The organism is Prauserella rugosa, from assembly GCF_000719975.1.
Taxonomy (GTDB): Bacteria; Actinomycetota; Actinomycetes; order Mycobacteriales; family Pseudonocardiaceae; genus Prauserella; species Prauserella rugosa.
This window is the reverse complement of sequence record NZ_JOIJ01000019.1, coordinates 1-57,671: the sequence shown is the minus strand read 5'-3', so window position 1 is coordinate 57,671 and position 57,671 is coordinate 1. Positions and strand designations below refer to the sequence as shown.

At 71.4% G+C, this 57,671-nt stretch carries 48 protein-coding genes (1 of these 48 running past the window's edge); 33 read left to right on the top strand and 15 right to left on the bottom strand.

Annotated features, from left to right (window positions below):
* A protein-coding gene (gene glpD / locus IF64_RS0121100; protein ID WP_030533891.1) for a glycerol-3-phosphate dehydrogenase crosses the window boundary here: on the top strand, positions 1-1,424 show its 3' portion. 322 nt of this gene lie to the left of the window's left edge; the window shows 1,424 of its 1,746 coding nt (coding positions 323-1,746); the start codon falls outside the window, past its left edge; its stop codon occupies positions 1,422-1,424.
* A gap of 146 nt (positions 1,425-1,570) precedes the next feature.
* Complete coding sequence (locus IF64_RS0121095) at positions 1,571-2,170, top strand: GNAT family N-acetyltransferase (protein ID WP_030533890.1); 600 nt, start codon at positions 1,571-1,573, stop codon at positions 2,168-2,170.
* Positions 2,171-2,208: 38 nt separating this feature from the next.
* Here the strand turns inward: IF64_RS0121095 and IF64_RS0121090 are convergent, their stop codons facing one another.
* From IF64_RS0121090 to IF64_RS0121080, 3 genes are all read right to left on the bottom strand, one after another.
* Positions 2,209-2,628: a DUF1707 SHOCT-like domain-containing protein gene (locus tag IF64_RS0121090; protein ID WP_030533889.1), complete on the bottom strand. Its 420-nt coding sequence runs from the start codon at positions 2,626-2,628 to the stop codon at positions 2,209-2,211.
* Between the two features lie 181 nt (positions 2,629-2,809).
* Positions 2,810-4,609, bottom strand: coding sequence for an acetyl/propionyl/methylcrotonyl-CoA carboxylase subunit alpha (locus tag IF64_RS0121085; protein WP_145600609.1), 1,800 nt, complete (start codon positions 4,607-4,609; stop codon positions 2,810-2,812).
* A gap of 91 nt (positions 4,610-4,700) precedes the next feature.
* Positions 4,701-4,979, bottom strand: coding sequence for an SAV_915 family protein (locus IF64_RS0121080; protein WP_030533887.1), 279 nt, complete (start codon positions 4,977-4,979; stop codon positions 4,701-4,703).
* A gap of 107 nt (positions 4,980-5,086) precedes the next feature.
* Here IF64_RS0121080 and IF64_RS0121075 point away from each other — a divergent pair, with 107 nt between their 5' ends.
* The 12 genes from IF64_RS0121075 (at position 5,087) to IF64_RS0121020 (ending at position 26,829) form a co-directional block, all read left to right on the top strand.
* A complete protein-coding gene (locus tag IF64_RS0121075; RefSeq protein WP_246134837.1) occupies positions 5,087-5,797 on the top strand; it encodes a hypothetical protein in 711 nt (236 codons plus the stop codon).
* Between the two features lie 216 nt (positions 5,798-6,013).
* Complete coding sequence (locus IF64_RS0121070) at positions 6,014-7,228, top strand: isochorismate synthase (RefSeq protein ID WP_030533885.1); 1,215 nt, start codon at positions 6,014-6,016, stop codon at positions 7,226-7,228.
* Positions 7,225-8,871: a (2,3-dihydroxybenzoyl)adenylate synthase gene (locus IF64_RS0121065; RefSeq protein ID WP_030533884.1), complete on the top strand. Its 1,647-nt coding sequence runs from the start codon at positions 7,225-7,227 to the stop codon at positions 8,869-8,871. Before IF64_RS0121070 ends, IF64_RS0121065 begins: the two co-directional genes overlap by 4 nt.
* Positions 8,871-9,542 carry an isochorismatase family protein gene (locus IF64_RS0121060; RefSeq protein WP_030533883.1) on the top strand — a complete coding sequence of 224 codons (672 nt, stop codon included), beginning with the start codon at positions 8,871-8,873 and terminating at the stop codon, positions 9,540-9,542. The genes IF64_RS0121065 and IF64_RS0121060 overlap by 1 nt, the downstream gene beginning before the upstream one ends.
* Before the next feature lie 54 nt (positions 9,543-9,596).
* The gene (locus IF64_RS27745) at positions 9,597-9,848 is read left to right on the top strand and encodes a phosphopantetheine-binding protein (protein ID WP_030533882.1); all 252 of its coding nucleotides are present in this window, start codon (positions 9,597-9,599) and stop codon (positions 9,846-9,848) included.
* A 112-nt stretch (positions 9,849-9,960) separates the two neighbouring features.
* Positions 9,961-10,875, top strand: a complete 915-nt coding sequence (locus IF64_RS0121050; protein WP_030533881.1) for a siderophore-interacting protein — start codon at positions 9,961-9,963, stop codon at positions 10,873-10,875.
* Between the two features lie 84 nt (positions 10,876-10,959).
* The gene (locus IF64_RS0121045) at positions 10,960-11,961 is read left to right on the top strand and encodes an ABC transporter substrate-binding protein (RefSeq protein ID WP_030533880.1); all 1,002 of its coding nucleotides are present in this window, start codon (positions 10,960-10,962) and stop codon (positions 11,959-11,961) included.
* Positions 11,962-12,070: 109 nt separating this feature from the next.
* Positions 12,071-13,009, top strand: coding sequence for a FecCD family ABC transporter permease (locus IF64_RS0121040; RefSeq protein WP_030533879.1), 939 nt, complete (start codon positions 12,071-12,073; stop codon positions 13,007-13,009).
* Positions 13,006-14,049, top strand: coding sequence for a FecCD family ABC transporter permease (locus tag IF64_RS0121035; RefSeq protein WP_084705999.1), 1,044 nt, complete (start codon positions 13,006-13,008; stop codon positions 14,047-14,049). The genes IF64_RS0121040 and IF64_RS0121035 overlap by 4 nt, the downstream gene beginning before the upstream one ends.
* Complete coding sequence (locus tag IF64_RS0121030) at positions 14,046-14,819, top strand: ABC transporter ATP-binding protein (RefSeq protein ID WP_030533877.1); 774 nt, start codon at positions 14,046-14,048, stop codon at positions 14,817-14,819. Before IF64_RS0121035 ends, IF64_RS0121030 begins: the two co-directional genes overlap by 4 nt.
* A gap of 71 nt (positions 14,820-14,890) precedes the next feature.
* Positions 14,891-25,417 (top strand): non-ribosomal peptide synthetase, encoded by a 10,527-nt coding sequence (locus tag IF64_RS0121025; RefSeq protein WP_084705998.1) that lies wholly within the window; start codon positions 14,891-14,893, stop codon positions 25,415-25,417.
* A 62-nt stretch (positions 25,418-25,479) separates the two neighbouring features.
* Positions 25,480-26,829 (top strand): DHA2 family efflux MFS transporter permease subunit, encoded by a 1,350-nt coding sequence (locus tag IF64_RS0121020; RefSeq protein ID WP_051758046.1) that lies wholly within the window; start codon positions 25,480-25,482, stop codon positions 26,827-26,829.
* A gap of 125 nt (positions 26,830-26,954) precedes the next feature.
* Here IF64_RS0121020 and IF64_RS0121015 read toward each other — a convergent pair whose 3' ends face one another.
* The 5 genes from IF64_RS0121015 to IF64_RS0120995 all read right to left on the bottom strand — a co-directional run bounded on the left by IF64_RS0121015 (position 26,955) and on the right by IF64_RS0120995 (position 30,313).
* The gene (locus IF64_RS0121015; protein ID WP_030533874.1) at positions 26,955-27,725 is read right to left on the bottom strand and encodes a 2,3-dihydro-2,3-dihydroxybenzoate dehydrogenase; all 771 of its coding nucleotides are present in this window, start codon (positions 27,723-27,725) and stop codon (positions 26,955-26,957) included.
* Between the two features lie 196 nt (positions 27,726-27,921).
* Positions 27,922-28,158 carry a hypothetical protein gene (locus IF64_RS0121010; protein ID WP_030533873.1) on the bottom strand — a complete coding sequence of 79 codons (237 nt, stop codon included), beginning with the start codon at positions 28,156-28,158 and terminating at the stop codon, positions 27,922-27,924.
* A gap of 312 nt (positions 28,159-28,470) precedes the next feature.
* Complete coding sequence (locus IF64_RS0121005; RefSeq protein WP_030533872.1) at positions 28,471-29,115, bottom strand: Maf family protein; 645 nt, start codon at positions 29,113-29,115, stop codon at positions 28,471-28,473.
* Between the two features lie 33 nt (positions 29,116-29,148).
* A complete protein-coding gene (locus IF64_RS0121000) occupies positions 29,149-29,523 on the bottom strand; it encodes an SDR family NAD(P)-dependent oxidoreductase (protein WP_211252627.1) in 375 nt (124 codons plus the stop codon).
* 94 nt (positions 29,524-29,617) lie between these two features.
* Entirely contained in the window at positions 29,618-30,313 is a 696-nt protein-coding gene (locus tag IF64_RS0120995; protein WP_048807495.1) for a GntR family transcriptional regulator, read from the bottom strand.
* 126 nt (positions 30,314-30,439) lie between these two features.
* Between IF64_RS0120995 and IF64_RS0120990 the strand changes: the two genes are divergently transcribed.
* Complete coding sequence (locus IF64_RS0120990) at positions 30,440-31,777, top strand: MFS transporter (RefSeq protein WP_246134838.1); 1,338 nt, start codon at positions 30,440-30,442, stop codon at positions 31,775-31,777.
* Positions 31,778-31,893: 116 nt separating this feature from the next.
* Here IF64_RS0120990 and IF64_RS0120985 read toward each other — a convergent pair whose 3' ends face one another.
* From IF64_RS0120985 to IF64_RS0120975, 3 genes are read right to left on the bottom strand one after another with little or no spacing between them, the layout of a single operon-like run.
* A complete protein-coding gene (locus IF64_RS0120985) occupies positions 31,894-32,142 on the bottom strand; it encodes an acyl-CoA carboxylase subunit epsilon (protein ID WP_030533868.1) in 249 nt (82 codons plus the stop codon).
* Positions 32,139-33,788, bottom strand: coding sequence for an acyl-CoA carboxylase subunit beta (locus IF64_RS0120980; protein WP_030533867.1), 1,650 nt, complete (start codon positions 33,786-33,788; stop codon positions 32,139-32,141). Before IF64_RS0120980 ends, IF64_RS0120985 begins: the two co-directional genes overlap by 4 nt.
* Before the next feature lie 15 nt (positions 33,789-33,803).
* The gene (locus IF64_RS0120975) at positions 33,804-34,694 is read right to left on the bottom strand and encodes a helix-turn-helix transcriptional regulator (protein ID WP_051758042.1); all 891 of its coding nucleotides are present in this window, start codon (positions 34,692-34,694) and stop codon (positions 33,804-33,806) included.
* Between the two features lie 100 nt (positions 34,695-34,794).
* Here IF64_RS0120975 and IF64_RS0120970 point away from each other — a divergent pair, with 100 nt between their 5' ends.
* The 8 genes from IF64_RS0120970 to IF64_RS0120930 all read left to right on the top strand — a co-directional run bounded on the left by IF64_RS0120970 (position 34,795) and on the right by IF64_RS0120930 (position 42,050).
* Positions 34,795-35,562: an SDR family oxidoreductase gene (locus IF64_RS0120970; protein ID WP_030533865.1), complete on the top strand. Its 768-nt coding sequence runs from the start codon at positions 34,795-34,797 to the stop codon at positions 35,560-35,562.
* A gap of 215 nt (positions 35,563-35,777) precedes the next feature.
* Positions 35,778-36,599 carry a biotin--[acetyl-CoA-carboxylase] ligase gene (locus tag IF64_RS0120965; RefSeq protein ID WP_030533864.1) on the top strand — a complete coding sequence of 274 codons (822 nt, stop codon included), beginning with the start codon at positions 35,778-35,780 and terminating at the stop codon, positions 36,597-36,599.
* A gap of 72 nt (positions 36,600-36,671) precedes the next feature.
* Positions 36,672-37,274 (top strand): PH domain-containing protein, encoded by a 603-nt coding sequence (locus IF64_RS0120960; RefSeq protein ID WP_048807492.1) that lies wholly within the window; start codon positions 36,672-36,674, stop codon positions 37,272-37,274.
* A gap of 1 nt (position 37,275) precedes the next feature.
* Entirely contained in the window at positions 37,276-38,220 is a 945-nt protein-coding gene (locus IF64_RS0120955) for a hydroxymethylglutaryl-CoA lyase (RefSeq protein WP_030533862.1), read from the top strand.
* A gap of 112 nt (positions 38,221-38,332) precedes the next feature.
* Complete coding sequence (locus IF64_RS0120950; RefSeq protein WP_030533861.1) at positions 38,333-38,794, top strand: YbaB/EbfC family nucleoid-associated protein; 462 nt, start codon at positions 38,333-38,335, stop codon at positions 38,792-38,794.
* Positions 38,776-39,111, top strand: coding sequence for a hypothetical protein (locus IF64_RS0120945; RefSeq protein WP_051758041.1), 336 nt, complete (start codon positions 38,776-38,778; stop codon positions 39,109-39,111). The genes IF64_RS0120950 and IF64_RS0120945 overlap by 19 nt, the downstream gene beginning before the upstream one ends.
* 9 nt (positions 39,112-39,120) lie before the next feature.
* Complete coding sequence (locus tag IF64_RS28080) at positions 39,121-41,781, top strand: glycohydrolase toxin TNT-related protein (RefSeq protein WP_051758040.1); 2,661 nt, start codon at positions 39,121-39,123, stop codon at positions 41,779-41,781.
* Positions 41,778-42,050 carry a hypothetical protein gene (locus IF64_RS0120930; protein WP_030533859.1) on the top strand — a complete coding sequence of 91 codons (273 nt, stop codon included), beginning with the start codon at positions 41,778-41,780 and terminating at the stop codon, positions 42,048-42,050. Before IF64_RS28080 ends, IF64_RS0120930 begins: the two co-directional genes overlap by 4 nt.
* Positions 42,051-42,088: 38 nt before the next feature.
* On the opposite strand, the gene hisN is transcribed toward IF64_RS0120930, so the two are convergent.
* Entirely contained in the window at positions 42,089-42,880 is a 792-nt protein-coding gene (gene hisN / locus IF64_RS0120925; protein WP_030533858.1) for a histidinol-phosphatase, read from the bottom strand.
* A gap of 42 nt (positions 42,881-42,922) precedes the next feature.
* Between hisN and IF64_RS0120920 the strand changes: the two genes are divergently transcribed.
* Both IF64_RS0120920 and IF64_RS0120915 read left to right on the top strand, forming a co-directional pair.
* On the top strand, positions 42,923-43,612 hold the full coding sequence (locus IF64_RS0120920; protein ID WP_030533857.1) for a response regulator transcription factor: 690 nt from the start codon (positions 42,923-42,925) through the stop codon (positions 43,610-43,612).
* A 12-nt stretch (positions 43,613-43,624) separates the two neighbouring features.
* A complete protein-coding gene (locus IF64_RS0120915) occupies positions 43,625-44,908 on the top strand; it encodes an ATP-binding protein (RefSeq protein WP_030533856.1) in 1,284 nt (427 codons plus the stop codon).
* A gap of 66 nt (positions 44,909-44,974) precedes the next feature.
* Here the strand turns inward: IF64_RS0120915 and IF64_RS0120910 are convergent, their stop codons facing one another.
* Entirely contained in the window at positions 44,975-45,493 is a 519-nt protein-coding gene (locus tag IF64_RS0120910) for a GtrA family protein (RefSeq protein WP_030533855.1), read from the bottom strand.
* A 71-nt stretch (positions 45,494-45,564) separates the two neighbouring features.
* Positions 45,565-47,916: a sigma-70 family RNA polymerase sigma factor gene (locus IF64_RS0120905; protein WP_084705996.1), complete on the bottom strand. Its 2,352-nt coding sequence runs from the start codon at positions 47,914-47,916 to the stop codon at positions 45,565-45,567.
* A 193-nt stretch (positions 47,917-48,109) separates the two neighbouring features.
* Here IF64_RS0120905 and IF64_RS0120900 point away from each other — a divergent pair, with 193 nt between their 5' ends.
* From IF64_RS0120900 to purE, 4 genes are all read left to right on the top strand, one after another.
* The gene (locus tag IF64_RS0120900; RefSeq protein WP_246134839.1) at positions 48,110-49,054 is read left to right on the top strand and encodes a nucleotidyl cyclase domain-containing protein; all 945 of its coding nucleotides are present in this window, start codon (positions 48,110-48,112) and stop codon (positions 49,052-49,054) included.
* A gap of 59 nt (positions 49,055-49,113) precedes the next feature.
* Positions 49,114-50,511 carry a glycosyltransferase 87 family protein gene (locus IF64_RS0120895; protein WP_425468464.1) on the top strand — a complete coding sequence of 466 codons (1,398 nt, stop codon included), beginning with the start codon at positions 49,114-49,116 and terminating at the stop codon, positions 50,509-50,511.
* Positions 50,512-50,830: 319 nt separating this feature from the next.
* On the top strand, positions 50,831-52,018 hold the full coding sequence (locus IF64_RS0120885; RefSeq protein ID WP_030533851.1) for a 5-(carboxyamino)imidazole ribonucleotide synthase: 1,188 nt from the start codon (positions 50,831-50,833) through the stop codon (positions 52,016-52,018).
* A gap of 89 nt (positions 52,019-52,107) precedes the next feature.
* Positions 52,108-52,608: a 5-(carboxyamino)imidazole ribonucleotide mutase gene (purE, locus tag IF64_RS0120880; RefSeq protein WP_030533850.1), complete on the top strand. Its 501-nt coding sequence runs from the start codon at positions 52,108-52,110 to the stop codon at positions 52,606-52,608.
* A 134-nt stretch (positions 52,609-52,742) separates the two neighbouring features.
* Here the strand turns inward: purE and IF64_RS0120875 are convergent, their stop codons facing one another.
* On the bottom strand, positions 52,743-53,624 hold the full coding sequence (locus tag IF64_RS0120875; protein ID WP_030533849.1) for a LysR family transcriptional regulator: 882 nt from the start codon (positions 53,622-53,624) through the stop codon (positions 52,743-52,745).
* 195 nt (positions 53,625-53,819) lie between these two features.
* On the opposite strand from IF64_RS0120875, the gene IF64_RS0120870 reads away from it, so the two are divergent.
* The 4 genes from IF64_RS0120870 to IF64_RS28075 form a co-directional block, all read left to right on the top strand.
* A complete protein-coding gene (locus IF64_RS0120870) occupies positions 53,820-54,989 on the top strand; it encodes an acyl-CoA dehydrogenase family protein (RefSeq protein WP_030533848.1) in 1,170 nt (389 codons plus the stop codon).
* 467 nt (positions 54,990-55,456) lie between these two features.
* Positions 55,457-55,993 carry a YbaB/EbfC family nucleoid-associated protein gene (locus IF64_RS0120865; RefSeq protein WP_030533847.1) on the top strand — a complete coding sequence of 179 codons (537 nt, stop codon included), beginning with the start codon at positions 55,457-55,459 and terminating at the stop codon, positions 55,991-55,993.
* Entirely contained in the window at positions 55,990-56,307 is a 318-nt protein-coding gene (locus tag IF64_RS0120860; RefSeq protein WP_030533846.1) for a hypothetical protein, read from the top strand. The genes IF64_RS0120865 and IF64_RS0120860 overlap by 4 nt, the downstream gene beginning before the upstream one ends.
* Positions 56,304-57,671, top strand: a 1,368-nt coding sequence (locus IF64_RS28075) for a WXG100 family type VII secretion target (RefSeq protein WP_030533845.1), incomplete at its 3' end; no start/stop codon positions are given. The genes IF64_RS0120860 and IF64_RS28075, both read left to right, overlap by 4 nt.

Genomic DNA, 57,671 nt, shown 5'->3' with positions numbered 1-57,671 from the left:
TCGCGCCGCATCTGGTGAAGCCGGTGAGCTTCCTGTACCCGCTCACGCACCGCGTGTGGGAGCGGCCGTACACCGCCGCGGGCCTGCTGATGTACGACACGATGGGCGGCGCACGCTCGGTTCCCGGGCAGAAGCACCTCTCCCGCGCGGGCGCGCTGCGCATGGTGCCTGCGCTCAAACGTGACGCGCTGATCGGCGGTATCCGCTACTACGACGCGCAGGCCGACGACGCGCGGCACACGATGACGGTCGCCCGCACGGCGGCGCATTACGGGGCCGTGGTGCGGAACTCGACGCAGGTCGTCGGGTTCCTGCGCGAGGCCGACCGGGTGTCGGGTGTGCGGGTGCGGGACGTGGAGAACGGTCAGGAGACCGACGTCCGCGCCCACGCGGTGATCAACGCCACCGGCGTGTGGACCGACGAGTTGCAGAGCCTGTCCGGCAGCCGTGGACGGTTCCGCGTCCGGGCGAGCAAGGGCGTCCACATCGTCGTGCCGCGCGACCGGATCGTCGCCGAGAGCGGCATGATCCTGCGCACCGAGAAGTCGGTGCTGTTCGTGATTCCCTGGCGTAACCACTGGATCGTCGGCACCACCGACACCGACTGGAACCTCGACCTCGCGCACCCGTCCGCGACCCGCAGCGACATCGACTACCTGCTCGAACACGTCAACAAGGTGCTCGCCACGCCGCTGACGCACGACGACATCGAAGGGGTCTACGCCGGTCTGCGCCCGTTGCTCGCGGGCGAGAGCGAGGAGACCTCGAAGCTCTCGCGCGAGCACGCGGTCGCGCGCGTGTCGCCTGGTCTGGTGGCCATCGCGGGCGGCAAGTACACGACGTACCGCGTGATGGCAGCCGACGCCGTCGACGCCGCGGTCGTCGACGTGCCCGAGCGCGTGCAGGAGTCGATCACCGACAAGGTGCCGCTCGTCGGTGCCGACGGGTACCACGCACTCGTCAACCAGGCCGACCACCTGGCGAGCGACCACGGTCTGCACCCGTACCGCGTGCGGCACCTGCTCGACCGGTACGGCTCGTTGATCAGCGACGTGCTGGGGCTGGCCGAGGGCAGGCCGGACCTGCTCAAGCCGATCGAGGCGGCGCCGGACTACCTGCGCGTCGAGGTCGTCTACGCGGCCACCGACGAGGGCGCGCTGCACCTGGAGGACGTGCTGGCGCGGCGCACGCGGATCTCCATCGAGTACCCGCACCGCGGTGTGGACAGTGCCGAGCAGGTCGCCGATCTGATGGCCGAGGTGCTCGGCTGGACCGACGAGCAGCGGGCTCGCGAGATCGAGGTGTACCGCGCGCGCGTCGAGGCCGAGCGCGACTCGCAGGCACAGCCGAGTGACGAGGCCGCCGACGCCAAGCGCGTCGCGGCCCCCGAGGCGAGGGACGGGCTGGCCGAACCCGCCTCCTGAACCGCTCGCCCCGTGCCGCATCCCCGTCGGCTGCCGGACGCCGCGAGGCCGGATCCGACGCGGTCGCGGGTACGGGCGGTCGCGGGTACGGGCGGGAGGAAAAGCCGTGGAGGTCCGTCGATTCCGCCGGTAGCCTCGGCCGGGTGATCGTCGACCGCACGCGGGTGCTGCGCACGCCGCGACTGGTGCTCCGGGCGTTCGTATCGGCGGATCTGGACCCGCTCCATGCGATCCGGTCGCGGGAGGACGTCAACCGCTACCTCTACGAACGTCCGATGTCGAGAGAGGACGTCGCGGCGAAGCTGGCCGAGCGGATCGAGCGGTACTCGACGTTGGCCGAACCGGGGGACACGCTGCGGCTGGCGGTGACGTTGCGGGACGCCGACGGTGAGCCGGGCGAGGTGATCGGTGACGTCAATCTGCACTGGCACCAGGGAGAGCACAAGCAGGCCGAGGTCGGCTACGTCCTGCACCCCGACCATGCGGGGAAGGGCTTCGCCACCGAGGCCACTCGGCCGCTGGTCGAACTCGCCTTCACCGAACTCGGCGTGCATCGGGTGTGCGGACGCCTCGATGCCAGGAACCTGGCCTCGGCCCGCGTGCTCGAGAAGCTCGGCATGCGCAGGGAAGCGCACCTGCGGGAGAACGAGTGGGTCAAGGGAGAGTGGACCGACGAGGCGGTCTACGCCGTGCTCGACCGTGAATGGGACACGGCGAACCGGGGTTCGTCCACTCCGGACGTCTGATGTGGAGCCCTGATGTGGAGCCCTGATGTGGAGCCGGGTCAGGACCGGCGGTGGTTGACCAGGGCGCCGACCGCGAACGCGACGACCGCGGGCAGCAGGAAGACGACCCACGCCTTCGCGACGGTGAAGAACAACACGATCGCCAGCACCGCGGCGATCGGCACCGCGCTCGAGACGAGCTTGTCCTTCCAAGGCTGCGGCGGCGCGGGGGCACCGCGTTCGGGCACGCGAGCGGCGCCGGCCCTGCGCGGCCCTTCGAGGACGCTCGGCCGAGGCTCGGGCAGATCGGCGAACAACGGCTTCAGGTCCTTGCGGTACTTCGCGGTGCTGACCTGAACCGAACGCTCGTCGAACTCGCTCAACTCGAGGCGTCCGGTACGTACGTGCTCGGACAGCGCGTCCAGAGCTTCCTGGCGCTCAGCATCGCTGAGTCGCAACTCGGATCGGTCAGCAGCCACACCCCGATCGTATGCCCGCCCGTCACACGGGTGCCACGGCTTCGCGCAACCGTTGCCCGCTGTTCAGTACTCCCGAGGGCCCCATGGTCGCGCCCACCCGTCGCCCACCACCGCCCAAACGGACACGCTCCGCGTGGCAGTGCTCGACTCCATGCAACTATGGGGCCCTCGGGAGCTGCACTCAGTCCTTCAGCTCGAGCAGGACGGCACCCTGGCTGACCGTGGCGCCGACGTCGGCCGACAGGCCGGTCACGGTGCCGGCCTTGTGGGCGGTCACCGGGTTCTCCATCTTCATGGCCTCGAGCACCACGATGAGTTCGCCCGCCTCGACCTGCTGGCCCTCCTCGACGGCGACCTTGATGACGGTGCCCTGCATCGGGGCGGTCACCGCGTCGCCGCTGACCGCCGCCTTGCCACCGCCGCCACGCTTGCGCGGCTTGGCTTTCTTCGCGGCACCAGCGCCCGCACCGGCACCACCACCGACGGCTGCGAGGCCCGCGGGCAGCGACACCTCGAGGCGCCTGCCGCCGACCTCCACCACGACGTTCTGCCGCGGCTCCTCGTCGGTCTCGGCCTCGCCGTCGCCGGTGTAGGGCTCGATGGTGTTGTCGAACTCGGTCTCGATCCACCGCGTGTGCACCGAGAAGTTCTTGCCGTCGCCGACGAACGCCGGGTCGCGCAGGATCGTCCGGTGGAAGGGCAGCACGGTGGCCATGCCCTCGGCGACCATCTCGTCGAGGGCGCGGCGGGAGCGTTCGATGGCCTGGTCGCGGTCGGCGCCGGTGACGATGACCTTGGCCAGCATCGAGTCGAACTGCCCGCCGATGACGGTGCCGGTCTCGACGCCGGAGTCGACGCGCACGCCGGGCCCGTCGGGGAACTCCAGCTTCGTCACCGTGCCCGGGGCGGGCAGGAAGCCCCGGCCTGCGTCCTCGCCGTTGATGCGGAACTCGATGGAGTGCCCGCGCGGTGTCGGGTCCTGGGTCAGCGGCAGCACGCCGCCCTCGGCGATGCGGAACTGCTCGCGCACCAGGTCGAGGCCCGTCGTCTCCTCGGAGACGGGGTGTTCGACCTGGAGCCGCGTGTTGACCTCGAGGAACGAGATCGTGCCGTCGACCCCGACGAGGTACTCGACCGTGCCTGCGCCGTAGTACCCGGCCTCGGCGCAGATGGCCTTGGCCGAGGAGTGGATCGTGGCGCGCTGCTCGTCGGTGAGGAACGGCGCGGGCGCCTCCTCGACGAGCTTCTGGTGCCTGCGCTGCAGCGAGCAGTCGCGGGTGCCGACGACGATGACGTTGCCGTGCTGGTCGGCGAGAACCTGGGCCTCGACGTGGCGGGGCTTGTCGAGGTAGCGCTCGACGAAGCACTCGCCGCGGCCGAACGCGGCGACGGCCTCGCGGGTGGCCGACTCGAACAGCTCGGGGATCTCGTCGATGGTGCGGGCGACCTTCAGGCCGCGGCCGCCGCCACCGAAGGCGGCCTTGATGGCCACCGGAAGTCCGTGCTCCTGCGCGAACGCGACGATCTCGTCCGCGCTGGCCGCCGGGTCCTTCGTGCCGGGCACGAGCGGGGCGCCCGCCTTCAACGCGATGTGCCGCGCGGTCACCTTGTCGCCGAGGTCGCGGATCGCCTGCGGGGAGGGGCCGATCCACGTCAGCCCGGCGTCGATGACCGCCTGCGCGAAGTCCGCGTTCTCGGACAGGAAGCCGTAGCCGGGGTGGACCGAATCGGCGCCCGAACGCTTCGCGGCGTCGAGCAGCTTGTCGAACACCAGGTAGCTGTCGGCCGCCGTCTGCCCGCCGAGCGCGAACGCCTCGTCGGCGAGCCGGACGTGCGGTGCGTCCCGGTCCGGATCGGCGTAGACGGCCACGCTCGCGATACCCGCGTCCTTCGCGGCCCGGATCACGCGTACCGCGATCTCGCCACGGTTCGCGATGAGCACCTTCGTCACGCTGCCTCGCTCCGGCACGCCTACCTCCATGTCACGCCGTTCTCGATCGGAGTCTACGGACCGGAGGGAGGGCATCGGTGAGACCCGAGTCACGGCCGGGTGAGCCGGCGCGGTGGTGCGCTCACGCGGTGCGGCGCAGCTCCTCGGGGATCTTGGCGTCGAGCAGGATGAGCTCGTACGGCTGCGACTCGTGGAGGGCCGGCAGGTCGGAGGTCTGCACGAGCATCCACGGCTGGTGCGGGCCGCAGCACTCGACGAGGCGGTCCACGGCGGAGTAGGCCAGCAGCGCGAGGCGTCCGTCGGGGGTGCGGCGCAGCTCGATGTCGGCCTGCTCGGTGGCGGTTCCGTGGTGCGGGCCGGTCGGCAGGTACACGACGGGCGGAAGCTGGGGGTTCGTCACCGCGACGACGGTAGCCGTGCGCGGTCCGTGACCCACCTTGTCCCACGACCCAGCGATAGGCCGCGGACGCGGGGTGATCGATCTCGGCGACATCTAGGCTCGGTGGGGTGTCCAGCCAGTCGTGGTCGCGGCCGCCGAGGCCGGTGCTGCTCACCGCGGCCGTCGCCGTGGTGGTCGTGGTGGCGTCGTTGCTCGTCGCCGTCCTCGTGCGTCCCGGGGAGGAACGTGACTCCGCCGACGGGCTGTCGATGCCGACCGAGACCGGCGACGCGGGCTGCGGTGGCGGCCCGTGCCGGGTCGTGGCGTCCGATTCGGTGAACGGCATGCCGGTCGAGCTGCTCGCCGACGCCCGCGGCTCGGTGGCGCGGTTGCGCGCGGGCGGTCCGACGTCGGGCAGCATCGCCGAGGTCACGGTCGCCTCGATGGGGGTGCCGCTCAACCGAGACTCGCTGCGCTGCGAGGAGAGCGCCACGCCGGTGTGCCTGGTGCGCGGGCCGCACGACGGCGGCGTGGTCGGCGAGGTGCACATCTGGCAGGGCGACAACTGGCGGTCCGATCAGCGGCCGTACTTCTCCGACGCGGGAAGCGTGACGCTCGACGACGTGGACGCCGACGACGTGCCCGAGGTGCTCGTGGTCAGCCACGACTGCAGTGACGTCGACAGCGTGTCGGCCTGCCAGGTCGCGCCCGTGCTGGTCGAGGTGTTCGACCTCTCGGGCGGGACCGTCGGCTGCACCGACATCTACGGCTCACCCGGTTCACTGCGCGGCTGGCCCGAGGTGGACGTCGAATCGTCCGAGCTCATCCCCTGTTCCTGACCTCGCCCGCGTTGGGCCGGTGCGCTCGCCTGCACCTCGGCGCCCGAATCCGCGCGCGTGCCTGTGAACCGGATCTCACGGCGGCATCTTTCATCTAAGGCTTACCTAACGTACGGTTCTCATTCGTTAGGTAAGGCTAACCAGACGTTCGGGTCTGCCTGCTCGACTCGGCGTCGACGAGGAGTGAACGACGTGTCATCCGAGGGAGTTGCCTGAGTGTCCTCACCGGTCCTCGCCCGGCCACGGCCCGAATACGGAGCCGGGGATCTGCTGACGGCGTATCTGCCCGGCTCGTTCTACTACTCGTCGCCCGGCGGCACGCTGCTGGCCGACGGCGTCCACGCGATCGTGCGCCGCGGCGCAGGCGGTTCGCACGCCGACGCGGCCGCGCGGGCGCTCGCGCAGGCGCGTGAGGCGGGCGTGGCCGAACCGATCGTCGCCGGCGCCATCGGCTTCCGCCCGGACGGCGAGTCCAGCCTCGTGGTGCCGTCGGTCGTGCGGCGCGCACCCGCCCCCGAAGCCGGGGACGTGCAGGGCACGCACGGTGCTGCGGCGCGCTCGTGGACCGTCACCCCCAGGCCGGAACCCGCCGACTACGTCGAGGCCGTGCGCAAGGCGCTGCTGCACATCGAGACCGGCGACATCGACAAGGTCGTCCTGGCCCGCGCGCTCGACCTGACCGCCGACGAGCCGGTGTCCGTGCCGCCGCTGCTGGCCAGCCTGGTGTGGGCGAACCCGGCCGCGCACGCCTTCGCCGTCGACGTCACGGCCCCCGGCGACCCGGCCGCCCGCACGCTGTTCGGCGCGAGCCCGGAGCTGCTCATCTCCCGCACGGGCAACACCGTCGTGGTCAACCCTCTCGCGGGATCGCGCCCGCGCGTGGCCGACGACCCCGACGACGCCGAGAACCGTCGGCGGATCGACGACCTGCGTACCGCCGAGAAGGACCGCGCCGAACACGAGATCGTGGTCCGCCAGATCGTCGACGTGCTGCGGTCGCTGTGCTCCGAGCTCGACGTGCCCGACCCCGAGGTGATCGGCACCCCGACCATGTGGCACCTGTCGACGCGGATCACCGGCACGCTGGCCGCACCCGACGACCCGGCGTCCTCGTCGCTGGCGATCGCCGAGGCGCTGCACCCGACGCCCGCGGTGTGCGGGGTGCCGACGTCGACGGCGCGCGACGTCATCGCCGACCTCGAACCGACCGACCGTGGGTACTACGCGGGTCTCGTCGGCTGGACCGACGCCGACGGCGACGGCGAGTGGGTCGTGACGATCCGCTGCGCCGAGGCGGCAGGGCAGGCCGTGCGGGTGTACGCGGGGGCGGGCATCGTCGCCGGGTCCGACCCCGATGCCGAACTGGCCGAGACGAGCGCGAAGTTCGGCACGCTGCTGGCGGCGCTGGGCGTGGACGGGGGAGCGCGATGACCGGCGGTCCGGACCACACGCCATGGCCCGCCGCGGACGCGGCGCGGTACCGGGCGCTCGGGTACTGGCAGGGGCAGACGTTCGGCACGTGGCTCACCGGCCTCGCCGAGGCGTACGCGGAGCGCACCGCGGTCGTGGGCGTCAGCGCCGAGGGCGGCGAGCAGGTGCGATGGACCTACGCCGAGCTCGACGACCGTGCCCACCGGCTGGCGGCCGGGTTCGTCGAGCGCGGCATCGCCGACGGGCAGCGGGTCATCGTGCAGCTGCCGAACGTCGCCGAGTACGTGCCGGTGATCTTCGGGCTGTGGCGTGCGGGCGCGTTGCCCGTGTTCGCGTTGCCCGCGCATCGGCGTTCGGAGCTGACACACTTCGCGGCGCACGCCGAGGCCTCGGCAATCGTCACCGTGGGCGAGCACGAGCGGCACGACTTCGCCGCGGAGGCGCGCGCGGTGGCCGGTGACGTGCCGTCCGTGCGCAACGTGTTCGTGGTGGGCGAGGCCGAGTTCGCCGAACTGGCCGCCGCGGAGCCGAAGGAACTGCCCGATCCGGACCCGTCCGGGCTGGCGTTCCTCCAACTCTCCGGCGGCAGCACGGGAATGTCCAAATTGATCCCGCGCACCCACGACGACTACCTCTACAGCGTCCGGGAGAGCGCGCGGATCTGCCGCCTGCGGCCCGAGAGTGTGTACCTCGTGGTGCTGCCGGTTGCCCACAACTACCCGATGAGTTCGCCCGGAATCCTCGGCGCGCTGCACGCGGGATCGACCGTGGTGCTGTCGCCGCGTCCCGACGCCGACACCGCGTTCGGGCTGATCGAGTCCGAGGGTGTCACGATGTGCGGTGTGGTGCCGCCGCTGGCCGCCGCGTGGGTGCAGGCGGCCGCGCGCACGACGCGGGATCTGTCCACACTGGAGGTTCTGCTCGTCGGTGGGGCCAAGTGCGCCAGGGAACTGGCCGAGCGGATCGAGCCCGCACTCGGGTGCAGGCTGCAGCAGGTGTTCGGAATGGCCGAGGGCCTGGTGTTCTACACGCGACTCGACGATCCGGACGAGCTCGTCCTGTCCACGCAGGGCAGGCCGATCTCCCTCGACGACGAGATCAGGGTCGTCGACCCCGACAACCCCGAGGCGAGTTCCGACGACGTCGTCGAACCCGGCCAGGCGGGCGCGCTGCTCACGCGCGGCCCGTACACGATCCGCGGCTACTACCGCGCGGCCGAGCACAACGCCACGGCGTTCACCCCCGACGGCTTCTACCGCACCGGCGACCTCGTCCGGTTCCACCCCTCCGGGCACGTCGAGGTCGTCGGCAGGGTGAAGGAACAGATCAACCGCGGCGGCGAGAAGGTCGCGCCCGAAGAGGTGGAGAACCACCTGATGGCGCATCCCGACGTCGTCGACGCGGCGGTCGTCGGCATGTCCGACGACTATCTCGGCGAGCGCACGTGCGCCTACGTGGTGCCCGCCGATGGTGCCGAGCCCGCCGAGGCGGAGCTGCGCCGGTTCGTCCGTGAGCGAGGGGTCGCCGCGTTCAAGGTGCCCGACCGCGTGGTGCTGACCGGTGAGTTCCCGACGACCGGGGTCGGCAAGACGAGCAAACGGGAGCTGCGGGCACTGCTCGCGGCCCAGGCGAAGAACGGGTGATGTGGTTGTCCCTGCCGAAGATCGAGCCCTACCGTCTGCCCACATCGGACGAACTGCCGTCCGGCCGGGTCGACTGGCGCCTCGACGCGAGCCGGGCGGCGTTGCTCGTGCACGACATGCAGCGCTATTTCCTGCGGCCGTTCGCGGGTGCTCCTGTTCCGGACGTGATCGCCAACATCGCCGCGCTCGTCGACAAGTGTCACGAGCGTGGCGTGCCGGTGTACTACACGGCCCAGCCTGCGAAACCGCCGCAGGGCGAACGCGGCCTGCAGACCGACTTCTGGGGCGAGGGCATGCGTGCTCACGTGGATGCCGATCCCGGCGTGGCCGATGTCGTCGACGAGCTGGCACCGTCCGATGCGGACACGGTGCTGGTGAAGTGGCGCTACAGCGCCTTCCAGCGCAGTGACTTCGCCGAGCGGCTCGCCGCCCAGGGCCGCGACCAGCTGATGATCACGGGCGTCTACGCCCACATCGGCTGCCAGGCCACGGCGCAGGAGGCTTTCATGCGGGACGTGCGCCCGTTCCTCGTCGCCGACGCGGTCGCCGATTTCTCCCGCGAGCGGCACGACCAGGCGTGTGCGTATGTCGCGGGCGTGTGCGGCTCCGTCGTCGACACCGCGGCCGCGAAGGATGCGCTGACCGCACCGGTGCCCGCGGCGGCGCTGTAGCGGTGCCGTACCCGGCGCTGTAACCGAGATCCACCACGACAGGGGACGACAGACATGGCTGAACCCACCACCGGACCGATCACCGAGTCGGCGATCCGTGCCGATGTGGCCGAACTGCTCGGACGGGATGCCGACGGCATCGCCGCCGACGAGAACCTCATGGATGCCGGGCTCGACTCGATCCGCATCATGAGCCTGATCGAGCGTTGGCGTGCCGCGGGCGCGGACACGGTCGAGTTCCCCGACCTGGCCGAACGGCCGGAGCTGGGGCACTGGGTGTCGCTCCTCGTGAAGGAGGACGCGTGACTGACAATCGCGGAGCTCTGGGTCATGGCGTCCGACCGGGTTGGGCCCCCGCTGTGGCACGCTTTTCCGCCACAGCAGGGGAGGGTGTCCCGCAAAACACAGTGGAGGACGCATGACTCGGGTTGATCATCGGCATCGGCACTTGGATCGCATTGCGGAGGTGCGTGCGGGGCGGGTGGCCGAGAAGGTGGGGTATCCGATCGGGATCCGCACGTTGGAGGTCGTGCGCACCGAGATGGTCGGTTCCGGCCTGATCCGGCTCACGCTCGGTGGGTCCGGTGTGGACGGTTTCGAGGCGCATGTGCCGGACGAACACGTCAAGCTGATCTTCGCCGATCCGGACGGCACGCTGCGGTTGCCGGAGCCGAACGGCACGATGCTGAAGTGGCCGCGTCCCTCGCCGATCTCGCGGGAGTACACGGTGCGCAGGTTCGACCCGGTCGCCCGTGAGCTCGACATCGACATCGCGGTGCACGACGGTGGTCTGGCCGCGGAGTGGGCGCGTACGGCGCGGATCGGCGAGTCGGTGCACGTCGCGGGCCCGCCGGGGGGACTGGTCGTGCCGACCAGTTACGACAAGTACCTGCTGGCCGGTGACATCACCGCGTTGCCCGCGATCGCCAGGTGGCTCGAGGAGATGCCGCCGACCGCGGAGGGTTGGGCGGTGATCGAGGTGGCCGATGCGTCCGAGGAGATCCCGTTGGACGCCCCGGCTGGGGTCGAGGTGCGCTGGTTGCACCGGGACGGCGCGGCGCCGGGCACCACCGATCTGATCGAGCGCGCGGTGCGTTCGCTGCCGGTGCCGGGTCCTTCCGACGACGAGCGGCTGTACGTGTGGCTGGCCGGTGAGGCGGGCACGCTCAAGCCGCTTCGCCGTTGGGTGCGCGACGAGCTCGGGCTGTCCAAACACGACCACGACATCACCGGCTACTGGAAGCGCGGCGTCGCCGACTACGACGACGACCACGGTCACGAGCACGACCACGAGCATCACCACGGCCACGGACACGACCACCCCCGCGGCTGAGGAGGGCGGGCCACCGCCTGCTTCTCCGATCCGGATTCCCCACCCCATCGCAATTCAAGGACGAAACCGATGACGACGAAACCGATGACACTGCTGAGATCCTCCCGCCTCGTCAAGGCGAGCGTGGCCGCCGCCGCGTTCGCGCTCACCGTGTCGGTGGCCGGCTGCGGCGCCGCGGGCCAGGAGACCTCCGGGGAGACGCGGCAGTTCAAGGCGGACAACGGCACCGTCGAGATCCCCCAGAACCCGCAGCGCGTCGTCGCCACCGGGTACGCGGTGCCGACGCTCATCGAGGCCGACGCGCCGCTGGTGGGCATCTCCTCGTGGCAGCGGGGCGAGCCGATGATGTCCGACGAGGACATGAAGACCTATCAGGATCTGCCGAGGGTCGCGGGCGAGACGGCTGCCGAGACGAACTACGAGGCCATCGCCGAGCAGAACCCCGATCTGATCGTCATCGGTGTGCCGAAACCCATCTTCCAGGAGATCGACACCGAGCGGCTCGAGTCGATCGCCCCGGTCGTCGCGATCGGCCCGGACGTGCCGTCGGCGTGGAAGGAGGTCTCCAGGAAGCAGGCCGACGCCGCGGGCGCGCTCGAACGGTTCGACGAGGGCAAGCGCGAGTACGAGCAGAAGGCCGAGGAGCTGAAGGGTAAGTACGCCGACGCGCTCGACGGCCTCAAGCTCGCCCACATCGGCGGGTACGGCGAGGTCGAGAACGGCAACTTCCAGCGCGAGTTCGACGGCTCGTGGGGCACCAACGTGGCCAACGACATCGGTGCCGAGTACTACGGCCAGGTCTCCGAGAAGGGCAAGGGTTCCCGCGCGGTCAGCGAGTACCCGTCGCTCGAGCAGCTGCCTTCGGCGCTGAAGGACGCCGAGGCGATCACCTACACCGTGAACGCCGACGGCTCGCTGCCCGAGGCCGTGAAGTACGTCCTCGACTCCAACCTGTGGAAGAACCTGCCCGCGGTGAAGAAGGACATGACGTTCCCGGTCAAGTACACCGAGGCGGCGACCTACGGCCAGGCCACGACCGCGCTCGAGGCGCTGGACGAGACCTTCGCACCGCTGTTGAAGAAGTGACGCCGCGGACGTGAGCACGGCACCCACCCAGGCAGGCACCGCACCGCCGACGAGGAACGCCCCGTCGAGAACCGGCCGCTCGGCCGTCCTCGCCGGGGTTCTCGTCGCGCTGCTGGCCGCGATCGTCGCCAGCATCGCCGTCGGTGCGGAGAGCGTGCCGCTCGGCCAGATCTGGCCCGCACTCACCCATTTCGACCCGCTGTCGGGCGATCATCTCGTCGTGCGCGACATCCGCGTTCCGCGCACGTTGCTCGGCATCGCCGTGGGTGCGGCGCTGGCCGTGGCCGGCGCGCTCATCCAGACGTTGTCGCGCAACCCGTTGGCCGAGCCCGGAATTCTGGGCGTCACGCATGGCGCGGGCTTCGCCTTGACGCTCGGTGCCGCGCTCGGACTGGCCGGAACGGCGCTCGGCGAACTCGGTCTGGGCGTGGCCGGAGCGGTGCTGGCGACGGTGCTGGTCTACGCGGTCGGCAGACATTCGACGTTGCGCCTGCTGCTCGCGGGTGTGGCGCTGTCGGCCGTGTTGCAGGGGGTGTCGCTCGGAGTGCGGCTGACGTCCCCGGACACGCTCGACAAGTACCGGTTCTGGTCCGTCGGCTCACTGGCTGGCAGGGAACAGACCGACCTGACGATCCCGCTCGTGGCGATCGCGCTGGCCCTGGTCGGTGCGTTGCTGGTCGCGCGGTCGCTGAACGCCGTGGCACTCGGGGAGACGGTGGCGCACACGCTCGGCGCGAACGTCGCTCGCGTGCGGACGGTGACCCTCGTGCTGATCACGGTGCTGGCCGGTGCCGCCACGGCCGTGGCCGGGCCGATCCTGTTCGTCGGCCTGATCGTGCCGCACCTGCTGCGCAGGCTGACGGTCGGTTCGGTGCCGTGGCTGGTGACGTTGTCGATGATCGTCGGGCCGATCCTGATGCTTGCGGCCGACACGATCTCGCGCGTGGTGCTGCACACGGGCGAGGTGCCGGTCGCGATCGTCACCGCGTTCCTCGGCGGGCCGATGCTGATCTGGGTCGTGCGCCGGTACGGGGCGGGATCGCTATGACGACGACGGAGTCCCCGAAGCGGACCGCACAGGTGCGCGTGCCGGTACGCGGGCGCGCGTGGTGGATCGAACGCCGCACCCTCGGCGTGGTCGTCGGCTGCGCCGTCGCGATGCTGGTGCTCGGGTTCGTCGGACTGTCGTTCGGGTCGAGCTGGTCGACGCCCGGCGAGGTGCTCGGCGCGCTCACCGGAACGCAGCCGTCGGTGGTCATCGTCGAGTGGCGCGGGCCGCGGGTCGTCGCCGCGATCCTGTTCGGTGCGGCGCTCGGCGTGGCCGGTGCGATCTTCCAGAACCTGACCCGCAATCCGATGGGCAGCCCGGACATCATCGGCCTCGACGCGGGCGCCTACACCGGTGCACTGCTGGTGATGACCGTGTTCACCGGCGCCACGACCACCGTCGCGTTCGGATCGGTCGTGGGTGGACTGCTCACGGCGGCCCTGGTGTACGCGCTGTCGCGGTCGGGCGGGCTGTCCGGGATGCGGCTCGTGGTCATCGGCATCGCGGTCAACGCCATGGTCACCGCCCTGAACAACTGGCTCGTGCTGCGCGCCGAGCTCGAGGTCGCGATGGCGGCGGTGGGCTGGAACTCCGGTTCGCTCAACGGCATCGACTGGGACGACCTGATCCTGCCGTTCTCGGTCATCGCGGTGCTGCTCGCGCTGGCTTCGCTGCGTGCGCAGGCGCTGCACCAGTCGGCACTCGGTGACGCGGTGGCGGTCGCCACCGGGGTCGGACTGGAACGCCAGCGGTTGCTGATGGTGTTCATCGGCGTCGGCTGCACCGCCACCGTGACGTCCGTGGCGGGCCCGGTCGCCTTCATCGCACTGGCCGCACCGCAGATCGGACGCAGGCTGGCGCGCGCGCCCGGTGTCCCGCTGCTGCCCGCGGCGCTGTGCGGTGCCGTGCTGCTGCAACTGGCCGACCTCATCGCGCAGATGCTGCTGGCCCCCGTGTCCCTTCCCGTCGGCGTCGTCACGACGGCGATCGGCGGTTGTTACCTGATCTGGCTGCTGGCCCAGGAGGTGAGGCGCAGATGACCGCCCGGCTGCGTGCCCAGGACGTGACCCTCGCCTACGGCGAACGGGTCGTGTCCACCCGGCTCAGTCTCGACGTTCCGGACGGCGGGTTCACCGCCGTGGTCGGGCCGAACGGCTGCGGCAAGTCGACCCTGCTGCGCGCGTTCGTCCGGCTGCTGCGGCCCGACGCGGGCACCGTCGCACTGGACGGGAGATCGGTCTCGTCCTTCCCCGCGAAGGCGCTGGCTCGGGAGCTGGCTTTCCTGCCGCAGGACCCGCTCGCGCCGGAGGGCATCAAGGTGCGGCAACTGGTCTCGCGGGGCCGTTACCCGCACCAGTCGCTGTTGGCGCTGTGGACCAAGGAGGACGAGCAGGCCGTCTCCGAGGCCATGATCACCGCGGAGGTCGAAGACTTCGCCGAGCGGCCGGTCGCCGAACTGTCCGGCGGACAGCGCCAGCGCGTGTGGGTGGCGATGGTGCTGGCACAGCGAACGCCGTACCTGCTGCTCGACGAGCCGACGTCCTTTCTGGACATCACCCACCAGTACCGGTTGCTGGCTCTGCTGTCGCGGCTGCGCGACGAGGGCAGGACCGTGATCGCGGTGCTGCACGACATCAACCAGGCCTGCCGGTTCGCCGACCACCTCGTGGCCATGAAGGACGGCCGGGTGGTGGCCGAGGGTGCCGCGGCCGACATCGTCGACGCGGCGTTGATCAAGGACGTGTTCGACCTGCCCAGCGTCATCACACCCGACCCGGTGAGCGGAACGCCGATGGTCGTCCCGGAATGAGCGGGCTCACCCACTGATCCCGTGCTGCCGGTGCCGAGAGAACCGGGTCCCGAAAACGCTGTGAGGAGCGAGTGTTGTCGTCGTCGGAAACGCCTGAGGCCGCCGAGCTGTTCGAGCTGACGAGCGCGCAGCTCGGTATCTGGAACGCCCAGCGGCTCGAACCCGACTCGCCGTACTACGTGGTCGGCGACGTGGTGCAGATCGAAGGCGGCGACCGGATCGACACGGCGCTGCTGGCCGAGGCGATGACCGGAACGCTCGCCGACGCCGAATCCCTGCGGCTGCGCATGACCGAGACCGCGGACGGCCCGCGGCAGTGGGTGAGCGACGAGCCGGTGGTCCCGCCGCGGGTCGTCGACGTCCGCACCGAGGCCGACCCGCGGGCGGCGGCCGAACAGCTGGTCACGGCGGAACGGTTCGCGCTGGCCGAGTCCTCCCGCGGCATGACCGGGCGGCCGCTGTACTCGCAGACGATCATCGTCCTGTCCGACACCGAGGTCTGGTACACCCAGCTCGGTCACCATCTCGTGTTCGACGGCTACAGCGCGGCGATGCTCGCCCGCCGCACGGCCGCGCGCTACACGGCGTCGGTGGCGGGCACCGAACCGCCTGCGTCGCCGTTCAGCTCGTTCGCCGACTTCGTCGCCGCCGACCGGGAGTACCTCGCGAGCGACAAACCGGAGCAGGACCGCGCCTACTGGGTCGACCGGATGACCCCGTTGCCGGACCTTCCGGAATGGACGACGCCCGGGTCGGGGCCCGCCGACACCGTCTCGGCGCAGACGGTGTTGTCCGCGGGCGACATGACGGCGCTGCGGGCGTTCGCCGACCGGGAGGGCGTCACGTGGGGCGACGCCCTCCTCGGTTGCTACGCGGTGTTCCTGCACCGCGTGCTGGGGCGCACCGACGTGGTGTTCGCGCTGCCGCTGATGTGCCGGACGAGCGGTCCCGAGCTGCGCACCCCGGGCATGGCGGTCAACGTGCTGCCGTTGCGGATCGAGGTGCGCGGTGGTGACTCGCTGGGCATCGTCGCGCGGCGGGTGGCCGAGGCGATGGCCGAGATGCGGGTGCACCAGCGCTATCGGGGGGAGAACCTGCCGCGCGATCTGGCCGCGCCCGGCGCGGGTGCGATCCTGCACGGCGCCGGGGTGAACCTGAAGGCCTTCGACCTGACGTTGGACTTCGCCGGGTCGAAGGGCGTCATGCGCAACGTCGCGGGCGGGCCGCCAGAGGACATGGGCCTGAGTGTGCTGCCCACGAGGGACGGCGGCCTGCTGCTCGGGTTCGAGGTCGACGCGCGTACCCACACGCAATCCGATGTGGACGCCCGGCTGGCGACCGTGTGCACGCTCGTGCGAGAGCTGACCACTGAGGACGGTCCCGAGGTGGGCCGGGTGCCGGTGGTGGCACGGGAGGTGCGCGACTCGCTGCTGGACGCGTGGTCGCCGCCCGCGGTGCCCGGTGAGCCCGCCTCGGTTCCCGACGTGCTCGCCGCGCTGGCGACGTCGCGCGGAGCCGACGTGGCCGTCGTGTGCGGTGACGAACGCGTGTCGTACGCCGAGCTGGCGGCACGCGTGCACCGGCTCGCCAGGACGTTGCGGGCCAGGGGAGTCGGCCCCGACGACCTCGTCGCGATCGCGCTGCCCCGCTCGGTCGACTACGTCGTCGCGCTGCTGGCGGCCCTCGACGCCGGGGGTGCGTTCCTGCCGCTCGAGGCCGACCACCCGGACGAGCGGGTGCGGATGCTGCTGGACGACGCCCGGCCCGCCGTGGTCGTCACCGACCCGTCCCATCCCCGTGCACTCGGCGAGTGGCCCTCGGTGACGACCGCCGACGCCGCCCATGCCGACGACCGGCCCCTGTCGGACGGCGAGCGCGTGCGCGGACGCCGGCCCGACGACCTGGCCTACGTCATCTACACGTCGGGCTCGACGGGCAAGCCCAAGGGTGTACTCGTGCCCGACCGTGGGTTGCGCTCACTGCTGCACCACCAGCGTTCGACAGTGGTCGCCGACACCGAACGCGGCGTGGGCAGGCGGCTGCGGGTGGCCCACACCTACTCGTTCGCGTTCGACTCGGCGCTCGACCAGCTGGTGTGGCTGCTGTGCGGGCACGAACTGCACCTCTACGCCGGCGATGTGCTGACCGACGCCGACGCTCTGCTCGCCACCTACACCCGCGACGGCATCGACGTCGTCGACACGACGCCCTCCATGGCGGCACCGCTCGCGGACGCGGGCCTGCTCGACGGTGCGCCGTACCGCCCCGCGCTGCTCGTGCTGGGTGGTGAGGCCACCCCGCCAGCGCTGTGGCAGCGGGTCGTGGAGTCGGATGTGGACGGGCGCAACATCTACGGTCCCACCGAGGCGACCGTCGACGCGGCCTACGCCGAGATCACCGGGGACGAGCCGGCCATCGGCCGCCCGCTGGCCGGCACGCGGGTCTACCTGCTGGACAACGCCCTGCAGCCGGTCGCACCCGGCTCGACCGGGGAGCTGTATCTCGCCGGGCCTCAGCTCGCGCGGGGTTACCTCGGCCGCTTCGCGGGCACCGCCGAACGGTTCGTGGCCGATCCCTACGGCGGTCCGGGCGATCGGATGTACCGCACGGGCGACCTCGCCAGGTGGGTGCCCGGCCGCGGTTTCGTCTACACGGGACGGGCGGACGGCCAGGTCAAGATCCGCGGGCACCGTGTCGAGGTCGGCGAGGTCGAGGCGGAGCTGGCGGCGCTCCCCGGGGTGAGCGCCGCCGCCGCGGTGGTCCGCACCGACACGGCTACGGCGCGCCTGGTGGGCTATGTCGTGCCGGCCAGGTCCGGCACCGACGTCACGTCCGAGACGGTGCGGGACGCGCTCGCCACCCGGCTGCCCGATCACCTCGTGCCCTCGGCCGTCGTGGTGCTCGACGAGCTCCCGCTCACGGTGAACGGCAAGGTCGACCGTGCCGCATTGCCCGCCCCTCGCGCGACGTCCGGCGGCCGCCGCGCCGCTACCGACCGCGAACGCCTGCTGTGCGCGGTTGTCGCCGAGGTCTTCGACCTCGATGCCGAGCAGGTCGGCCCGGACGACGACTTCTTCGGTCTCGGCGGCGACAGCATCAGCGCGATCAGCGTGAGCAGCAGGCTTCGCTCCCACGGGTTCGAGCTGCGCCCCCGCGAGCTGCTCGCCCGCCGCGACCTCGGTTCGCTCGCGGCCGGGCTCGCCGAGCTCTCCGGCACCGGCGGCGCGGCCGCCGACGAGCACGACGAACCCGAGGGCGACGTTCCCGCCACCCCGATCATCCGCGGGCTGTTCGAACCCGGCCCGCCACCCGAAGCGGTGGCTGGCTATGCACAGTGGACGGTGGTCAGCACCGTCGAGCCGGTGGATCGCGATGCGCTCGTCGCCGGTGTGCGGTCCGTACTGGCCACGTATCCCGCGCTCCGGATGCGCCGCGGCGGTGACGGCGGACTCACCATCCCGCCCGCCGAACCGGAAACCGGCGACGTGTCCGGGGCGGCCGCGGACGTCGTTCACACCGGCAGCTCCAATCCTGGCGCGTCCGATCCTGCAGACGTCGCGCGCTCGCTGGCGGCCACTCTCGACCCCGACGCGGGCCAGATGCTGCGGGTGGCGCTGCTCGGCCACCACCGCATCGTGATCGTCGCGCACCACCTCGTCGTGGACGGGGTGTCGTGGCGGGTGCTGATCCCGGCACTGCGCGCGGCGACGCAGGGCACGCCACCCGAACCCGAGGGGACCTCGTTCCGCGCCCATGCGCTGGCGCTGGCCGAGCAGGGCTCGTCGGGGGCACGGCGCGCCGAGCTGGAGTACTGGCGCGGTGCGACCGACCCGGACATCCGCCCACTGGGCCTGCCCGCGCTGGACCCGGCGCGGGACACGGTGGGCACGGCCCGCACCGAGACGACCGTCGCGAGCCCGCGCGTGTCCGAGGCGGCGCTGTCGACACTGCCGTCGGCCTACCGCACCGGCACCGACGAGGTGCTGCTGACCGCACTCGTGCTGGCGCTACGGTCGCTGCGTACGCAGGATGCCTTCGGGATCACCGTCGAGAGTCACGGACGTCATCCGCAGACGTCGGGGGCGGATCTGTCCCGCACCATCGGGTGGTTCACCGCCGAGTTCCCGGTACGCGTGCCCGCGGATGCCGTGGGCACCGACGCCGCACTGCGCGAGGCACTGTCCGGCGGACCCGCCGCGGGCCGCTTGCTGCGCGCGGTGAAGGAAGCCCGCCGCGCCGTGCCCGATGAGGGCGTCGGCTACGGCGTGCTGCGCCACCTCGACCCCGACGCCGGCATCACCGCCGGCCCGCCCGAGGTGCTGCTCAACTACCTGGGCCGCTTCGCCGCCGGGGACGGCGGTGACTGGCGGCTTCCCGACCGCGAGGCGTTCGCGGTCGTCGAACCGGAGTCGAAACCGCTCGAGCAGGTGCTGGCGCTCAACTGCTTCGTCCACGAGGCCGGAGAGTCCACAACGGACGGTCCACGGATCGCCGTCGAGTGGACGGCAGCGGGGCGGCTCCTCGACGACGATGCCGTGGCCGGCCTGCAGTGTGCCTGGGAGGCGGCGCTCGACGCGCTCGCCGTCCACGCCGAGCACATCGGCCCGTCCGGCGGTGGGCTGACCCCTTCGGACCTGCCGCTTGTCGCACTGCAGCAGGCCGACATCGACGCACTCGAACGCCGGGGGCCCGTGGCCGACGTGCTGCCCGCGACCGCACTCCAGGCCGGACTGTCGTTCCACACCCTCGCGGCGGACGAGGAGGACGCGGACGTGTACGTCGTGCAGGCCGTGCTCAGCCTCAGCGGCGACGTCGACCCCGTACGGCTCGCCGACGCCGCGCGCGAGCTGCTGCGCAGGCATCCGGCGTTGCGCGTGCACCTGGCGACGACCTCGGGCGGGGACGTCGTGCAGGTCGTGCCCGCCGACGTCCACCTCGACTGGGACACGGTCGAGCTGGCGGGCGCCGATCAGGCAGGCGAGGCCGCCTTCGAGGCGTTCGACGCCGCACGGACGGCCGAGTTGAACCGCCGGTTCGACCCGGAGACCCCGCCGCTCATCCGGTTCCGCCTCTACCGCCTCGGTGCGCGGCAGTACCGGCTGGTGCTGACCAACCATCACGCGCTGCTCGACGGCTGGTCGATGCCGCTCGTGGGCAGGACGCTGCTCGGGCTGTACCGCGAGCTGGGCGGTGGCCCGGCGGTGCCCGCCGCGGCCTCGCTGCAGGACTACCACCGGTGGCTCGCCGAGCGCGACCGCGACGCCGCACTGGAGGCGTGGCGGTCGGCGTTGTCGGGAGTGGACGAAGGGACGCGCCTGGCACCCGTGGCCGCCCGGCGCGGCGTGGCACGGCCGGGACGCGTGTCGCTCGAACTGGGTGCGGAGTTCAGCGGCCGCCTGCAGCGCTTCGCCCGTGACCGCGGCGTCACCGTGACCACGGTGCTGCAGGCGGCATGGGGACTGCTGCTCGGCAGGCTCACCCGCAGGCGGGACGTGGTATTCGGCTGCCCCGTCTCTGGTCGTCCGGCCGAAGTGGACGGGGTCGAGTCGATGATCGGCCAGCTGGGCAACACGATCCCGGTGCGGGTGCGCTACCGGCCCGAGACCACCGCCTCGGACCTGCTCGCCGACATCCACGCCGAGTCCGTCGCGCTGACCGATCACCACCACCTCGGCCTGCCCGACATCCAGCGGGCGGTCGGGGTCGGCGAGCTGTTCGACACGCTGCTGGTGATGGAGAACTTCCCGTTCAACGGTGCGGGCATCGCCGTCGACGAACACGCCGAACTGTCCGGTGTGGACATCACCGACGCGACGCACTACCCGCTGACCGTCATCGCCTTGCCCGGCGAGGCGCTCACGCTCGCGCTGAGCTACCAGCCGCAAGCTTTCGACGAGGAGACCGTCCGCGGCTACGCGCGGTGGCTGCACACCCTGTTGACCGAACTGGTCGACGACCCCGACCGGCCCGTCGGCCGGCTGCCGATGCTCGACGACACCGAGACCGCGGCCGTGCTGCACGAGGGCACGAAGTACCTGCCCGCCGTGGAACGGCAGGGTCTGCTGGAGACGTTCGGCGCGTGGGTCGCCCGCACGCCCGACGCCGAGGCCCTCGTGTGCCGGGAACGCAGCCTGACCTACGCCGAGCTCGACCGGCAGGCGAACCGGCTCGCGCACCGGCTGCTGGACGCGGGGGCCGGGCCCGAGACCCCCGTCGGCATGCTCCTGGGCCGCGACGTCGAGATGATCGTCGCGTTGTTCGGCATCCTCAAGGCGGGCGCGGTGTATCTGCCGCTGGATCCCGACTACCCGGCCGAGCGGCTGCGCTACATGATCGAGGACGCGCGCCCGGCCGCGTTCGTCACCGACGGCGCGGCGCTGGCCAGGCTGGGCGGCGAGGTGCCGGGCGACGGTGCCGTGGTGCGCCTGGACGAACCGGCAGCCGCGGACGGCCGGGACGACGATCCCGTGCACGCCCGCACCACGCTCACGCCCGACTCGCTGGCCTACATCATCTACACCTCCGGCACGACGGGTAAGCCGAAGGGTGTGGCCGTGCCGCACCGTGGCCTGCGCGACCTCATCTCGCTGCAGGAGGAGGTCGTCGGAGTCACCGACCGGGACCGCTACCTGCACTTCGCCTCGACGAGCTTCGACGTCGCGGTCTGGCAGACGATGGTGCCCCTGGCCTCCGGCGGCACGCTCGTCGTCGCACCGGAGGAGGTGCGGGTCCCCGGCGACGAACTGCTCGACTACATCGCCGAGCACCGGCTCACCGGTATCAACCTGCTGCCGTCCTTCCTGTCGGCCGTCCCGGAGGACCGGGTGGTCGACGAGGACGTCTTCTTCGTCGTGGGTGCCGAGCGGCTCGACCCGGAGCTCGCCGACCGCTGGGGCAAGGGCAGGCGGGCGCTGTTCAACGCCTACGGCCCGACCGAGGTGACGATCAACTCGGTGACGTGGCAGTACGAACCCGGCAACCGCGGCACCGTCCCCATCGGACGGCCGGACCCGAACGTGCGCGCCTACGTCCTGGACGACGGCCTCCAGCCGGTGGGGGTCGGCGTGCCCGGTGAGCTGTACCTCGCGGGCCCGAAACTCGCCCGCGGTTACCTGGGCAGGCCCGGCCAGACCGCGCAGGCGTTCGTCGCCGACCCGCACGGTGAGCCGGGTTCGCGGATGTACCGCACCGGCGACGTCGCGGCGTGGCGCCCCGACGGCCAGCTCGTGTTCCTCGGACGCGCGGACCGGCAGGTGAAGGTGCGGGGGTTCCGCATCGAGCTCGCCGAGATCGAGAGCGCGTTGAGCCGGCATCCCGACGTGCGCGGGTGCGCGGTGGTCGTGCGCGGTGGACGGCAGCTGGTGGGGTACGTGATCCCCGCGGAGGGCTCGAGTCTCGATCCGGTCCGCTTGCGGGCCGACCTGCTGCGCGAATTGCCCGAGTACATGGTTCCCGCGGCGTTCGTGGCGCTCGATCGGCTGCCGCTCACCCCGGGCGGGAAACTCGACGAGCGCGCCCTGCCCGCACCCGACCACGGCGAGACCGGTGCCGGGCGCGAGCCGCGCACCCACGCCGAACGGGTACTGCTCGACATCGTGCGCGAGGTGCTGGACGCCGGCGAGGTCCGGCTCGACGACCACTTCCTGGAGATCGGCGGCGACAGTATCGTCTCGCTCCAGGTCGTCTCCCGCGCGCGGCGGCACGGCCTGCGGCTCGGTCCGCGCGACGTGCTCGACGGCGGCACCGTCGCCGGGATCGTCGCGCGCTGTGAGCACGCGGGGGAGGGCTCCGCCCGGCCGGACGCCGGTCCGTCCACAGGCGACGCTCCGCTGACGCCCGTGATGCGCGATCTCCTCGAACGTTCGCCGAAGCCGGACGACTTCTGCCAGTGGACGGAGCTCTGCGTGCCGGCGGGCGGGGACCGGCAGGACTGGGCGCGGGCGGTCGACACGCTGCTGGACACCCACGACGTGCTGCGCGCCCACCTGGCGCGCGGTGCCGACGGTCCGGTGCTGCGCATCCCCGAGACCGGTGCGGTCACGGCGGCCGAGGTGCTCACGGCCACGACCGCGACCGGGGACGCCGACGTTCGCGGGCTGATCGACGACTGGATCGCCGACATCCGGGGGCGGTTCGACGTCACGGCACCTCCGCTGGTGCGGATGCTGTGGGTCGACCGCGGGCCCGATGAGCTGGGCCGATTCGTGATCGCGGCGCACCATCTGCTCGTCGACGGCGTGTCGTGGCGGATCCTCGTCGACGACCTGGCCGACGCCTACGCCGGTCACGACCTGCTGCGTCCCGCACCGTTCGCCGGGTGGGCGCGCGAGCTCGCCGGTGCCGCCGACGCCAGGGCGGCGGAGGCACCGCACTGGCGCGAGGTCGGCAGGAAACCGCCGAAACGACTGGCGCGCACGGCACTCGATCCCGACCGGGACACCGGAGCCACCGCGGTGCACCACGAGTTCGCGCTCGATGCCGGTGCCACCCAGGCGCTGCTGACGGCGCTGCCCTCGGCGTATCGCGCCACCCCGGACACCGTGCTGCTCACCGCGCTCGCCCGTGCCGTCGGCCGGTGGCGCCGTCGGCCCGCCGACCTGTACGTCGACCTCGAAGGCCACGGCAGGCACGCACCCGACCCGGCGACGGAGGTGGATCTGTCCCGCACGGTCGGCTGGTTCACCGCGGTCCACCCCGCGCGGATCACGCTGCCGGACGGTCCGACGTCGGCTCAGCTGAAGGACGTCAAGGAGCGGCTGCAGGCCCAGGGCGACGGACTCGGCCACGGGGTGCTCTCGGCCGCGGGGGTCGTCACCCCGGTGCGGCCCGAGGTGAGCTGGAACTACCTCGGCCAGTTCGCCGCGGCCCCGGTCGCCGAGCGCGCGTGGCAGGCCCCGCCGGGGTCGGCACCGTTCGGCTCGGCCGGTGACACGCTCCCGCTGCCGCACGGCCTCATGCTCAACGCGATGACGTGGGACGAGGGCGACGGCCCGGCTCTGCACGTGCGGATCACGTGGCCACGTGCGCTGTTCCCCGACGACGACGTCGCCTCCCTGGCCGAGACGTTCCGCGCGGAACTGGAGGCACTGGCCGCCGACGACGAGGCGCTCGCGCATGCGGGCCGCACCCCGTCGGACCTCGTGCTCGGCGGTCTCGACCAGGCCGATGTGGACGCTCTCGAGACGCGCTACCGCCTCGTCGACGTGCTACCCCTGAGCCCGCTGCAGGAACTGGTGCTCCGGCACTCCCGCCGCGTTCCCGACGGCGGTCACGACCCGTACACCGTGCAGGCCACGTTCTCGCTGTCCGGCAACGTCGACGTCGATGCGCTGCACGCGGCCGTCGGCGACCTGATGCGGCGGCATCCGAACCTCGGTGCCGCCTTCCCCGACGGCATCGATGGCCAGGTGCTGATCGCCGACGCCGCGCCCGACGCCCGCTACGTCGACGTCTCCGGCGAGTCCGACGTGGACGCGGCGGTCGAGCGGGTGCTGGAGGCCGACCTCGCCGAACGGTTCGACGTGACCGCCGGATCGCTCGTGCGCCCGACCGTCGTGCGCCGAGGGGCCGACCGCGTGGAGTTCGTGCTCACCACGCATCACCTGCTCAGTGACGGATGGTCGGCGCCGCGCATGCTCGGTGAGATCTTCGCCGCCTACGCCGCGCGCACCGGCTCGGCCGCCACCCTGCCGGAGCCGGTGCCGTTCACCAGGTACCTGCGCTGGCTGTCCGAACGCGACCGGGATGCCGACGTCGCGGCGTGGCAGGACGTGCTCTCGACCGTCGACCGGTATGACCGCGCCCTGCCGGACGTGCCGCCCGGCGAGGCGGCTGCCGAACGGCCCGTGCCGGTGACCTTCGACGTCGACGCGACCTCGGTGCGCAGGCTCAGCGCCGCGGCCGCCGCGCACGGACTGACGGTCAACACGCTCGTGCAGGGCGCGTGGTCGGCCGTGCTCGCCGCCCGCACCGGACGTACGGATGTCCACTTCGGTGCCATGGTGTCCGGCCGTCCGCCCGAAGTGGACGGCGTCGAGGAGATCATCGGTCTGCTGGCCAACACCGTTCCCGTGCATGCAGCGCTCACCGGCGGGCTCGTGACGGCGCTGCGTGACCTGCAGACACGGCAGCAGGCGATGGCCGAGCACCACACGACACCGCTGCCTGCGCTGGAGCGCTCCGTCGGCGTGAAACGGCTCTTCGACAGCCTGCTGGTGTTCGAGAACTACCCGGTGGACCCGGACCGTCTCGCCGAGCCTGCTCCGGGGCTTCGCATGACGGGAATGCGGTTCCGCGAGTTCACGCACCACCCCGTGACCGTGACCGTGATGCCCGAAGGGGCAGGCTGGCGCGGGATCGTGGCGGTCCGCCCGGGCACGGCGACCGACACGAACGCGGACGCACTCGCCGACGCGCTCCGGCAGACGCTGGCCGCGCTGCCCGATCTCCTGGCCGAGCACGGGAGCGAGGGACCGGGCGCGGGACCGGGCGCGGGACCGGGCGAGCCGGGAACCGGCAGGAGCACCGGTACCGGCACCGGTCCGCAGGTGGCCGCGCTCGTCCGGGTCGCCGAGCGGTCGCTGCGGGGACCGGAGTGACGGCCGCGGCGAACACCGGCGAGCCGGTCGAGTCGGAGCGGATCGACGGCAGGCTGCTGGCCATGTCGCTCGTGCTCGTGCTGGGCACGTTCATGGCCTCGCTCGACGCGACGATCGTCAACGTCGGACTGCGCACCCTCGGTGTCGAGTTCGGCGCGGCCGTCACCGAGGTGCAGTGGGCCAGCACGGCCTACCTGCTGGCGGTGGTCGCCGCCGCGCCGACGTCGGGATGGCTGGCCGAACGGTTCGGCGCCCGGCGGGTGTGGCTCGGCGCGGTGGCGCTGTTCCTGGTCGGCTCGGTGGCGTGCGCGCTGGCGTGGTCGACGACATCGCTGGCGGTGTTCCGCGTGCTCCAGGGGCTCGGCGGCGGTCTGCTGCCGCCGACCGGTCAGGCGCTGCTCGCGCGCGTGGCGGGCAAGGCGCGGACGGGGCGCCTCATGAGCATCGTCGGCGTCGTGCCGATGCTCGCGCCGGTGTTCGGCCCGCTCGCGGGCGGCACGCTGTTGCGCATCGCAGGCTGGGAATGGCTGTTCTTCGTCAACGTCCCCATCGGACTCGTCGCGATGCTGCTGGCCGTGTGGCTCGTCCCGCGGGTGCCCGCCTCCGACGACGTGTCGCCGTTCGACCTGCGCGGCGCGGTGCTGCTCTCGCCCGGCCTCGCCGCGTTGATCTTCGGGCTGACGGACCTCGGTTCGCAGGACCGGAACACGGTTCTCGCCGTGACGGCGGTCGCCGTCGGCGCCGGACTGCTGGCGGCGTTCGGTGTGCACGCCTGGCGTTCGGACCGGGTTCCCCTCGTCGACCCCCGGCTGCTGCGTACACCGCCGTTCAGTGCGGCCGTGCTGGCGTTGTTCGTCGCGGCGGCCTCGGTGTTCGGCACCATGTTCCTGCTGCCGATGTACCTGCAGACCGGGCGCGGACTGTCGGCGTTCGAAGCCGGGCTGATGCTCGCACCCCAGGGGATCGGCGCCGTCGCGGGCTCACTGCTCGTGGTGAAACCGCTGATCGACCGCGTACCGCCGCGCACGCTCGTGCTCGTCGGTTTCGTGCTCATCATCGCGGCGACGGTGCCGCTGACCCGGCTGGCGGACCTGCCCGACGAGGGGCTCGTCGCCACGCTGCTCGTGCGCGGCGTCGGCACGTCGATGATCGCCTCGCCGGTGATGAACATCGTCTACTCCGGTGTGGACCGTGCCCTGCTTCCCCGTGCCTCCAGTGCGCTCAGCCTCGTCAACTACGTCGGCGGCGCCGTCGGCACGGCCGGGCTGGCCGTGCTGCTGGAGATCCGCCTTGCCGTCGGCGGTGACGTGGATGCCGCGTTCGCCACGGCGTTCTGGTGCGTACTCGGCCTGTGCGTGCTGGCGCTGGCCGGATCGTGGCGGCTGCCGAAGGTCTCACCGCGGGACCGGTGACTCGGGCGGTGACTCGGGCGGTGACACAGACTGGCGGTGACTTGGGCTGGCGGTGACTTGGCCCGTGATCGGCGGGCTCGGCGGCGGGTTCGTGGTGACCTCCGCCGCCGAGCCTGCCGGTGACGTCACTTCAGGGTCGCGCCACCGTCGACGTACAGCTCCTGCATCGTGACCTGCCGCGCACGGTCGGAGGCGAGGTAGAGCACCGCGTCGGCCACATCGGACGGATCGGCGATCCGGCGCAACGGGATGCCGACGCGGTAGTTCTCGGGGTCGCCCTTGAGGATCGGATCGGGGCCCCCGCCGTCCTGTTCCCACATCGTGCGCTGCATCGGTGTGTCGGTCGAACCGGGGCACACCACATTGCAGCGGATGCCGTGGTCGGCCAGCTCGAGGCCCAGCGACTTGGTGAACATCGTGGCCGCCGCCTTCGACGCGGCGTAGGCCGCCATGCCGCGCCGCGGGACGCCGCTCGCGTTCGACGACACCGTGACGATGCTGCCGCGGGCACGTGGGACCATGTGCCGCGCGACGGCGCGGGAGACGTGGAACACGCCGTCGGTGTTGACCGCGAACGTGAATCGCCAGTCGGAATCCGAATAGGACTCCACGGGTCCCTTCGCCAGTACACCCGCGACGTTCGCCAGCACGTCGATAGGCCCGACCGCGTCCTCGGCCTGCGCCACGACCTCGTCCACCCGCGCCGAATCGGTCACGTCGCACGGGATCGCGGTGACACCGTCGATCCCTGCGTAGGCCTCGGCGATCCGCGGGTTGCGGTCGGTGGCCACCACGGTGGCCCCCGCGTTCCGCAGCGCGTGCGTGACGGCCGCACCGATGCCCTGTGCCGCGCCCGTCACGAACGCGATCTTCCCCGCGAACTCCTGCTGCTCCACGTCAGCTCCTCGTCCGCACCCGTGGGTGCACGTGTGTCTGCGTCTGTCGGTGAGTCGGTTCGGCGAACGCCGCCGACGTTACCCGGACGCGCGACAACCGGGCTGTTGACGTGGACACATCCCGGGGTCGGACACGCGAAATCCCCGGACGGTGAACCGTCCGGGGATTTCGGTATCAGGCTGGCGAATGCCGTCCTCAGGCGCCGAGGATCGACGGGATCGCGCCCGCCCAGGCCGAGCTGACCAGGCCGGCGGCGCCGGCGCCGAGGTGGGCACCGGACTCGTTCCAGGTGTTCACGTAGTCCACACCGGTCGGGTCGGCCGGGACCTCGGGCACGTCGATCGTGCCGGCGGAGGCCATGCCGGCGCCGGCGGTGAGGGCGCCCAGAGCGATGGCGGTAGCGGCGGTGGTACGAGCCAGGGTCTTACGCAATTTCCAGTCTCCCTAGGAATTGGCACATCCGTTGTTGGGCCGGGGGTGGCCCGACAACAAGATCGTCGTCCGGTTGGAGAGAAACACGCAACCCCTCCCATGCGATCGTACCCTGGGTGAACATGAAAGAGTGACACGTTGTCACGCAACGCTTTCGCGATTCCCGGGCCGCGGGTCCCACTGTCGAATGACGACAGTCCACAGGCGAATCACTTTCGAGTATGTGCCCCTCGATCGTCCACTGCGGCCGACCTCGTCGACGTGCCGGTTATGTCCGGACCCAGTGCGGGGCGTCTCGAGCAGGCGCAGAGGTCATTCGCCGGTGGTGCGCCAGAGGTCGACGACACTCACACCGACCCGGCCGAGCAGCTCCCTGGTGAGCGGAAGGCTGATACCGATCACGCTCGACGGGTCGCCGTCGACGCCCTCGACGAACCATCCGCCGAGTCCGTCGAGGGTGAACGACCCGGCGACGTGCAGGGGCTCACCGGTGGCGACGTAGGCGTCCAGCTCGTGCTGCGGGGGCGTGGCGAATCGCACCACGGTGGTGCGGGTGTCGCTCGCCTCGGCGGTCACCGCGTCGCCGGACAGGCGCAGCACGGCATGGCCGGTGAGCAGTTCGCCCGTGCCGCCCGCCATCTCGGCCCAGCGTTTACGGGCGACCTCGGGGGTGTGCGGTTTGCCGACGAGGCTGCCGCCGATCGAGAGCATCGAATCGCAGCCGACGACGAGCGTGTCCTGGTCGGTGTCACCGTCGGTGCTGCCGGTGAGCGTCTCGGCCACGGCGTGGGCCTTCGCGGAGGCCAGCGCCGTCACCACGTCGGCGGGCTCGGGGTCGGACAGGCTTGCCGTGACGGCGTCCTCGTCGACGCCGGAGACGATGACCTCGGGGTCGATGCCGGCGGCGCGGAGGACGGACAGGCGGGCGGGGGAGGCGGAGGCAAGAACGAAACGCACGTGCTCAGGTTAGAGGCTCTGCCCACCCGGCCGTCAGCTGTCGAGCAGCGGCTGCGCCACGATCGGTTCGGAGACGTCGCGGTGGCGGGCCGAGGGGTCGTTGTAGAAGGGATCCGCGCCCTCGGGCAGATGGACGAGTTCGCGCTGCGCGTGGGCGAGGGGTTGCCGGTGCAGACGCCAGTACTGGTCGGCGATGCGATCGGGGTCGAACGGGCCCTCCGGCTCGACGATTCCCGCCACCGCCACCACGGCCACGTGGATGCCCCAAGGCAGAAGCTGCTTGTGCAACCCCAGGCCGAGGCTGCGGAGCGCGGCTTTGCCCGCGGCCAGCGTGGCCCACTCCGGATACGGTTCGAGGGCGAGTCCACCGCCGGTGAACAGAATCGTCCCGCGTCCGGCCGCTTTCATGGACGGCATCACGCGCGGCCTTGGTCAACGCCGTGCGGAGTGCGTGCTCGTCGCCGGCGTCGGCCGGAAAGGCCCGTGCTCGCGGCGCCGGCCGTCAGCTGTCGAGGAGCGCTCCGTGGGTGCTGCCGATGTGGGCGGCGAGGCGGTGGCGGAAACCCTCGGCGTCGCCGTGCTCGAGGAGGGTGCACAGTTCCTCGTGCTCGTCGAGGATCGCCGCGCGCCTGCCCGGCACCCGCTGGAGCGCCGACGTGGCCATGCGCACCTGCCGGTCGTGCAGTCCGGAGTAGAAGTGTGAGATCAGGCTGTTGTCGGCGGCCTCGACGAGCGTGGCGTGGAACTGGCGGTCCAGTGCGGAGAACCGTGCCGTCTCGTCGGGGGTGTCGACGTCGCGCTGCCGGGCGAGGACCGCGCGCATGCGCCCGGCGACGTCGGCGGCGATGCCACGTTCGACGACGCGTTCGGCCGCGTGGCTCTCCAGCAGGATGCGCGCCTCGGTCACCTCGCCCACCTCGTCGGGGGAGACCGGCACGACCAGGGCCCCTCGTTTGGGGTACAGGCGCAGCAGACCCTCGACCTCGAGACGCAGGAACGCTTCGCGAACCGGGGTGCGCGACAGGCTCAGCGCCTCCGCCGCCTCCCCTTCGCTGAGCAGCTGTCCGCCGGGGAGACGGCCGTCGAGGATGCGTTCCTTGACCCACTCGTAGACGCGCTCGCTGGCCGGGCGGCGGGGTCGGGACGCGGCCGGCGGCTGCACCGCGACAGACGGGTGTGACCGGTCGCTCGTTGACATGCCCCGCAGTCTAGCCACATCGTTGAGTACAACATAGATACAAGTTGTGTCTTTCCGTTTCGCCGGGGTGCCGCGGTGCGGTCGCCGGCGTGCGTCCCGTGTTTCGCGGTGTGTGAGGGGATGGGTGTGCGTTCACTCGAGTCCAGGCCGGCCTGGTTGCCGTGGGCGATGTGGTCGCTCGGCGCGCTCTGCTACCTGGCGGCGATGTTCCACCGCATGAGCCTGTCGGTGGCGGGACTGACCGCCCAGCAGCGGTTCGACATCGACGCGACGGGGCTGGCCGTGTTCTCGGTGGTGCAGCTGGCCCTCTACGCGCTGCTGCAGGTGCCCGTCGGCATCGGCAACGACCGGTTCGGACCGCGCGTCCTGCTGGTCGGCGGCACGGCGCTGATGGCGGCGGGCTCCGTCGTGTTCGCCCTGTCCACGGCCTACCCCGGCGCCATGGCCGGGCGCGCGCTCATCGGGGCGGGTGACGCCTGCATGTTCGTCAGCGTTCTGCGCATCACCCGCAACTGGTTCCCCGGCCACCGCTACGCCTTCGTCGCCGCGCTGACCGGCATGATCGGCGGACTCGGTCAGCTCGTGGCGACGTCCCCGTTGGCCGCGCTGCTGCACTCCCAGGGCTGGACCGGTGCGTTCCTGAGCGCGAGCGTCATCACGGTGGTCGTGCTCGTCGCCGTCGTGGTGGCGCTGCGCGAATCGCCCGAGCCGCGCGTGCGGAAGGCCGACCGGCCCGCTCCCGCCGAGACGCTCCGCGAGAGCCTGCGCGGCACGTGGCGGGCCCGCGGAGTGCGCCACGCGTTGCTGACGCACTTCGTGCTCATGGGATCGTTCGTCTCGTTCACGGCCGTGTTGGGCCAGCCGTACCTCGTTGCCGCGCACGGGCTGACCGAGTCGGGAGCGGCCGGGCTCGTGACCGTCGTCGTCCTCGGCTTCGTCGTGAGCAGCACCGTCGCGGGCCAGGTGGCCTCCCGCCGTCCCGACCTGCGTAGCGGTCTCGTGCTCGGAGCCGTCGCGATCGCGTTGTGCGGGGCGGTCCTGCTCACCGCGCTGCCTGCGTCGGCACCGGTGTGGACGCTGCTGCCGGCGATGGTCGCGCTCGGCGTCGGCGGAGGCGTGAGCATGCTCGCCTTCGACCTCGCCCGATCCTCCAGCCCCCAGCACCGCGGAGGCATCGCCAGCGGCCTTGCCAACATGGGCGGGTTCACCTTCGCCGTCGTCTCACAGCTCGGGGTCGGTCTCGCCGTGGACGGGCTGCTGGCCGCGGGCGTCACCGAGGTCGACGCGCAGCGCTACGCCTTCGGGGTGCCGCTCGTGCTGGCCGTGCTCGGCGCGGTGGCCGTACTGCGGTTGCGCGGCAGCGCAGGCAGGGACAGCTCGGAGTTCACCGCTTCGTCCGGCGTGCCCGCTGCCGGCACCGGGCAGGCCGGCGAATCCCCGGACGCCCTCGCCACCACACGCTGACCCGGCGTCCACATCCGCACTGTGCCTGCTCAGGTCCGTGCCTGCTCAGGTCCGGATCAGCGGTGCGGGCCTGCCGGTGCGGGGTCTGCCGCTGCGGGTCAGCGGTGCAGCCTCCGTCAGCGGCGGAAGGCCGACGCCCGCCACGCTCCTGGACCAGGCGTCAGCGGCGCGCGGACCAGGGCGGCGCGGTCCGCCCAGCGGGAACGGGCCGGAGTGTCGTCGCCGTCGGTCTCGCCGCCACTCGCGGCCAGGCTCGCGACCACGGCCGTGAGTGCGGCGAGCTCGGTGTCGTCGGGCTCACCGCGCACCACCCGCAACAACGGCTGGGACGGCTCGGCCGCTTCGGTCTCGTCTGCGGTACTCACAGCGGAATGTTCCCGTGCTTCTTCGGGGGCAGGGTCTCGCGTTTCTCGCGGAGCATCCGCAGCGCACGCGTGACGTGTCCGCGCGTGTGCGCGGGTGGGATGACCGCGTCGACGTAGCCGCGCTCGGCCGCGACGTACGGGTTGCAGAGCGTGTCCTCGTACTCCTGGATCAGCTCGGCGCGCAGCTGTTCGACGTCCTCGCCGTTCTCGCCGGCCTGGGCCAACCGCTTGCGGTGCACGATGTTGGCCGCGCCCTGCGCGCCCATCACGGCGATCTGCGCGCTCGGCCAGGCGATGTTGATGTCCGCGCCGAGGTGCTTGGAACCCATGACGTCGTACGCGCCGCCGTAGGCCTTCCTCGTGATGACCGTGACCAGGGGAACGGTCGCCTCGGCGTAGGCGTACAGCAGCTTCGCGCCGTGCCGGATGATGCCGTTCCACTCCTGGTCCGTACCCGGGAGGAAGCCCGGAACGTCGACGAACGTCAGCACCGGCACGTTGAACGCGTCGCAGGTGCGCACGAACCGGGCCGCCTTGTCGGAGGCGTCGATGTCGAGGCAGCCTGCCAGCTGGGTGGGCTGGTTGGCGACGATGCCCACCGCGTGGCCCTCGACCCGGCCGAACCCGGTCAGCACGTTCGGCGCGAACAGCTCCTGCACCTCGAGGAACTCGCCGTCGTCGAGCACCCGGCGGATGACCTCGTGCATGTCGTAGGGCTGGTTCGGCGAGTCCGGGATCAGCGTGTCGAGTTCGCGGTCGTCGTCGGTGACGTCCTCGGCGATCGAGCCGCCCGTCGGTTCGGGCGCCTCGAACACCGGCGCCTCGGCCAGGTTGTTCGACGGCAGGAAGCTCAGCAGCTCCTTGACGTAGGCGACCGCATCGTCCTCGTCGGAGGCCAGGTAGTGGGCGTTGCCCGACTTGGCGTTGTGGGTGCGCCCGCCACCGAGGTCCTCGAACGTGACTTCCTCACCCGTGACCGTCTTGATGACGTCCGGGCCGGTGATGAACATGTGCGAGGTCTCGTCGACCATCACCACGAAGTCCGTCAGCGCGGGGGAGTAGACGTGCCCGCCCGCGTTCGTGCCCATGATCAGCGAGATCTGCGGGACGACACCCGAGGCGTGCGTGTTGCGGCGGAAGATCTCGGCGTACAGGCCCAGCGACACGACACCCTCCTGGATGCGTGCGCCGCCACCCTCGTTGATGCCGATGATCGGCCTGCCGGTCTTGACGGCCAGGTCCATGACCTTGGTGATCTTCTCGCCGTACACCTCGCCCAGCGCGCCGCCGAGCACCGTGACGTCCTGGCTGAAGACGCACACCTCGCGTCCGTCGATCGTGCCGTACCCGGTCACGACACCGTCGCCGTACGGACGGTTTGCCTCGAGCCCGAAGTTCGTCGACCGGTGCCGGGCGAGTGCGTCGAGCTCCACGAACGAACCCGGGTCGAGCAGCATGTCCACGCGCTCCCGCGCGGTCTTCTTGCCCTTGGCGTGCTGGCGTTCGACCGCCCGCTCCGACCCCGCGTGCACGGCCTCGTCGTAGCGCAGGTACAGGTCGGCGAGCTTGCCCGCCGTGGTGTGGATGTCCGGATCTGTGTTCGGTGCGTCAGGCGCGTCCCCGACCGGCTCCGTTGCGCTGCTCATGACACGCGAGCTTAATCATCGCCGCGCCCACGCTGATGTGGCGTGGGCTACGTCGGGCTGGTGATCCTCGGGGCCGAACCGTTGGTGTCCGACGACGTCGAGAAGGGTCAACTTCAGGGCGTCCTCCACGGTCGGCGCCGCGGTGAGCACGAGCAGCGCCTGTGACCGATCCTCGGTGAACAACACCTGGCAGTCCACGGCGATGTCGCCCATCTCGGGGTGCCGGAGGGTCTTGTGGTCGGCGAACCGTCTGCCGACCTCGTGCCGCTCCCACAGCTCGGCGAACTCGGCGCTCTCTCGTAACAGCGCCTCGACCAGTTGACCCGCGCGTGATCGCGGCCCGAGCGAACCGTATGCGGCACGCAGATTCGCCACGTGGGCGCGGCTCTGCCGTTCGTGGTCGCGTTCCGGGTAGCAGCGACGCTCGGCCGGATCGGTGAACCAGCGGTAGTACTCGCTCCTGGCCAGGCCGGTGAACCGCGTGCGGTCGCCGAACAGTGCTCCGGCCATCCGGTTCTGCACCAGCGTCTCGCCCAGTTCCGAGATGATCATTGCGGGTGTGTCCGACAGCTGGTCCAGCACACGCAGCAGCGAGGGTGCCACGTGGTCGGCGCCCGCTCCCGGCGGCGGCACGTTCCTCCCTGCTACCTGGAACAGGTAGTCGCGTTCGTGGGCGGTGAGCCGCAGGGTCCGCGCGAGCGCGCCGAGCAGTTGCTCACTGGGCTGCGGCCCCCGGCGCTGTTCCAGGCGCGTGTAGTAATCGGTCGACATCGACGCCAGCGCTGCGACCTCCTCGCGTCGCAGACCGGTGGCGCGCCGACGTGGCCCTGATGTGAGCCCGACGTGTTCGGGGCGCAGTCCCTCCCTCCGGCTGCGGAGGAAATCTGCCAGTGCTGTGCGGTCCATGCGACCAGTATCCGGCGGATGACCGCCTTCGGGGAGGGATCGCTGATCCCCCGATGAGCGGTCTCTGCCGGAAGGGGCGGCCGGCCGCGACGGTGGAGGCATGGACATCGCAGCTCACAACACCGTCTTCATCCCCGGAGCGACCAGCGGAATCGGACTGGCACTCGCACTGGCTCTGCACAAGGAGGGCAACACCGTCGTCATCGGCGGCAGGCGTGCCGACCGGCTCGCCGCGATCGAGGCGGAGCATCCCGGCATCGGCACCGTCGTCGTCGACACCACCGACCCCGCCGGTATTGAGGCCGCCGCCCAGGAGGTCCGGACCCGCTACCCGCAGCTCAACGTGGTGATCGCCATGGCGGGCATCATGCGCATCGAGGACTGGCGGCGGCCGGAGGCGTTCCTCGCCTCCGCCGAAGCCGTGATCACCACCAACGTGCTCGGGCCGATCCGCCTCATCGCGGCCTTCGTCGAACACCTGCAGAAGCAGCCCGACGCCACTCTCGTGACCGTCTCTTCCGGCCTGGCGTTCACGCCGTTCGCCGCCACACCCAGCTACAACGCGTCCAAAGCCGCCGTTCACATGCTCAGCGAGTCGCTCCGGATCCAACTCGCCGACACATCGGTGTCGGTGGTCGAGATAGTGCCGCCCGCGGTGCGGACCGCGTTGCTGCCCGACCAGGACACCAGCGAGCACGCCATGCCACTCGACGAGTACGTCGCGGAGGTCATGGAACTGCTGCGGTCCGACCCGACAGCGAAGGAGATCCAGGTCGAGCGTGTGAAGTTCCTCCGCCACGCCGAGGCGCGCGGCGACTACGACGAGATCGTGGCCGCCATCAACGCCGCCGATTCGCACGGGACGTGAACCCGCTGGCTCGAACCCGGCGGCCCCGAACCTGCCGGCCCCGAACCCGGCGGCCTCGAACCCGCTGGCCCCGAACCCGGCGGCCTCGAACCCGCTGGACGTGATCGCGGCACCTGCGACTCGTGACCCGACTCGTGACCCCTCGCACCCGGTGGCCTCGGCGTGACCACGCCGCGCCCGCCGCGTGCGAGCACGCCGGCGTTAAGGTTCCGCGCGTGCCGAATCGCATCGATGGTTCCCGGCTGCGGGCCGAGCTCGTCGCGCCGGCCGGGCCGTACACCCAGGTCGACGTCGTGGCCAGCACCGGGTCGACGAACGCCGACCTCAGGCAGGCCGTGGTGGACGGCGCGCCCGACCGCACTGCGCTCGTCGCGGCCGAACAGACCGCGGGCGTCGGACGGCGTGGCCGCACGTGGGCGTCACCGGGATCGGGCGTCTATGTCAGCGTGTTGTTGCGCCCTTCGGAGGTGCCGGTCGCCGGGGTCGGTTCGCTGGCCATCGCCGCGGGGCTGGCCGTGCTCGACGTCGGCGACGCGCTGGGCGCCTCCGTCGCGCTGAAATGGCCCAACGACGTGCTCGCCGCCGACGGTTCGGGCAAATGCGCCGGCATCCTGTCGGAGGCGGCCTCGTCCGACGACCTCGCCGTCGTGCTGGGGATCGGGCTCAACGTGGCGCGGGTGCGCGCGGACGTCACAGCCGGTCCCGGCGGACTGCCGCCGGTGTCCCTCGCCGAGCTCGGGGCCAGCATCTCCGACCGCACCGATGTGGCGATGATGCTCCTGGCCGCGTTGCACGAACGCGAGGCCGCCTGGCGCGAGGCGCGCGGTGACCTCGCCGACGCCGGCATGCTCGACGAGTACAGCCGCCGCTGCCTGACGCTCGGGCAGCAGGTCAAGGTCGTCACCGGCCGGGGCAACCTGGTCGGGGATGCCGTCGAGGTCGAGCCGACCGGCGCGCTGGTGATCGCGCAGCCCTCCGGTGCCAGGCAGAGCGTCTTCGCGGGTGACGTCGTGCATCTTCGGCCGACCGGCGAGTAATTCACGCTCCGGAGCGGTACGGTTGCCCGCAGAAGCACCGTCGACAAGCGACTGTTCGGGGAGTGGCCAGCGGTGGCGTATCCACAAAGCCTGCTCAGTGACGGCGAGCAGGTCGTCGTTCACAAGCATCCGCACTTCAAGATGCTGCTGGGGCCGATCCTCGTCCTGCTGATCACGCTCGGTGTCGGCAGCTGGCTCGCGTTCTGGATCGCACCGGGCTTCGACGAGCCCTGGGACGTGGTCACGCAGATCGCCGTCGGCGTCGTCGCGCTCGTGCTGCTGGTGTGGCGCGTGTTCACGCCGTTCGTCGAATGGCGCACCACGCACTTCATCGTCACCACCGACCGCGTCATCGCGCGCGAAGGCGTCATCAAACGCACGGGGATCGACATCCCGATGGGCCGCATCAACAGCGTGCGGTTCGAACACGGGCTGATCGACCGGATCTTCGGCTGCGGCACCCTGATCATCGAGTCCGCCTCCGAGGAGCCGCTGACCTTCGACGACATCCCGAGCGTCGAGAAGGTCCACACCTACATCTACCGCCAGGTCAACGACAACCCGAACGACGACTACGGCTACGACCCGGCGGCCCACGCGCCGACCGCCCAGTACGGCCAGTACCCGCAGCAGCCGGGCGAGTACGACCGCCCGCCGCACGGCCAGGGGTACTGACGTGGGTGTACGCGACCTGGGCCTGCCGGAGCGACTCACGCCGGATCCCGGGCTGCCGGACCGCGTGACGATCTGGGAGGTCGGACCGCGCGACGGGCTGCAGAACGAGTCGGCCACCGTGCCGGTCGAGGTCAAGCTCGAGTTCCTCGATCGGCTCGCCTCCGCAGGCCTGACCACGCTCGAGACCACGAGCTTCGTCCACCCGAAGTGGGTTCCGCAGCTGGCCGACGCCGAGGACCTGCTCGCCACGCTGACGCGCCGCGACGGCGTGCGTTACCCGGTGCTGGTCCCCAACGCGCGTGGCCTCGACAGGGCCGTCGACGCGGGCGTGACCGACATCGCCGTGTTCGCCAGCGCCACCGAGTCGTTCGCCCGCAAGAACCTCAACTCCACGTTCGACGACCAGTTCGCGATGTTCGACCCCGTCGTCACGCGTGCCCGTGACGAGGGCATGGCCGTCCGCGGATACCTGTCGATGTGCTTCGGCGACCCGTGGGAGGGCGCCGTCGCACCGGACCAGGTCGTCGCCGCGGGCAAGCGGCTCCTGGACGCGGGATGCTGGCAGCTCTCGCTCGGCGACACGATCGGCGTGGCGACGCCCGGCCAGGTGGACCGTCTCGTCGACGCGTTCGCCGCCGAGGGGGTCGACGTCGGCGCCCTCGCCGTGCACTTCCACGACACCTATGGGCAGGCGCTGTCGAACACCCTCGCGGCGCTGCGCAGAGGGATCACGACCGTCGATTCGTCGGCGGGTGGTCTCGGCGGCTGTCCCTACGCCGAGTCGGCCACCGGCAACCTCGCCACGGAGGACCTGGTGTGGATGCTCGACGGGCTCGGCATCGCCCACGGCGCCGATCTCGACGCGCTGGTCGACACCAGCGTGTGGATGGCGGGGCGGCTCGGCAAGCCGAGTCCCTCGCGGGTCGTGGCCGCCCTGTCCGGATAGCCGGACAGCGTTGCATCCTTTCCGGTGATGCCGGGAACCACACATCGGATCGCCGCGTCTGAGCTCTAGCCGGGCCCACATGCGGCCTGTCCATCGACGTCGGGAGAGCGCCGTGACCGACCATCGGGAAGAGGTGGAGCAGCTGCTCGCCGAGTACCGGCGTAGCCGCGAACAGCTGGCCGGGGTGCAGCAGCGCATCACCGCCATCAGCGAATCAGCCAGCAGCGACGACGGCCTGATCACGGCCACCGTCGGCGGCCGCGGCGTGCTCACGGACCTGACCATCGCCGACGGCGCCTACGAGCGGTACCGGCCCCGAGAGCTGGCCGCGCAGATCGTCCGCCTCACCGGTGAGGCCACGGCGAAGGCGTTCACGGGTGCGAGCGAGGTGCTGGCACCCGCGTTGCCGCAGGGCACCGACCCGCAGGCGCTGCTGCTTGGCACCGCTGACCTCGGCGCCGACGAGATCACGCCGGCCGAACAGCCCCGCCCGCGCGTCGCCGACATCGACGACGAGGAGAGCTTCGAGGACTCCAACTGGCTCGACGACGCCGAATGGCAGCGATCGCGATGACCGGTCCCGGATTCGAAACCGACGCCGAACGCCTCGGACAGCGCGCGGGCGAGTTCGAGACGCTCAACCGGCGTGCCGCCGAGATCGCGGAGAGGCTGCGCGAGGCCGTCTCGTCCACGCCGTGGGGTGACGACGAGGTCGGACAGGCCTTCGAGAGCAGGCACCGCGGGCACGCGGACGAGACCGCGGGCGTGTTCGACGCCCTGTCCGGCGGGTTGGCCGACATGGGCGAGTCGTTGTCGTCGGCGGCCAGTGCCTACCTCGCGGCCGACGAGTCCGCCGCCGAGTCGATCACGGAATCTGGACGCGAGAGCTAGGCGAGGCCCATGGGAATCGAGCTGCCCGCCGAGCTGGCCGACATCGCTCAGCAGACCGGCGTGAAGTGGCCGCAGGCCGACGAGGACGCCATGCGCACGCAGGCCCAGTCGTGGCGGCAGGCCGCCGCGGACCTGACCTCGCTGGCCGGGGACGCCGACGCCGCGGCGGGCAAGGCACTGGGTGCGATGACCGGCGACGCCGGGGACGCCGCGCGGCAGAGGTGGTCCGGGTTCGTCGACCCCGAACGCGGCAGCCTGACGACCGCTGCCCGCGGGGCCGGCGACGCCGCCGACCGTCTGGAACGCGCCGCCGAACAGGTCGGCAGGACCAAGGTCGAACTCGTGCGCAAGCTGCGGGACGCGGCGGTCAACCGCGACGCCGCAGGTGCCGCAGCCGAGGCGGGCCACCCGGCCGCGTTGGCCGGCATCGACCCGGTCATCCAGGGAACCGCCGCCAACGTCCAGGCCCTGACCGGAGGGCTTGTCGAGACCGTCGGTAGCGCCGCCACCGCGGAACCGGCACCCGACGTGGTCGACGCGCGGCCAGGAGCCTCCGGCGGGGGCCATGGCCTGCTCGGCGCGCTCGGACTGCCGGACGTCGGGGCGCCGACGTCCGCGCCCGAAGCCGACGCTGCCAGTGGCGGCCACGACGGCCTGCTCGGCTCAGGCGACCGGCAGGGTAACGGCGTGCTGCCCGGGGTGCTCGGCGCGCTCGGCGACGCCGCTCCCGGGGTGCTTGCCGGGTCCGGTGGTTCCGGTGTCGACGTTCCGTGGGTTCCGGGCGTCGGTTCCGATGCCGGTGGTCCGGTGTCCGAGGCGGTCGACGGCCTGCTCGGTGGGGAACACGGGGCGCCCGGTCAGGACGGTCCGTCAACACCGGGGCACAGCGGCACGGTCGAGCCGGGCCGGGACCTGCTCGACGGCGTCGAGGAGCTGGTCGGCGGCAGGCCGGGTGGTATCCCTTCGCCCGAGGCTCCCGGGCTCGGTGGCCCCGCGGACCTCGCCGGCGGCGGAACTCCGCCGATGGGCGTCGCGCAGCCGCCCACGGCGCCACCCGTTGCTCCCGGTCCTGCGACCGGTCCCATCGTGTTGCCCGACGCGCCCACCCCACCAGGCGGTATTGCCGTGCCCGCGGACGCGCCCACTCCACCGAGGGGCACCCACCTGTCCGGACTGAGTGGCGCACCCGGGGTGCAGCCCCAGGGACTGCCACCGCAGGCGGGCGGCGCACCCTTCGGTGGGCAGCTGCCGCCGCAGCCGCCCGCGTCGGGTATGCCACCGGCGGGCGGTGGCGCTCCCGGTCCCGTCGCCGGGTTCGGCGCTCCGGCAGGCGGTCCTGTGGCGGGTGCACCGCAACCCGGTGTGGCGGGGCAGTTCGGTGCTCACCCCGGTGGTCAGCCCGCCGGTCCTCCTGCGGGCGGCCAGCCACGCGGTGGACAGCCCGCCGCTCCCGCCTACCCGCCGCAGGGCCAGCCGCGGCCCCCGCAGCCGGCCCCGTACCAGCCGGGGCCGCACCCGGCGCCGCCTCCGCCCGGTCCGCACGGACAGCCGGGTCAACAACAGGGGTACCCGGGGCAGCCGCCAGCGGCGCCACGCAACGCGCCCCCGCAGGCACGTCCCGTCCAGCCCGGCTGGGGTCCGATGGGCGAACCGCAGCCACCCGCACCGAACCCGCCCCCGCAGGCTCCCGGCGCGCCGCCGCTCGGATCGCCGCGTCAGGAGCGGGAGAGCGTGGTCGCGCTGTTCCTCGTGCACATGTTCCCGATCGGGCATCTCCCCGTGGCCTCGGACCGGCCGGCCCGGCAGTTGCCCGTCCCCGCCTCCGAGCCGGCAGGCGAACCCGCGGTCGGCCGCTTCGCGCCCCACGACCACCCGTCGTCGGACGTCATCGACCCCGAGCAGGCCCTCGACCTGCTGCACCAGGGCGCCCGCCAACCCGCGCCGCCGCCCGCCACCGTGCTGCCGTGCCCACCGGCCGCGGTCCGCGAGGGCCACGACCCGCTCGGCGGGATGCACGAACGTGACTGGGACACGCGGTTCCTGCTGCGATCCGGCGAGGAGAACTCGGGCGAACGGCAGTCGGGCGAAGGACACTCGGCACCGCAGTCGGGCGAGGAGTCGGTACCGCAGTCGGGCGAGCAGGCGGACGGGTCGACGGGTGAGCCGACGGACGGGCCGGCTGGCGAGCAGGTGCAGGTCGCTGCGCCCGCGTACGTGTGGCCGCCCGCCGACACCGTCCCCGAGGGGTGCTCGGACACGGGCGAGCCGGAGTTGCTGACCTCGGGCACGGTGCTCGACCGGTTCGGCACCGCTCACGGGCGCGTGTTCTCCGCCGATGGCACGCCGTTCGCGCAGCGCTCGCTGCCGCCCACCGACCTCGACGCGGGATACCGGCGGTACCGGGTGCTGCGGGACGTGCCCGTGTGGCGTGGGGTGTCGGCGGGCTGGTTCGGCCAGCCAGGCGGCGGCGTGCGGTACCGGTCGGTGTACAGCGCCGCCGAGCTCGTGACGCTGGGCTATCTCGCCGACGTCACGTTCGAGTCCACCGACACCGACACCGACACCGACTCCGCGACCACGGACGAAGCCCCGACGACCCAGGACCCCGTGACCCAGGACCCGAAATCCCAGGGACCGGCATCTCACGACAAGGAGGGCGACGCCTCGTGAACATCGAGTCGATCATGCGCTGGCTCGAGGCCGTGGGCGTGCCGCCGGAGGTGGTGTCGGTCGGCGAGGAGGTCGACAACGCGTGGTGCGTCCTGCGGGAGGAGGACGTCGAGGGGGAGAACGGCGTCGCGTGGGAGGTCTTCTGGCGGGAACAGGGCAACCGCTACGACTGGGCGCGGTTCACCAACGAACAGGTCGCCTGCCACTACCTGTTCGGCAGGCTGGCCTGGGCGCAGGTGGCCAGGGGAGCGGTCGGCGTCCTGCCCTGACCGCGTGCCCGGAGCGGGGCACGCGGCCAGGTGGTCACTCAGCGCCGGCGGAGGTGGTTCAACGCGGCGTCGTGCACCAGACCGTTCGTCGACAGGGCCGATCCGCGGTCGAACCGGGCCGCGCCGTCCAGATCGGTGAACCGGCCGCCCGCCTCGGTCACCAGCACCTGCGCGGCCGCGACGTCCCACGGGTTCACCACGGGCTCGGCCGCGATCTCCAGCGCGCCCTCGGCCACGAGGCAGTGCTGCCAGAAATCGCCGAACGCCCTGGTCTCCCAGCACGCCCCGGTCAGCGACAGGTACGCCTCCTGGGTACGGTGCTCGGTCCAGCTGTTCAGGTCGGTCGTCGACACGTAGGCGTCGGCCAGCTGCGGCACTCGCGACACCGACAGCCTGCGCTCACCCGCCGAGTCGCGCAGCCACGCGCCCCCGCCCTGGCTCGCCCACCACCGGCGGCCCAGCATCGGCGCGGTGATCATGCCGACCACCGGAACCCCGTCCTCGAGCAGCGCGATCAGCGTCGCCCACACCGGAACGCCACGCAGGAAGTTCTTCGTACCGTCGATCGGGTCGAGCACCCACACGCGACCGGGCGCCGCGATCGACCCGCCGCGCTCCTCGCCTGCCACCCCGTCGGTCGGGCGCCGAGCGGCCAACAGGCCGCGGATGGCGTCCTCGACGGCCGTGTCGGCGTCGGTCACGGGCGTACGGTCGGGTTTCGCGGACACCTCGAGGTTCTGTGCGCGGAACCGGTCCACCGTGATGGCGTCGGCCGCGTCGGCCAGCTCTGCCGCCAGCATCGCATCGTCGGAATAACGGGACACGTCCACGATCGTTCCACGCGCGCCGTCCGTAAGGTTGGCCAGGTGAGCATGGTCCTACTCGCCGAAGACGACCCGGCCATCGCGCAGCCGCTCTCGCGCGCGCTCGAGCGCGAGGGCTACGAGGTGGTCGCCGTCTCCGACGGCCCCTCGGCCCTCGAGGCGACCGCCAACGAGCGCGTCGACCTGCTGGTTCTCGACCTCGGGCTGCCCGAGATGGACGGCCTGGAGGTGTGCCGCAGGCTGCGCGCGTCCGGGGCGCAGACGCCGGTGCTGATGTTGACCGCACGTACCGACGAGGTCGACTTCGTCGTCGGGCTCGATGCCGGTGCCGACGACTACGTCGCCAAACCGTTCCGCCTCGCGGAACTGCTCGCCCGCATCCGTGCGCTGCTGCGCAGGCAGGCGCCGGGCGTGCTCGACGCGGGTGGCGTGCGGATGGACGTCGGCGCCAGGCTGGTGACCGTGGACGGCGAGGAGGTGCAGCTCGCGAACAAGGAGTTCGAACTGCTGCGCGTGCTGATGAGCAGGGCCGGGCAGGTCGTCAGCAGGGAGGAGATCCTCGCCGAGGTGTGGAACGACCTGGACACGGCAGCCCTGAAGACGTCGAAGACGCTGGACATGCACATGTCGTGGCTGCGCAGGAAGCTCGCGCTGGCCGCGGGCAACGATCCGCGCAAGTCCAACGAGGAACACATCGCGACCGTGCGCGGAGTGGGATTCCGCTTCAACGCCGAGTAGGCGGGCAGGCGTATGCGGCGGCGGATCCTCCTGGCCATCCTGCTCGCGGTGCTGGTCACGGGCGTCGCGCTGGGCGCGCCGCTCGGGGTGACCGGTGTTCTGCTGGTCGACAACTTCCACCGCGAGGAGCTGGCCAACAGTGCTCAGCGGATCGCCGCCGCGCTCGACAACCAGTTCGCCAACCACCGCGACCTGAACCTGCGGCACATCCGCGCCGCCGTGCCGCGCGACGCGCACCTGACGGTGGAGCACCCGGCGGAGGGGGTCGTCGAGTGGGGCGCCTCGACGGGCGACGACGTGATCGTCGAGAAGGCGCCGATCGCGGGCGGCGGCCACATCGTGCTGGCCAGGCCGTCGGAGAACATGCGCGAACAGCAGGCGCAGGTCGCGGCGGCCGTGGTGTTCGTGGTGGTGCTGTCGGTGGGTATCGGTGCGCTCGTCGCGACGATCACGGCACGACGTCTGGCGCGGCCGTTGCGGCACGTGGCAGACCGTGCGGCCAGACTCGGCGCGGGTGACTTCCGTCCGGACGGCAGGCGGTACGCCGTGGCCGAGCTGGACATGGTCGCCGACGCGCTCGACGCCTCCGGCACGGCCCTGGCCCAGTTGGTGCAGCGGGAACGGCAGCTCGTCGGCGACGTGTCGCACCAGTTGCGCAGCAGGTTGACGGCGCTGCAGCTGCGGCTGGAGGCGATCGGCCTGCACCAGGACCCGGATGTCGCCGAGGAGGCCCACGCCGCACTCGAACAGTCCGACCGGTTGGCAGGCGCGCTCGACGAACTGCTGGCGGCGGCGCGTGCGGCCAGCGAGGTCGGCACCGAGCCGGTGGCGCTCAGCGACATCCTGCCCGAGATCAGCGACGAGTGGCGTGACGTGTTGCGGGCCGAGGGACGCTCGCTGCGGCTGCGGGTCGCCGACGGGCTGATGGCCCGCGCGACGCCTGCGCGGCTGAGGGAGGTCATCGGTGTGCTGCTCGACAACGCCGTCCGGCACGGCGACGGAACGGTGACGCTCACGGCGCGCAGGGGCGATGCGGACGGCACGGTGGTGGTCGAGGTCAGCGACGCCGGGCACGGGGTGCCGGAGGAGCTGGTGCCGCACGTGTTCGACCGTGGGTTCTCCGGTGCGGGATCGACCGGTGTGGGCCTCGCGCTGGCGCGGGCGCTGGCCGAGGCGGACGGTGGACGGCTCGAACTGTCGACCCGCAGGCCTGCGACGTTCAGCCTGTTCCTGCGGGTCCCCACGGCCGGTGACATCCCGGCCGTCGAATGGCCCAACGAACGCGTCCCCCGGTAGCCGCTGAGAAGCTCCCGAGGGCCCCATAGTCGCATTGAACGCGACTATGGGGCCCTCGGGAGCTTCTCAGCGGCGGGCGAAGTCCTCGCGGCGCACGCGGCCGAGTTCGTCGGGGAAGACCCACTTCCGGAAGCCCCAGAATCGGAACACCATCGCCAGCAGCATGCCGATGACCGATCCGCTGATGAAGTCGGCCGTCTCCTGCACGAACAGCGACACCTCGGGTCGTTGCAGGTGCAGCACGTAGCGGGAGACCCACAGCGGGACGAGGTTCACGGCGACGGCGATCCCGCTGATCACGAAGAACAGCGTGGCCTCGTGTCCGGTCTCCCTGCCGCCGCGGGTGCGGAACGACCACTCGCGGTTGAGCACGTACGACACGATCGTCGCGACGAGGATGGCGATGGCCTTCGCGGTCGTCGGCTTGTCGGGCAGGACCGTGAACTTGAGCAGGTACCAGATGCCGTTGTCGACCAGGAACGTCGTGCCGCCGACGACCGCGAACTTCAGCAGCTCCCTGTGCCTGACGAGCAGCGATCGGAACGGTTGCGGAACGCGCGCCAGCACGGATTCGACGACGGACACGACCCGCAGTCTAGCCATCCACCCGGCGGGAAACCGCCGAACGGCGGATTCGCCACCTCGTGACGCTGGTCTTACCCGCCGGAGTGCTGGTGTCCGGAGTGCGGGCGCGGCCAGGGCCGCCACGGCGGCCTGTGGTGGTGCTCGTCCGAGGGCGGCCGGGTCATCGTGGCCGTGCCGGAGCCGGATCCCGACGGCTTCGTCGTCTGCGTCGCCGACCCCGTGCCCGACTCGCTCGTCGTGGGCCGCTCACTCGGGGTGGTGCCCGGCGGGGCGCTCCCCGAGGTCTCCGACGAATCCGACGACTCCGACGATTCCGAGGTCTCAGAGGTCTCCGTGGGTTCCGTGGTGTCCGTGGTGTCCGGGGACTCCGACGTCGTCGCCGTGGGCGAGTCGGACGGGGTGATCCACTCGTCCAGGCAGTCCAGCAAGCACGGGTAGGACACGTAGGCGCTGTCGGCGGCGTCACCGAGCGTGGCGGTGAACGTCACCTCGGCCTCGTGCGGTTTGCCGAAGTGCGGCACGAGGACGTAGAGGTGCACGTGCTCACCGGGCTCGAGCGGGGTGGACGTGCACGACAGCGGTTGACGGAACCCGTTGCTGCAGGACACGCGGTGGTCAGCCCACAGCTTGTGCGCCCACCGGTCCGAGGTGAGCGTGAACGCCTCCTCGGTGTCGCCGGTGTTGCGCACGGTCACGTAGGCGCCGTGACCCCATCCGCGCTGAGCCTGGACGACGACGCCGTCCTGCTCCGGCGGCGGTTCGGGCGCGGGCTGCGGTGCGACCTCGACGGGCACCTGCAGCGACACGTCGACCCCACTGGCGTCGCTGATGCTGCCGGTGACCTGGCCGGACTCGGCGTCTTCGGAGGCCTGGAGGCGGAACACGAGGGTCGCCGACTCGGACGGTTCGAGCCCGCGCCCGGTGGAACACGTGACCGTGCCGGTGCCGGCCGGGCAGGTGATGCGCTCACCACCGGCCTGGCGCGGGGCGCCGCCTGCGGGGGCGCTGCCGCCGCCGGACGGTGCCGCCTCGGCGGTCCGTGCGGCCTGCGGTGCGGATCCGCCGCCACCGCTGCCGAGGGACGAGACGCCGTTGGGCAGGTTCAGCGTCACGTCGATCGGGTCGGACAGCGTGCCGCCGTCGTTGGTCACGGTGATCGGCAGGTCGACGGGCGAACCGCCGGCCACCAGTTCGACGCCCTCCGGCGGAGTGACCGCGCTGACCGAGGCCGGCTCCGGCTCCGGCGACGGCTGGGGCGCGGGGGAGACGTCCGGGGCGGGCGGCTGCTCCGCGGGCGGCGAGTCGGGGGAATCCGGGGAGTCCGGCGGCGAATCCGGCGCGGGCTGTCCCGGGGGCGGATTGTTCGGGGGCGCGGGCTGGTTCGGTGCCTGCGCTGCCGGGGGCTCCGGCCGTTCGGCCGCCGCGGGGATCTGCTGCGAGGCGCCGCCCGCGGTCAGTGCCACCGCGACCGCGGCGGCCATGGCGACACCCGATCCGGCGACGCCGGCGAACTGGCGGGGAGCCGATGCTGCGGCACCGGCGGCACCTCCCGCGGACCCACCGGCTGCGGCGGCGCCGACGGCGGTGGCAGCCGCGGCCTTCCCGCTGCCCGCCAGCGCGAGGTAGCCCAGCACGCCGCCACCGAGGACCAGCGGAGCGACGACGGCGCGCAGCGCGCCGTTGACGTCGGCCAGCTCGGCGGCCAGTGCCTGGCAGTCGGAGCATTCGTCGAGGTGGGTCTCGACCTGTGCGCGCTCCCGTTTGGAGAGACCGTCACGGGTCCAGGCGCCGAGCTTCTCCGCGGTCGCCCGGCACCGGCTGGCGCCGACCTCGGCAAGGTGCACCTGCAGGTACGCCTGGCGCAGACCTTCCCGCGCGCGATACGCCAGCGCCGAGACACCGTTGGCGGTCAGGCCCAGGAGTGGGGCGACCTCGGCGGGCGACTGGCCTTCGATCTCGGTGTGCCACAGCACGGCCTGCCAGCGTTCGGGCAGCGTGGCGAAGGCCCGCGCGGCCAGCGTGCGCTCCAGACCTTCGACGGCCGTGTCGGAGAACTCCACCGTGAGCGCCTCGGCCCCGGCGCCACCGACCGTCGTGACGGTCGTCATGTCGTCGGCGAGGTCGAGCTTCTTGTCGCGGCGCGTCTTGTCGTACGCGCCGTGGCGTACGGCGGTCAGCAGGTAGGCACGGAACGCGCTGTCCGGTCCCTTGCCGCCGCGGAGCGTGTCGAGGACCTTCGAGAAGGCGTCCGAGACCAGGTCGTCGGCCTCGATCGACGTCCGTGCGAGCTGCCGGGCAAGGTTGTACGCCGCGGCCACGTGGCGTTCGTACAGCGTCCCGTAGCACTCCAGGCTGCCCGCGCGTACCGAGGCGATGAGCTCGGCGTCGCTCATGCCCTGTGGATCGGTGGGTGCGGTGCTCACGGTTCTCCTCTCAGGTCGTCCCTGTGAAGGGACGCGCTGCGCAGCAAAGTGTGACGGACATACGGGAAACCGTCACGACGCGGGGTGTGTGGTTCACCCGAATCACGCCGAACTGATCGCCTCCGGCCGCGTCATGCACCCGCCGGCCCTGCGTCTCACCCCTGAATCGAGCCGGAAGGGGGCGCGAGTGGACGTGAGTGCTGGCGATGTGTCGGGGACGCCGTTCGGGCACGGGGCCGCCATGCAGTACGGAACCGCGCCCGGCAGGCGACCGGATCGGCACGGACAGGCGGGGTTGATCCGGCATCGGTGGCGTGCCGCGAGCCTGACGTGCGGCTGGCGCTTCCCCGACGACTGGGCGGTGCCCGAGGTCGACCTCGTGTGCGCGGCCGTCGCCAGGCGGGGCGGGGTCGACGATGCCGCACCCGCGCTGGTGGCACTGGCCCATGCACGTGCCGCCGCCGGTACCGGACTGGAGGAGACCCTCGGCGACCTGGCCGCACTGCACTCGGTGCTCCCGGCAGCCGGGACACCGGTTCCGGGAGCGGCGGCGAGCGACGGATCCGCTGATGCGGTGGTCGAGACCGCGGACGCCACGGCCGAACCGGCCCACGTCCCCGACGTCGACGCGCTGCCCACGCGCCTGCTGCGGATCGTGGCCGTGGCCTGGGCGGAGGTCGCGCTGAACGAGGTGACGGCGGGCGAGGTGCACGATCCGCTCACCGGCCTGCCGACCCTGGCCTACCTGCGCACCCGGCTCGCGGAGCTGTACCGCCAGGCCGCGCGCGACGGGGTCTGCGTCGCCGAGGGGCACGCGCTGGTCGTCATCTCGCTGGGCTTCGACGGCCGCGCCATGTATCTGCGGCCCGCGGGCATGATCCTCGCCGCCGACGTGCTGCGGGACGTCTTCGACGGGGGCGAGAGTCACGCCGTGCTCGGGGCCTCGACGGTGGTGGCGCTGGTGCCCAGGTCGACGGGGGTCGCCGCCGGAGCGGTGCGCCTGCGCCGAGAGCTGACGGAACGGTTCGCCGTCGACCCGCAGCTGGCCGAGGCGGGCAGCGCCCGCGTCGGGGTGATGCGCCTGCCCGCCGACCACGACGAGGCGTGCCGGCTGCTCGACTCCCTCTCCACGCGGTGAGGGGCACCTGCGGCCGAGGTCCACGCGGAGCTGACACCGGGTCGTGGTTTCCTGGACAGGTGAGCACCCCAGACCTGCGTGACGCCGAGCAGCCGGTGAGTTCGGGCCCCGAACCCGCCACCGGCACGGCGCCGTTGCACCTGCGTGCCTCGCTCGAGCGGCTGGCCGAACGTCCGCGTTCGCTCGCGCTGCTGCTGGCGCTGCCCGCGCTGGCGATCGTGTTCGGCGTCGTCGGGTGGGTGTTCGACCTGCAGCTCGGCGTCGACTCCGCGGTCTACCGCGCGGGTGCGATCACCCTGCTGCAGGGCGAACCGCTCTACGAGAGCAACACGCTCGCACCGGAACCGTTCTGGGCGCTCCTGCCGTTCACCTACCCGCCGACCGCGGCGCTGCTGTTCGTCCCGTTGGCGGTGCTGCCGTTGCAGGTGGCGTGGGGCGTGCTGTCTGCGGTGTCGCTCGTGGCGATGGCGCTGGTGATCCGCGTGGCCATCGGCGCGCTGCCGCGGCCGAAGGGCGAGCTGCCCCAGTGGGTCTCGCCTGCCCGCGTGACGGTGCTGTCGGCGGTGCTGTTCTTCGCACTCGAGCCGGTGTGGCGCACGATCTTCCTCGGCCAGATCAACCTGATCCTGATGGCGCTGGTCGTCGTCGACGTGCTGGTCGTGTGTGCGCGGGGCAGCAGGTGGGGCGGCGTGATGGTTGGCGTCGCGGCAGCCGTGAAGCTGACGCCGCTGATCTTCATCCCGCACCTGCTGTTCACCGGGCGGCGGATGGACGCGCTGCGCGCGATGGGCACCTTCATCGGCCTGCAGGTGCTGATGTTCGCGCTGATCCCGTCGGATGCGTGGCGGTTCTGGACGCACACGGTCTTCAACCAGGGGCGCATCGGGCCGATGCACTGGGCGGGCAACCAGTCGCTCAACGGCCTGTTCAACCGGATGACGGATCTGGCGCCGTGGGCGTCGAACGCCGCGATCGCCGTCGGGCTGCTGCTCGCGCCGCTTGCCGTGTGGCTGATGCTGCGTTTCCACCGCAGCGGGCGGCCGCTGGAAGCGCTGCTGGTGACCGCGTTCTACGCGTTGCTGCTGTCGCCGGTGTCGTGGTCGCACCACTGGGTGTGGGCGGTGCCGCTGATCGTGGTGCTCGTGTCGAAGCTGCCGCACGCCGATCCGGCGAAGACGCGCAAGCGGTGGGTCGCCGCGGGAGGCGTGTTCGTCGTGTTCGTCAGCTGTGTGCTGCTCGTGCTCCCGAACGGCCGCAACCTCGAACTGCACTGGGAGTTCTGGCAGTACATCCTCGGCAGCGCGTACCTGCTGGTGCCGATCGTGCTGGTCGCGGTCCTCGCAGGCCGCTGGCTGTGGCGCCGCTACCGTGCCCGGCTCAGCCGCTACCGTGCCCGGCTCACCGGCCCCGGTGAGCACCCGGCCGACAGCAACTCCGAAACCGTCGACCACCGGTAGACCGGCGCGTCGGCTCCAGGGAAGCGGTGGTGCCTGCCCGAGGGACAGCGAAGGAATGGCCGTGAGTCGGGACCTGAAAAACCCGGGGGAGGAGCCCCGCGGACGCGAGTGACGTTTCCGCTGATCCCCGCGACGACGCCGGCCACGGTGGACATCACCAACGACGACATCGAGGCAATCGTTGCTGCCGAGGATGTCGAGAAGTACCACGCACAGTAGAGGCCGGGCAGGCGCGGCGCGGCAGCCCTCAGTGGCGGTGGTGACACTCGCCGGTGGTTCCTGACCGGGCCGGTGAGGCGCCGCTTAGGCTGAGGCGGCTATGGATACTCGTACCGGTCTTCCCGTCGTCGGCATGGTCGGCGGTGGTCAGCTCGCCAGGATGACGCACCAGGCCGCGATCGCGCTCGGTCAGTCGCTGCGCGTGCTCGCCGTCGGTGAGGGCGAATCGGCAGGCCTCGTGGCCGCCGAGGTCGCCCACGGCCACCACACCGACCTCGACGCGCTGCGTTCGTTCGCCCGCGACGTCGACGTGCTCACGTTCGATCACGAGCACGTGCCCGGCGAGCACCTGCGCAGTCTCGCGGCCGACGGTGTCGTCGTCCGGCCCGGTCCCGGTGCGCTGGCCTTCGCCCAGAACAAGCTCCTGATGCGCGAGCGGATGGCCACGCTCGGACTGCCGAACCCGGCTTTCACCGAGGTCACGCAGGTCGACGACGTCGTGAAGTTCGGTGACGAACACGGCTGGCCCGCCATCCTCAAGGCCGCCACCGGCGGTTACGACGGCAAGGGCGTCTGGACGCTCGACTCGGCCGACGAGGCCCGCGCGCTCGCGGAGGAACTCCTCGAGGCCGGCATGTCGCTGCTCGTCGAACAGCGGGTGCCGATGCTGCGTGAACTGTCGGCGCTCGTGGCGCGCTCGCCGTTCGGGCAGGGCGCGGCGTGGCCGGTGGTCGAGACCGTCCAGTCCGACGGCATCAACACCGAGGTGCTCGCTCCCGCGCCCGGCCTGTCCGACACGCGCAGGCAGCAGGCGCAGGACCTGGCGTTGCGGATCGCCGAGGAACTCGACGTCGCGGGCGTCATGGCCGTCGAGCTGTTCGAGACCGAGGACGGCGACGGTCTCGTCATCAACGAACTGGCGATGCGCCCGCACAACTCGGGCCACTGGACGATGGACGGCAGCCGCACCTCCCAGTTCGAACAGCACATGCGCGCCGTGCTCGACTACCCGCTCGGCACCACCGACCTGCTCTCGCCGACGGTGATGGCCAACGTCCTCGGCGCGCCCGAGACGCCGACGATGAGCGTCGACGAGCGGCTGCACCACCTGTTCGCGCGGTATCCCGACGTGAAGGTGCACCTGTACGGCAAGGGGGAACGGCCCGGCCGCAAACTGGGCCACGTCAACGTCCTCGGGCCGATCGACGACGACACCCGCGCCAAGGCACGGATGGCCGCCCACTGGCTGTCGCACGCCGAATGGCCGGACGGCTACAGCATCCACTGACAATCTCCACAGGTCGATCCCACGGATCGATCCCACCGGGCTTCATCGAACACAAGCGGCTTCACCGAACACAAGCGGAGGTATGCGGCGTGAGCACACCGGTCGTCGGCGTGATCATGGGAAGCGACTCGGACTGGCCGACCCTCGAGGCCGCCGGCCAGGCTCTGGACGAGTTCGAGGTGCCCTACGAGGTCGGCGTGTACTCGGCGCACCGCACACCCCAGCGGATGCTCGACTACGCACGCGAGGCCGCCGGCAGGGGGATCCGGGTGATCATCGCCGGTGCCGGAGGCGCCGCGCACCTGCCCGGCATGGTCGCCTCGGCGACGCCGCTGCCGGTCATCGGAGTGCCCGTGCCGCTGAAGCATCTCGACGGCCTGGACTCGTTGCTGTCGATCGTGCAGATGCCCGCGGGTGTCCCCGTGGCCACGGTGTCGGTCGGCGGTGCGCGCAACGCCGGGCTGCTCGCGGTGCGCATGCTCGCCGCGGCGGACGACGACCTGCGCGAGCGTATGACGGCGTTCCAGGCCGACCTCGAACAACTCGTTCTCGACAAGGATGCAGCCCTGCAACAGCGGCGCTCCAGCTGAAAAGCCCCCGAGGGCCCCATAGTCGCGTTCAACGCAACTTTTCTTCCCATCGCGGACCTATGAGACGTGTGGTCTCGCGAAGGGAAGATTGGTCGCGTTCAACGCAACCAAAGGGCCCTCGGGAGCTTTACTTCTCAGGCGCGGACCAGGGAGCGGAGGACGTCCAGGGCGCGGATCGCGGCCGGGTGGTCGGCGACGGCCTTCTTCACCGACACGGCGATGTGCCGTACCGGTTCGGGCGACACGAGCCGCACCGTCGTCAGCCCCGCCGGCAGGTCCACGACGCCGAGGCACGGCACCACCGTGATGCCGATGCCCGTGGCCACGAACGGGAACGCCGTCCGGTAGTCGTGGGTCTCCACGGCGAACTGCGGGGAGAATCCCGCTTCGGCGCACGTGTCGAGCATGACCTGGCGGCACGCGCCGCGTTGCAGGTCGTTGTCCACCCAGCGGCGGTCGGCGAGTTCGGCCAACGGCACCTCGGACCGGTCCGCGAGCGGGTCGTCGTCGCGTACGACGGCCACGAACGGGTCGTCGACCAGCGGGTGGATGTCGGCCTGTGCGGCGTGCTCGATGCCGGGGGCGTCGACGAACAGGTCGATGTCGGGCAGTTCGATGCCGTCGCGGAACTCCGTCATGCGCAGGTCGAGTCGCAGCTCGGGGAACTCGTGCTGCAGCGCGGCCACCACGAGTGGCAGCCACGTGGCGCCCGCCGAGGCGAAGTATCCGATCGACAGACTGCCGACCCGGCCCGCCCGCAGATCGTCGACGACCCCGTCCAGCGAGGCGAGCGCCGTGAACACGTGCTCGGCCTCGGCGGCGAGCGTGCGCCCGGCCGACGTCGGTTCGATGCCCCGGCCGACACGGTCGAACAGGCGCAGTCCGGTCTCGCGCTGGAGGGCGGTGAGTTGCTGGCTCACCGCCGACGGTGTGTACCCCAGGGACGTCGCCGTCGCGCGGACGGAACCGGTCGCGATGACCGCCCGGAGAAGGCGCAGTTTCGCCACGTCGAGCATGGACCGACTGTACGCCCACGGTGAACACTCGCGGTGCACCATTCGTTCGTACTGTTGTGTCGATACGCGGCGCACGAGTGGTTTACTGGCGGGTAACATCGTGAGGGTCGATACTGCGGTCAACGACACAGAATGTCGACGTGAACGACGCCTAACATCGGTGCGAGAACCGACGCAGATGGCTTTCGACGAAAGGTGACGCAGGTGACCGAGGGCCCAGGCCTCTTCCAGCTGGCGGAGGAGCACGAGGAACTGCGCGCGGCCGTGCGGGCGCTGGCCGAGAAGGAGGTCGCTCCCTACGCCGCGGACGTGGACGAGCAGGAGCGGTACCCGACCGAGGCGCTGGACGCGCTGATCAAGGCCGGTTTCAACGCGGTGCACATTCCGGAGGCGTACGACGGCCAGGGTGCGGACGCCATCGCGGCCTGCATCGTCATCGAGGAGGTCTCGCGCGTCGATGCCTCGGCCGGGCTGATCCCGGCCGTGAACAAACTCGGCACGCAGCCGATCATCCTGTCCGCCTCGGACGAGCTCAAGAAGCAGGTGCTTCCCGACATCGCGGCGGGTGCGGGCGCGTCCTACGGGCTGTCCGAGCGTGAGGCCGGTTCGGACACGGCGTCCATGCGCACGCGCGCGAAGCAGGACGGGGACGACTGGGTGCTCAACGGCACCAAGTGCTGGATCACCAACGCGGGCGAGTCGACGTGGTACACCGTCATGGCCGTCAGCAATCCGGACGCGGCCAAGCCGTCGCAGGGCATCTCGGCGTTCGCGGTGCATAAAGACGACCCGGGCTTTTCCGTGGGGCCGAAGGAGAAGAAGCTCGGCATCAAGGGTTCGCCGACCCGGGAGATCTACTTCGAGAACTGCCGTATCCCCGGTGACCGCATCATCGGCGAGCCGGGCACGGGCTTGAAGACCGCGCTGCTGACGCTGGAGCACACGCGGCCCACCATCGGTGCGCAGGCGCTGGGTATCGCCCAGGGCGCGCTGGACGCGACGATCGAGTACGTCAAGGACCGCAAGCAGTTCGGCCAGTCCATTTCGGACTTCCAGGGTGTGCAGTTCATGCTCGCCGACATGGGGATGAAGGTCGAGGTCGCGCGCAACATGGTCTACGCGTCGGCGGCGGCGAGTGAGCGCGGCGACGCGCGCGCGTCGTTCATGGCGTCGGCGGCGAAGAAGTACGCCTCCGACATCGCCATGGAGGTCACGACCGACGCGGTGCAGCTGTTCGGCGGCGCCGGCTACACCCGCGACTTCCCGGTGGAGCGCATGATGCGCGATGCCAAGATCACGCAGATCTACGAAGGCACCAACCAGATCCAGCAGGTCGTCATGGCGCGCAGTCTGCTCAAGGGCTGAAGCTCCCACCAGCGACGCGCGGGCCGGACCATGGTCACCATGGTCCGGCCCGCGTTTGTCGTTTCGTGCCCGGGAGGTTGCCGTCCGGGAAACGGCCTGTCGGCGCGGATCCTGATGTGCGGGCCTTCGCCCCCGGCTCGTCCCCTGGTTGCGACCACGGCCGTGACGGCAGCCAACGCTCTGCGCGACGGACATCCCAAGCGGTCCTGCCGGCGCTCATCTGAGCGAGCAGAAGGGAATCCGCGCTCGTCGGTTGTCTGGACCGGTGAGAGCGCGGAAGGATGGGCGCGTGTTCCCGGCCGGTCTCGTCTCATCGGACCCCTCGGCTTCGAGTGTTGGCGCTCCGTTCATCCGCGTCGTCGGCCGGTGCGGGAACGCTTCTTCGTGAGTGTGAAAGGGCCGATCCTGCGCCGATGCCGGGGCGGTAGCGTGCGGGCAACGGTCGAGCGATTTCCAAGGAGCAAGGTGTGGAGCCGAATCTGAGGCCAGGCGAGGACCTGCAGCATTATCTCGAACGGCAGGCCAGCCAGATGCAGGCGCAGGCGACTGCGTTGCAGGAGGCGTTCGCCGCGGCAGCGGCGACGGTGACATCGAAGGACGGCGCGGTTACCGTATCCCTGGCGCCCAACGGTGCGCTGCGCAACATTCAGCTCGGCAGGCGCGCGTGCGAGCTGGGCGAGGCCCGGTTGACGTCGACGATCATGGACACCGTGCGGCGGGCGCAGAGCCAGACCGCGCGCGCCGTCACGGATTCCGTGGCCACCATTACGGGAAACAGTGACGCCGTCGAGATGATGAAGAGCTTCCTGCCGCCCGACCCGGCAGCAGGGGAGAGCGACGACGTCGACCAGAACAAGTTCGTCGAGAATCCCGAACCCGAGACACAGCCGGAGCAGTCCAGGCCGACCACTCCGCCCGTGACCCCGCCCCCGTCGGCGAGGCAGCAACCGCGGCGGCGCCCGGCTCGGGACGACGCAGATGACGATGAGGTGAATCCCTGGTGAGCGGTGGCGGATACAGCGCCGACGACCTTCAGGCGTTCGACGATTTCGGCAAGAAACTCAGCAGCCTCTCCGACGACGTGCGCGGCGTGGGCGAACTGGTGCGCGGCATGGCCGTCGATCCCGGTCTGTTCGGCATTCTCGCCGGCCAGATCATCGGAGCGGCGGCGAGTGATGCCTGCCGTTCTGCGGGCGACGCGATCGAGGACTACGGCAAGACGCTCGAGAAACACAAGGACAAGCTCGACAAGGCAAAGCAGACCTACGAGGCCGAGGAAGAGGACGTGAAGGCGGCGCTGTCGAGGTACCAGCTGTGAGTGAGACCAAAGAGGACGAAGAGTCCAACGACTTCACGGACAACGACACTTACTCGAAGGGCGACATCTGGCACGACCCGGGTGACCTGATCAAGAGCGACGACACCCGTACCAACGGGCTGGGCATCGGCAACACGATCGATGTCCTGCAGGGCGCCGTCAGTGATCAGGACCAGGTGATGATGGGCGTCGCCGGCGCGGGTCTCGCGTTCGACGTGCTCGGGTTGGTCATCGACCCGCTGGGGACCGTGTTCGCCGCCGGAATCGGCTGGCTTATCGAGCATGTCACGCCGTTCCGGATCCCCCTGGATCAGCTGGCCGGCGATCCCGAAGGCATCTCCACCGCGGCTGATGCGTTGGAGAAGCAGAAGAAAAAGCTCGAGGAATGGGCCAAGTCGCTCCGGGACGACCTGAACTCCCTCCTGGACTCGTGGTCCGGCGACGCTTCGAAGGCGTTCGAGGCGAGCACGAAGGATCTCGCCGCCGGTCTTGAAGGACTGGGCGAGTCCCTCGGCTCGGCCAGCCAGACCATGTCGATCTGCGGCGCCGTCATCGGTGGTGTTCGCGGGATCATCCGTGACCTCGTCGCGGGCGTGCTCGGCGGTATTGTCGCCGGCGCGCTCGCCGCGCTCGCGGCCATGCCGTTCACGTTCGGCACCTCCGTCGGCATCTTCCTCGGTACCGTCGGCGTGACCGTCGCCGTCGCGCTGAGCAAGATCGGCATCCACATCACGAAGCTGACGCGGAACCTCGACGACGCCGCGCGGGGTGCGCAGGGTGTCTCGAACGCCACGCGTGGTCTGTCCGACGACGCGGGCAGGGCTGTAGGCGACGCCGGATCGACCCCGAGTGGCAGTGGTGCCGCCGGCGGTGGCGGACGTGCTGTCGACGACACGACGGGCGAGGCGCCGCAGACCAACGGTCCGGACGGCGGCAGCGGTAACGGCAGCGGCAGCGGTGGTGGCGCCGCGGGTGGCAACGGCGGCGGCAGTAACGGCGGCAGCGTCAATGGCGGCAATGGCGGCGGTGGGAACGGCGGCGGGGGCAACGGTGGTCCCGCCGATGGGTCCCCGGACGCCGACGGAAGCAGTAGCGTCCCCGACGGAGTCGGCGCTCCCGGTTCTGGTGCTGCCGGTTCCGGTGGTTCCAACACCGGCGGTGGCAACGGCGCTGGTGCCGGAGGTGCCGGCGGTGCGGCCCCGGACAGCGCGGGCGGTGCTCCGGGATCCGGTGGGAACGGCGACGTTCCCGGTTCCGGCGGGTCCCCGGATGCTGGTGGCGTTCCTGGTTCCGGTGGATCGCCGGATCCCGGCGGGGCCGGCGGTTCGGGTGGCGTTCCTGGTTCGGGTGGTGCCGATGGTGGT

Bases quoted from the DNA above. Each gene is read 5' to 3' on its own strand.
- IF64_RS0121085 (WP_145600609.1), bottom strand. From the start codon at position 4,609: ATGGAGGTAGGCGTGCCGGAGCGAGGCAGCGTGACGAAGGTGCTCATC.
- IF64_RS0121065 (WP_030533884.1), top strand. From the start codon at position 7,225: ATGACCGGCGGTCCGGACCACACGCCATGGCCCGCCGCGGACGCGGCG.
- IF64_RS0121060 (WP_030533883.1), top strand. From the start codon at position 8,871: ATGTGGTTGTCCCTGCCGAAGATCGAGCCCTACCGTCTGCCCACATCG.
- IF64_RS27745 (WP_030533882.1), top strand. From the start codon at position 9,597: ATGGCTGAACCCACCACCGGACCGATCACCGAGTCGGCGATCCGTGCC.
- IF64_RS0121050 (WP_030533881.1), top strand. From the start codon at position 9,961: ATGACTCGGGTTGATCATCGGCATCGGCACTTGGATCGCATTGCGGAG.
- IF64_RS0121045 (WP_030533880.1), top strand. From the start codon at position 10,960: ATGACACTGCTGAGATCCTCCCGCCTCGTCAAGGCGAGCGTGGCCGCC.
- IF64_RS0121035 (WP_084705999.1), top strand. From the start codon at position 13,006: ATGACGACGACGGAGTCCCCGAAGCGGACCGCACAGGTGCGCGTGCCG.
- IF64_RS0121030 (WP_030533877.1), top strand. From the start codon at position 14,046: ATGACCGCCCGGCTGCGTGCCCAGGACGTGACCCTCGCCTACGGCGAA.
- IF64_RS0121020 (WP_051758046.1), top strand. From the start codon at position 25,480: ATGTCGCTCGTGCTCGTGCTGGGCACGTTCATGGCCTCGCTCGACGCG.
- IF64_RS0121000 (WP_211252627.1), bottom strand. From the start codon at position 29,523: ATGAAAGCGGCCGGACGCGGGACGATTCTGTTCACCGGCGGTGGACTC.
- IF64_RS0120995 (WP_048807495.1), bottom strand. From the start codon at position 30,313: ATGTCAACGAGCGACCGGTCACACCCGTCTGTCGCGGTGCAGCCGCCG.
- IF64_RS0120980 (WP_030533867.1), bottom strand. From the start codon at position 33,788: ATGAGCAGCGCAACGGAGCCGGTCGGGGACGCGCCTGACGCACCGAAC.
- IF64_RS0120975 (WP_051758042.1), bottom strand. From the start codon at position 34,694: ATGGACCGCACAGCACTGGCAGATTTCCTCCGCAGCCGGAGGGAGGGA.
- IF64_RS0120970 (WP_030533865.1), top strand. From the start codon at position 34,795: ATGGACATCGCAGCTCACAACACCGTCTTCATCCCCGGAGCGACCAGC.
- IF64_RS0120945 (WP_051758041.1), top strand. From the start codon at position 38,776: ATGGCAGCGATCGCGATGACCGGTCCCGGATTCGAAACCGACGCCGAA.
- IF64_RS28080 (WP_051758040.1), top strand. From the start codon at position 39,121: ATGGGAATCGAGCTGCCCGCCGAGCTGGCCGACATCGCTCAGCAGACC.
- IF64_RS0120920 (WP_030533857.1), top strand. From the start codon at position 42,923: ATGGTCCTACTCGCCGAAGACGACCCGGCCATCGCGCAGCCGCTCTCG.
- IF64_RS0120915 (WP_030533856.1), top strand. From the start codon at position 43,625: ATGCGGCGGCGGATCCTCCTGGCCATCCTGCTCGCGGTGCTGGTCACG.
- IF64_RS0120885 (WP_030533851.1), top strand. From the start codon at position 50,831: ATGGATACTCGTACCGGTCTTCCCGTCGTCGGCATGGTCGGCGGTGGT.
- IF64_RS0120875 (WP_030533849.1), bottom strand. From the start codon at position 53,624: ATGCTCGACGTGGCGAAACTGCGCCTTCTCCGGGCGGTCATCGCGACC.